Origin of the sequence: Citrobacter sp. CK185, from assembly GCF_030333565.1 — a bacterium.
GTDB classification, from domain to species: domain Bacteria; phylum Pseudomonadota; class Gammaproteobacteria; order Enterobacterales; family Enterobacteriaceae; genus Citrobacter_B; species Citrobacter_B koseri.
In genome coordinates, this window is the sequence record NZ_JAOWFR010000023.1 from 690,903 (window position 1) to 737,590 (window position 46,688).

General features: G+C 51.2%; 46 protein-coding genes, 3 tRNA genes, 1 rRNA gene and 1 pseudogene (1 of these 51 only partly in view). 22 read left to right on the top strand and 29 right to left on the bottom strand.

The window, feature by feature from the left end; genetic code table 11:
* Positions 1 to 906, top strand: partial view of an ornithine cyclodeaminase family protein gene (locus OGV79_RS10930; protein ID WP_071260029.1) — the 3' portion only. It extends 99 nt beyond the left edge of the window; the window shows 906 of its 1,005 coding nt (coding positions 100-1,005); the start codon falls outside the window, past its left edge; the stop codon is at positions 904 to 906.
* Positions 903 to 1,709 carry a phosphate/phosphite/phosphonate ABC transporter substrate-binding protein gene (locus tag OGV79_RS10935; protein ID WP_134769708.1) on the top strand — a complete coding sequence of 269 codons (807 nt, stop codon included), beginning with the start codon at positions 903 to 905 and terminating at the stop codon, positions 1,707 to 1,709. The genes OGV79_RS10930 and OGV79_RS10935 overlap by 4 nt, the downstream gene beginning before the upstream one ends.
* A gap of 52 nt (positions 1,710 to 1,761) precedes the next feature.
* Here the strand turns inward: OGV79_RS10935 and OGV79_RS10940 are convergent, their stop codons facing one another.
* A complete protein-coding gene (locus tag OGV79_RS10940; protein ID WP_047458702.1) occupies positions 1,762 to 2,694 on the bottom strand; it encodes a LysR substrate-binding domain-containing protein in 933 nt (310 codons plus the stop codon).
* A 171-nt stretch (positions 2,695 to 2,865) separates the two neighbouring features.
* Here OGV79_RS10940 and OGV79_RS10945 point away from each other — a divergent pair, with 171 nt between their 5' ends.
* The 9 genes from OGV79_RS10945 (at position 2,866) to OGV79_RS10985 (ending at position 11,626) form a co-directional block, all read left to right on the top strand.
* Complete coding sequence (locus tag OGV79_RS10945; protein WP_286468318.1) at positions 2,866 to 3,816, top strand: branched-chain amino acid ABC transporter permease; 951 nt, start codon at positions 2,866 to 2,868, stop codon at positions 3,814 to 3,816.
* A 10-nt stretch (positions 3,817 to 3,826) separates the two neighbouring features.
* Positions 3,827 to 4,933, top strand: a complete 1,107-nt coding sequence (locus OGV79_RS10950; RefSeq protein ID WP_115181955.1) for a branched-chain amino acid ABC transporter permease — start codon at positions 3,827 to 3,829, stop codon at positions 4,931 to 4,933.
* Positions 4,930 to 5,697: an ABC transporter ATP-binding protein gene (locus OGV79_RS10955; RefSeq protein WP_012133754.1), complete on the top strand. Its 768-nt coding sequence runs from the start codon at positions 4,930 to 4,932 to the stop codon at positions 5,695 to 5,697. The genes OGV79_RS10950 and OGV79_RS10955 overlap by 4 nt, the downstream gene beginning before the upstream one ends.
* Positions 5,690 to 6,409 (top strand): ABC transporter ATP-binding protein, encoded by a 720-nt coding sequence (locus tag OGV79_RS10960; protein WP_199971289.1) that lies wholly within the window; start codon positions 5,690 to 5,692, stop codon positions 6,407 to 6,409. Before OGV79_RS10955 ends, OGV79_RS10960 begins: the two co-directional genes overlap by 8 nt.
* Positions 6,410 to 6,436: 27 nt before the next feature.
* A complete protein-coding gene (locus tag OGV79_RS10965) occupies positions 6,437 to 7,594 on the top strand; it encodes a branched-chain amino acid ABC transporter substrate-binding protein (RefSeq protein WP_199971288.1) in 1,158 nt (385 codons plus the stop codon).
* 17 nt (positions 7,595 to 7,611) lie between these two features.
* The gene (locus OGV79_RS10970) at positions 7,612 to 8,094 is read left to right on the top strand and encodes an L-2-amino-thiazoline-4-carboxylic acid hydrolase (RefSeq protein ID WP_012133757.1); all 483 of its coding nucleotides are present in this window, start codon (positions 7,612 to 7,614) and stop codon (positions 8,092 to 8,094) included.
* Positions 8,091 to 9,314 (top strand): Zn-dependent hydrolase, encoded by a 1,224-nt coding sequence (locus OGV79_RS10975; RefSeq protein ID WP_286468319.1) that lies wholly within the window; start codon positions 8,091 to 8,093, stop codon positions 9,312 to 9,314. The genes OGV79_RS10970 and OGV79_RS10975 overlap by 4 nt, the downstream gene beginning before the upstream one ends.
* A 269-nt stretch (positions 9,315 to 9,583) precedes the next feature.
* Positions 9,584 to 10,567, top strand: coding sequence for a DUF1852 domain-containing protein (locus tag OGV79_RS10980; RefSeq protein ID WP_199971286.1), 984 nt, complete (start codon positions 9,584 to 9,586; stop codon positions 10,565 to 10,567).
* A gap of 27 nt (positions 10,568 to 10,594) precedes the next feature.
* A complete protein-coding gene (locus OGV79_RS10985; RefSeq protein WP_114847660.1) occupies positions 10,595 to 11,626 on the top strand; it encodes a methionine synthase in 1,032 nt (343 codons plus the stop codon).
* Between the two features lie 222 nt (positions 11,627 to 11,848).
* Here the strand turns inward: OGV79_RS10985 and OGV79_RS10990 are convergent, their stop codons facing one another.
* From OGV79_RS10990 to OGV79_RS11035, 10 genes are all read right to left on the bottom strand, one after another.
* A complete protein-coding gene (locus OGV79_RS10990) occupies positions 11,849 to 13,546 on the bottom strand; it encodes a DUF2326 domain-containing protein (protein ID WP_353622143.1) in 1,698 nt (565 codons plus the stop codon).
* Between the two features lie 10 nt (positions 13,547 to 13,556).
* Positions 13,557 to 13,805: a hypothetical protein gene (locus OGV79_RS10995; protein WP_286468320.1), complete on the bottom strand. Its 249-nt coding sequence runs from the start codon at positions 13,803 to 13,805 to the stop codon at positions 13,557 to 13,559.
* The gene (locus tag OGV79_RS11000; RefSeq protein ID WP_286468321.1) at positions 13,805 to 14,764 is read right to left on the bottom strand and encodes an SMEK domain-containing protein; all 960 of its coding nucleotides are present in this window, start codon (positions 14,762 to 14,764) and stop codon (positions 13,805 to 13,807) included. Before OGV79_RS11000 ends, OGV79_RS10995 begins: the two co-directional genes overlap by 1 nt.
* A 493-nt stretch (positions 14,765 to 15,257) precedes the next feature.
* A complete protein-coding gene (locus tag OGV79_RS11005; RefSeq protein WP_023225877.1) occupies positions 15,258 to 15,530 on the bottom strand; it encodes an ogr/Delta-like zinc finger family protein in 273 nt (90 codons plus the stop codon).
* The gene (locus tag OGV79_RS11010; RefSeq protein ID WP_052945431.1) at positions 15,530 to 16,291 is read right to left on the bottom strand and encodes a phage polarity suppression protein; all 762 of its coding nucleotides are present in this window, start codon (positions 16,289 to 16,291) and stop codon (positions 15,530 to 15,532) included. The genes OGV79_RS11005 and OGV79_RS11010 overlap by 1 nt, the downstream gene beginning before the upstream one ends.
* A 400-nt stretch (positions 16,292 to 16,691) precedes the next feature.
* The gene (locus tag OGV79_RS11015) at positions 16,692 to 19,364 is read right to left on the bottom strand and encodes a TOPRIM and DUF927 domain-containing protein (RefSeq protein ID WP_286468322.1); all 2,673 of its coding nucleotides are present in this window, start codon (positions 19,362 to 19,364) and stop codon (positions 16,692 to 16,694) included.
* Complete coding sequence (locus tag OGV79_RS11020; RefSeq protein ID WP_286468323.1) at positions 19,361 to 19,744, bottom strand: DUF5375 family protein; 384 nt, start codon at positions 19,742 to 19,744, stop codon at positions 19,361 to 19,363. Before OGV79_RS11020 ends, OGV79_RS11015 begins: the two co-directional genes overlap by 4 nt.
* Positions 19,741 to 20,025 carry a hypothetical protein gene (locus tag OGV79_RS11025; RefSeq protein ID WP_141238304.1) on the bottom strand — a complete coding sequence of 95 codons (285 nt, stop codon included), beginning with the start codon at positions 20,023 to 20,025 and terminating at the stop codon, positions 19,741 to 19,743. The genes OGV79_RS11020 and OGV79_RS11025 overlap by 4 nt, the downstream gene beginning before the upstream one ends.
* Before the next feature lie 31 nt (positions 20,026 to 20,056).
* Complete coding sequence (locus OGV79_RS11030; RefSeq protein WP_286468324.1) at positions 20,057 to 20,416, bottom strand: hypothetical protein; 360 nt, start codon at positions 20,414 to 20,416, stop codon at positions 20,057 to 20,059.
* A complete protein-coding gene (locus tag OGV79_RS11035) occupies positions 20,409 to 20,585 on the bottom strand; it encodes a host cell division inhibitor Icd-like protein (protein WP_020437332.1) in 177 nt (58 codons plus the stop codon). The genes OGV79_RS11030 and OGV79_RS11035 overlap by 8 nt, the downstream gene beginning before the upstream one ends.
* A gap of 130 nt (positions 20,586 to 20,715) precedes the next feature.
* On the opposite strand from OGV79_RS11035, the gene OGV79_RS11040 reads away from it, so the two are divergent.
* Positions 20,716 to 20,889, top strand: a complete 174-nt coding sequence (locus tag OGV79_RS11040) for a hypothetical protein (protein WP_164519984.1) — start codon at positions 20,716 to 20,718, stop codon at positions 20,887 to 20,889.
* A 452-nt stretch (positions 20,890 to 21,341) separates the two neighbouring features.
* On the opposite strand, the gene OGV79_RS11045 is transcribed toward OGV79_RS11040, so the two are convergent.
* The 5 genes from OGV79_RS11045 to proB form a co-directional block, all read right to left on the bottom strand.
* The gene (locus OGV79_RS11045) at positions 21,342 to 22,166 is read right to left on the bottom strand and encodes a hypothetical protein (protein WP_286468327.1); all 825 of its coding nucleotides are present in this window, start codon (positions 22,164 to 22,166) and stop codon (positions 21,342 to 21,344) included.
* Positions 22,163 to 23,353: a tyrosine-type recombinase/integrase gene (locus tag OGV79_RS11050; RefSeq protein ID WP_181219014.1), complete on the bottom strand. Its 1,191-nt coding sequence runs from the start codon at positions 23,351 to 23,353 to the stop codon at positions 22,163 to 22,165. The genes OGV79_RS11045 and OGV79_RS11050 overlap by 4 nt, the downstream gene beginning before the upstream one ends.
* Positions 23,354 to 23,517: 164 nt before the next feature.
* Positions 23,518 to 23,593 (bottom strand) — tRNA-Thr (locus OGV79_RS11055).
* A gap of 115 nt (positions 23,594 to 23,708) precedes the next feature.
* Positions 23,709 to 24,962 carry a glutamate-5-semialdehyde dehydrogenase gene (gene proA, locus OGV79_RS11060; protein ID WP_200075560.1) on the bottom strand — a complete coding sequence of 418 codons (1,254 nt, stop codon included), beginning with the start codon at positions 24,960 to 24,962 and terminating at the stop codon, positions 23,709 to 23,711.
* 11 nt (positions 24,963 to 24,973) lie between these two features.
* Positions 24,974 to 26,077, bottom strand: coding sequence for a glutamate 5-kinase (gene proB, locus OGV79_RS11065; RefSeq protein ID WP_058668604.1), 1,104 nt, complete (start codon positions 26,075 to 26,077; stop codon positions 24,974 to 24,976).
* A 289-nt stretch (positions 26,078 to 26,366) separates the two neighbouring features.
* Here proB and phoE point away from each other — a divergent pair, with 289 nt between their 5' ends.
* On the top strand, positions 26,367 to 27,419 hold the full coding sequence (gene phoE, locus OGV79_RS11070) for a phosphoporin PhoE (protein ID WP_024130644.1): 1,053 nt from the start codon (positions 26,367 to 26,369) through the stop codon (positions 27,417 to 27,419).
* A gap of 104 nt (positions 27,420 to 27,523) precedes the next feature.
* Here the strand turns inward: phoE and crl are convergent, their stop codons facing one another.
* The 3 genes from crl to gpt form a co-directional block, all read right to left on the bottom strand.
* Complete coding sequence (gene crl, locus OGV79_RS11075) at positions 27,524 to 27,922, bottom strand: sigma factor-binding protein Crl (RefSeq protein ID WP_047458752.1); 399 nt, start codon at positions 27,920 to 27,922, stop codon at positions 27,524 to 27,526.
* A gap of 57 nt (positions 27,923 to 27,979) precedes the next feature.
* A complete protein-coding gene (gene frsA / locus OGV79_RS11080; protein ID WP_058668603.1) occupies positions 27,980 to 29,224 on the bottom strand; it encodes an esterase FrsA in 1,245 nt (414 codons plus the stop codon).
* A 99-nt stretch (positions 29,225 to 29,323) separates the two neighbouring features.
* Positions 29,324 to 29,782, bottom strand: a complete 459-nt coding sequence (gpt, locus tag OGV79_RS11085; protein WP_006685917.1) for a xanthine phosphoribosyltransferase — start codon at positions 29,780 to 29,782, stop codon at positions 29,324 to 29,326.
* A 257-nt stretch (positions 29,783 to 30,039) separates the two neighbouring features.
* Here gpt and pepD point away from each other — a divergent pair, with 257 nt between their 5' ends.
* Entirely contained in the window at positions 30,040 to 31,497 is a 1,458-nt protein-coding gene (gene pepD, locus OGV79_RS11090; RefSeq protein ID WP_049011679.1) for a cytosol nonspecific dipeptidase, read from the top strand.
* 8 nt (positions 31,498 to 31,505) lie between these two features.
* A pseudogene (locus OGV79_RS21705) lies at positions 31,506 to 31,661 on the top strand (hypothetical protein); the annotation flags it as partial.
* Here OGV79_RS21705 and dinB read toward each other — a convergent pair.
* Positions 31,617 to 32,672, bottom strand: coding sequence for a DNA polymerase IV (gene dinB / locus OGV79_RS11095; RefSeq protein ID WP_012133777.1), 1,056 nt, complete (start codon positions 32,670 to 32,672; stop codon positions 31,617 to 31,619). The pseudogene OGV79_RS21705 and the gene dinB sit on opposite strands and share 45 nt — an antisense overlap.
* A gap of 271 nt (positions 32,673 to 32,943) precedes the next feature.
* Here dinB and dpaA point away from each other — a divergent pair, with 271 nt between their 5' ends.
* Positions 32,944 to 33,684 (top strand): peptidoglycan meso-diaminopimelic acid protein amidase, encoded by a 741-nt coding sequence (gene dpaA, locus OGV79_RS11100; protein WP_012133778.1) that lies wholly within the window; start codon positions 32,944 to 32,946, stop codon positions 33,682 to 33,684.
* On the opposite strand, the gene OGV79_RS11105 is transcribed toward dpaA, so the two are convergent.
* Positions 33,655 to 34,422 (bottom strand): class II glutamine amidotransferase, encoded by a 768-nt coding sequence (locus OGV79_RS11105; protein WP_012133779.1) that lies wholly within the window; start codon positions 34,420 to 34,422, stop codon positions 33,655 to 33,657. The genes dpaA and OGV79_RS11105 overlap by 30 nt on opposite strands.
* Before the next feature lie 130 nt (positions 34,423 to 34,552).
* Positions 34,553 to 35,131, bottom strand: a complete 579-nt coding sequence (lpcA, locus tag OGV79_RS11110; RefSeq protein WP_024130646.1) for a D-sedoheptulose 7-phosphate isomerase — start codon at positions 35,129 to 35,131, stop codon at positions 34,553 to 34,555.
* 238 nt (positions 35,132 to 35,369) lie between these two features.
* On the opposite strand from lpcA, the gene fadE reads away from it, so the two are divergent.
* Both fadE and OGV79_RS11120 read left to right on the top strand, forming a co-directional pair.
* A complete protein-coding gene (gene fadE, locus OGV79_RS11115) occupies positions 35,370 to 37,817 on the top strand; it encodes an acyl-CoA dehydrogenase FadE (RefSeq protein WP_286468328.1) in 2,448 nt (815 codons plus the stop codon).
* A gap of 107 nt (positions 37,818 to 37,924) precedes the next feature.
* A complete protein-coding gene (locus tag OGV79_RS11120) occupies positions 37,925 to 38,695 on the top strand; it encodes an amidohydrolase (protein WP_047458766.1) in 771 nt (256 codons plus the stop codon).
* A gap of 115 nt (positions 38,696 to 38,810) precedes the next feature.
* On the opposite strand, the gene OGV79_RS11125 is transcribed toward OGV79_RS11120, so the two are convergent.
* A tRNA-Asp gene (locus OGV79_RS11125) sits at positions 38,811 to 38,887 on the bottom strand.
* Positions 38,888 to 39,020: 133 nt separating this feature from the next.
* Complete coding sequence (dnaQ, locus tag OGV79_RS11130) at positions 39,021 to 39,752, bottom strand: DNA polymerase III subunit epsilon (RefSeq protein ID WP_024130648.1); 732 nt, start codon at positions 39,750 to 39,752, stop codon at positions 39,021 to 39,023.
* Positions 39,753 to 39,816: 64 nt separating this feature from the next.
* On the opposite strand from dnaQ, the gene rnhA reads away from it, so the two are divergent.
* Positions 39,817 to 40,284, top strand: coding sequence for a ribonuclease HI (gene rnhA / locus OGV79_RS11135; protein ID WP_012133784.1), 468 nt, complete (start codon positions 39,817 to 39,819; stop codon positions 40,282 to 40,284).
* Here the strand turns inward: rnhA and OGV79_RS11140 are convergent.
* Entirely contained in the window at positions 40,281 to 41,003 is a 723-nt protein-coding gene (locus tag OGV79_RS11140) for a class I SAM-dependent methyltransferase (RefSeq protein WP_012133785.1), read from the bottom strand. The genes rnhA and OGV79_RS11140 overlap by 4 nt on opposite strands.
* 33 nt (positions 41,004 to 41,036) lie before the next feature.
* Here OGV79_RS11140 and gloB point away from each other — a divergent pair, with 33 nt between their 5' ends.
* Positions 41,037 to 41,792, top strand: a complete 756-nt coding sequence (gene gloB / locus OGV79_RS11145; protein WP_071260096.1) for a hydroxyacylglutathione hydrolase — start codon at positions 41,037 to 41,039, stop codon at positions 41,790 to 41,792.
* 71 nt (positions 41,793 to 41,863) lie between these two features.
* Positions 41,864 to 43,231, top strand: coding sequence for a murein transglycosylase D (mltD, locus tag OGV79_RS11150; protein ID WP_047458772.1), 1,368 nt, complete (start codon positions 41,864 to 41,866; stop codon positions 43,229 to 43,231).
* Between the two features lie 48 nt (positions 43,232 to 43,279).
* Here the strand turns inward: mltD and OGV79_RS11155 are convergent, their stop codons facing one another.
* Positions 43,280 to 44,050 carry a class I SAM-dependent methyltransferase gene (locus OGV79_RS11155; RefSeq protein ID WP_248623444.1) on the bottom strand — a complete coding sequence of 257 codons (771 nt, stop codon included), beginning with the start codon at positions 44,048 to 44,050 and terminating at the stop codon, positions 43,280 to 43,282.
* Positions 44,051 to 44,126: 76 nt separating this feature from the next.
* A complete protein-coding gene (locus tag OGV79_RS11160) occupies positions 44,127 to 44,927 on the bottom strand; it encodes an endonuclease/exonuclease/phosphatase family protein (protein ID WP_024130650.1) in 801 nt (266 codons plus the stop codon).
* A gap of 299 nt (positions 44,928 to 45,226) precedes the next feature.
* Between OGV79_RS11160 and yafC the strand changes: the two genes are divergently transcribed.
* Positions 45,227 to 46,159 carry a DNA-binding transcriptional regulator YafC gene (gene yafC / locus OGV79_RS11165; RefSeq protein ID WP_248623445.1) on the top strand — a complete coding sequence of 311 codons (933 nt, stop codon included), beginning with the start codon at positions 45,227 to 45,229 and terminating at the stop codon, positions 46,157 to 46,159.
* Between the two features lie 25 nt (positions 46,160 to 46,184).
* Here yafC and OGV79_RS11170 read toward each other — a convergent pair.
* Positions 46,185 to 46,261, bottom strand: a tRNA-Asp gene (locus OGV79_RS11170).
* 53 nt (positions 46,262 to 46,314) lie between these two features.
* Positions 46,315 to 46,430: ribosomal RNA gene (gene rrf, locus OGV79_RS11175) — 5S ribosomal RNA — on the bottom strand.
* Positions 46,431 to 46,688: the final 258 nt, after the last annotated feature.

Genomic DNA, 46,688 nt, shown 5'->3' on the forward strand with positions numbered 1-46,688 from the left:
CGGGCACAGGGAGAGAAAAAAACAGTCATTGAACCGCGCATGCATTTAATTCCCGATAAAGCGTTTAACGGCCACTTTAACGTGCTGCGCGGTTATATCGAACCGCTGGGACTCGCCGGGGTAAAAATCGTCGGCGATTACGTCAATAACTATACGCTCGGGCTGCCCTCGGAAATGGCGCTACTGAACCTGTTCGATCCGCGCACCGGGATGCCGGTCGCCATTCTGGACGCATCGGCAATCACAGATATGCGCACCGGCGCGCTTACCGCGCTGGGCGCACGCCACCTTGCCCGCCGCAACAGTAAAGTGCTGGGACATATCGGCGCGCGGGGAACCGCCTGGTGGAACGTTCGTCTGCTCAACAGCATTTATGATTTTGATGAAATCCGCATTCATTCTCGTCGCCCGGAAAGCCGTACCGCATTTGCCCGCCGTCTGGAGCAGGATCTCGGCAAAAAAATCATCGTTACCGATGACTGGGAAAGCTGCGTGCGCGGCGCGGATATTGTGGTCGAAGCCTCGCGTCTTAATGCGCCGACGCCGCTGTTAAAAACAGAATGGATAAAGCCCGGCACCTTTGTTGTGCCCTACGGCACCATGAGCGCCGTGGAGCTGTCGCTCACCGACATGATGGACAAGCTGGTGGTGGACGACTGGGGGCAGTGCAAAGGCGGCATGTTTGGTTCACTGCGAGCCCACGTAGAAGCGGGAAAATTAAGTGAGCATACCCTGCATGCCGAGCTGGGCGACATTGTCGCGGGCACGAAGCCAGGCCGTGAAAATGATGATGAAACCATCCTCTTCTGGCACCGGGGGCTGTCGCTAAGCGATATCGCACTGGGGCATACGATGCTGAAGAAAGCGCGTGCGCTGGGTATTGGTCAGGAGCTACGTTACCGATGATTGTTAACGCAAGAATGTACTCGGTAACTCCGGCAGCGGCGGAGGGGTGGAAAAGACTCCTGTCCGAAGCCGTGCGCCGCGCCGGGCTGACGGCAGAGATTGTTGACTACCCGGCCCCGGCCAGGCTGGAGGGGCTATGGGCTCGTTCCGATCTGCTGGCGGTATTCATGTGCGGCTGGCCCTTCGCGCAGCGGCGCTTTCCGGTACGCCCGGTGGCCGCGCCGGTTACGGAAGAGGCCGCCAGGGAAGGGATTCCAGGGCACTACCGCACCCTATTTATGGTGCCGACATCGTCTACCGCCAGATGTCTGGAAGAGACATTCGACGGGCGGCTGGCGTATACCAACCCGGAGTCGCACTCCGGCTATAACGCGGTACGCTATCATCTGTCGGCATACATTAACGAGACGCGAAAGACGCTCTATCGCACGCTTGTCGGGCCGCTAATCACCCCGCGACGCGTGGTGGAAGCGCTGGCGGCGGGCGAAGCGGATGTCGGCCCGTTGGACAGCTATGCCTGGTCGCTTTTGTGCCGGTATGAGCCGGAATTAACGCGCCATGTGCGCATACTGACGCGCAGCGTTCCCGCACCGATGCCTTTACTGGTGGCAAGCGATACCGTTAATCCACAGGCCATTACGGCACTGCAAACGGCGCTGCTGACGCTGAATACAGAGCGCGACGCCACGCTATTACGGCCTCTGGGGCTGCGGGGATTTATCACCCCGTCAGCAGACGCCTGGCAAGTCGTCTGCGACCGGGAAGAAATTGCGTTCTCCAGAGGCTATGCAACGCTGCGCTGAAAACGGCATTTCATTATGTCGCCCCTTATTCGCTTCATATGCGGTGACATCGTTATACGGTAGCCGCTTCGCGCCTTAACCAGTTCTGTAATAGCTTGCCATCCTGCGTCATTTCACTATCCTGGCGGACGCACAAATAGTAGTCGCGCCCGTCATCTATTGGCAGATCGAAAATCTTCACCAGCTCGCCTTTGTCCAGGTACGGCATAATGAGGGGTTCGCGCATCAGGGCGCATCCCAGTCCTGCCTGTACGCCCGCCAGCGTGAGCAGACCGTCCTCAAACAAGGGGCCGCTGCGCGGCGGGGAACGCTTCACGCCCTGCTGAATAAACCATTGATGCCAGGTGGTTCGTTCTTCATCATGCAGCAGCGGCATCTGCATCAGTTGCTCCGGGGTATCAATATGACCATGCAGTCGCAAAAACGCCTGGCTGCATACTGGCACCATACGCCCGGAAATCAGTTTTTCACTCTGGTATCCCGCCCAGTTGCCATTGCCGAAGCGGATCGACATGTCTGAAGCGTCACTCAGATAGTTGCGGTGATTGGCATACACCACGTTAATCTCGGTATGCGGATTCGCGCGCATAAACATCGGCAGGCGAGGAATAAACCAGCCCATCCCAAAAAGCGGAATCAGGCTAATCGTTACCTGCCGGGTCTGCTCCTGCTCCACCAGATGCTCCGTCGCCTGACGCAAAACGTTAAACGCCGCACGGATCGAACGATAATATTCACGCCCTTGCTGGCTCAGCGCCAGTCGTCGCCCATGCCGTTCGGTGAGCGCGATTTGCAGATATCCCTCAAGTAATTTGAGCTGATGGCTAACCGCAGATGGCGAAATCGCCAGTTCCCTCGCGGCTTGCGTCACGCTTCCTAACCGGGCAATGGCTTCAAAGGCGCGCACCGCCCGCAACGGAGGATCGTTGGCAAGGCGACTCTCCGCAAAGGAGGGTAATGTCGTCAATTGTTCTGTTTTATTCATATATTGATTTCTTTAGGCTATAAGCTTGTTTTGTGATTAATAAAATAATCATATTAATCATTAAGATATAAAAATATCTGTTTATCATAAGAAATAATATATGTGTATTTTACAATTTTATTCAATTATTGGATGGTACCCACTGAAAGAGCAATTTGTCGGGTACAAACGTTGGACACACTCATACAACAACTGATAAACGGTGTGATGCTGGGCAGCATCTACGCGCTGATCGCGCTGGGCTATACCATGGTGTATGGTATTTTGCGTATTATTAACTTTGCTCACGGCGATATCCTGATGGTTGGCGCGCTCACTACGCTCTCCGCCATCAATGTCCTGAATCATACCTTCCCTGCTATGCCGCAGTTACTGCAACTCGGTGTAGCGCTGCTCATTGCGATGGCCGTCTGCGCCCTGCTGGCGATGGCGGTGGAACGTTTCGCCTATCGCAGGCTGCGTAACGCCCCACGGCTGGCTCCGCTGATCTCCGGTATCGGCGTTTCCGTATTACTGCAAACCGTGGCGATGATCGTCTGGACCCGCAACCCGCTGATGTTCCCGCAGCTCCTGTCGATGGCCCCGATCGCCGTGACCTCCGGCGGCGAAACTCATCCACCCGCGATTATCACTCTCACCGGCATTGTCACCGTCGGGCTGGCGCTGGCAGTCATGACCGGTCTGTGGCTGCTGGTTGAATACACTCGCCTCGGGCGAGGCATGCGCGCAGTGGCAGAGAATCCGCGGGTCGCCACGCTGATGGGCGTTAACCCAAACGCCATCATCACCCTGACGTTTGCTATCGGCGGCATTTTTGCGGCGCTGGCCGGCGTGATGATGGCGAGCAACTACGGTAACGCCAGCTTCTCAATGGGCTTTCTCCCCGGAATTAAAGCGTTCACCGCCGCCGTGCTTGGCGGCATTGGCAATATTCGCGGTGCGATGATCGGCGGGATTTTACTGGGTGTCATAGAAGCGCTGGGTGCGGGCTATCTCGGTGAGCTCACTAACGGCGTCTTTGGCAGTAATTACCAGGACGTGTTTGCCTTCATCGTGTTGATCCTGGTGCTGGTATTCCGTCCGGCAGGTTTGCTGGGCGAGCGCGTGGCGCACAGAGCGTAAGGGAAAATCAATGACAACCGTACAACTGCAAGCTCCAGCCACGACGCGCAAATTCTGGTCAGGCATGACCTTGTTCTGCATCGCATTGCTGATCGCTCCTGTCGTTGCCAGTCAGCTTGGCGGTAACTACTGGGTCCGCGTGATCGATTTCGCCCTGCTCTACATCATGCTGGCGCTGGGGCTCAATATCGTCGTGGGCTATACCGGCCTGCTGGATATGGGGTTTATTGCCTTTTATGCCGTTGGGGCTTATCTGGCCGCTCTGCTGGCCTCTCCCCATCTGTCTGAGGTGTTCCCAATCCTCACCGTCTGGTTCCCGGACGGGCTACATACCTCGTATCTGCTGATCGTTCCGGCTGCGGCACTGGTCGCTGCCGTATGCGGCATTTTGCTTGGCGCACCGACGCTGAAGCTGCGCGGGGATTATCTGGCAATTGTTACGCTGGGCTTTGGCGAAATTATCCGCATTCTGATGCGCAACCTCGATCGCCCGCTGAATATCACCAACGGTGCCAAAGGCATCACCGGCGTGGATACGCTTAACCTGTTTGGCCTGAAGTTCAGCGGTGTTTATCACTGGCTCGGCTTTAAAGTACCCGCGTTGTGGCTGTGGTACTACCTGCTGATGCTGGTCATTGTGGCGATCATTTTTGTCTGCCTGCGCCTGCAACACTCACGTATCGGTCGCGCCTGGCACGCGATTCGTGAGGACGAAGACGTGGCCCGCGCGATGGGCATTAACGTGCGTAACTATAAGCTGCTGGCTTTTGCTATGGGCGCCTCGTTTGGCGGCGTCGCTGGCGCACTGTTTGGCGCGTTTCAGGGATTTGTCTCCCCGGAATCCTTCACCCTGCAAGAGTCCATTGCCGTGCTGGCGATGGTGGTGCTGGGCGGTATGGGCCATATCCCCGGCGTGATCCTCGGTGCGGTGCTCCTGACCGCCCTGCCGGAACTGCTCCGTAGCCAGGCGGCCCCTGTTCAACAGATGTTGTTCGGCACGGTACTGATTGACCCGGAAATTTTGCGTCAGCTCTTCTACGGCCTTGCACTGGTGCTGGTGATGCTGGTTCGCCCATCCGGTATCTGGCCGGTTCGCCACAAAGAGGTGAAAGCATGAGCCTGTTAACCGTGAGCAATATGTCCAAACGCTTTGGCGGCCTGACCGCCGTGGACGATGTTTCGCTTTCCATCAATAAAGGCGAGATCTACGGTCTGATCGGCCCCAACGGAGCCGGAAAAACCACCTGTTTTAACCTGATTACCGGGCTTTACCCGGCAGACAGGGGGGCGTTTTTTATTGCAGACCAACCCTATTACCCAAAACAGATAGAGAAAGTCACCGCCGCCGGGATTGCACGCACTTTTCAAAACGTGCGTCTGTTCAACGAGATGTCGGTGCTGGAAAACGTGATGGTCGGTCGCCACGTTCGTACCCGTAATGGGCTATGGGCTGCACTGAGCCGTCATAAACGCGCCCGTGAGGAAGAAGCGCAAACCCGCGAACAGGCCTGGCGCTGGCTGGAGTACACCGGCATTGCAAAGTTTGCCCATTACCGCGCCTGCGATCTGGCCTATGGCCACCAGCGTCGTCTTGAGATCGCCCGCGCGCTGGCTACAGATCCGCTGCTTCTGGCGCTTGACGAACCTGCTGCGGGGATGAATGCCGCCGAGAAGGTCGCACTTGGCGAGCTGTTAATCCGTATTCGTGAAGATGGCAAAACCCTGCTGATGATCGAGCACGACGTCAAGCTGGTGATGAACATCTGCGACCGCCTGACGGTGCTCGATTACGGCAAAACGCTGGCCTGCGGCACGCCGGATAGCGTGCGTCGCGACCCGGCAGTTATCGCAGCCTGGCTTGGAGGCAATAAGCATGTCTGAGTTACTGAAGGTGGAACGCCTGGATGTGCATTACGGCGGTATTCAGGCCGTTCGCGATATCTCCTTTACCCTGCATGAGGGTGAACAAGCCACGCTGATTGGCGCCAACGGCGCGGGTAAAAGTTCCACCGTGCGCGCCATCACCGGGCTGGAAAGTTTTAACGGCAACATTGAGTTCAATGGCAAAGCCGTACGCAAACAGAAACCGGAGACGCTGCTGCGCAACGGGCTGGTGATGGTGCCGGAAGGTCGCGGCATCTTTGCCCGCATGACGGTGCTTGAAAATTTGCAGATGGGGGCATGGTTAAGGCGTGACACCGCCAGTGTTAAGCGCGAAATGGCAGAGATTTTTGAGCGTTTCCCGCGTCTTGGCGAACGCCAGCACCAGCTTGCAGGGCTGCTCTCTGGCGGCGAACAGCAGCTGTTGGCGCTCAACCGCGCCCTGCTGAGCCGCCCGCGTTTGCTGATCCTCGACGAGCCGTCTATGGGGTTAGCCCCCAGGATGGTGGAAAACATTTTTACCGTGATCGCCGGTCTGCGCGCACGCGGCGTCGCCCTGCTGCTCATTGAACAAAACGCCCGACTGGCGCTGGAAGTAACCGACAGCGCCTGGGTGATGGACAGCGGCAGCATTGTGCATCACGGCGAGTCGAAAGCGATGCTTAATGACGATCAAATTGCACAGATTTATTTGGGCGAAATGCCTGTTTAACACACTCACCAACAGCAGGGAAAAACAATGAAAACAGTAAAAATCAGTGCGCTCAGCGCCGCTATTCTGCTCAGTAATTTTGCCTCTACAGGTGCATGGTCAGCGGAAAGCGAAACCGTGACCATCGGTCTTGCAGGCCCGCTTACCGGCCCGTCTGCCCGTATTGGTAAAGATCTGGAGAACGGCGCCCAACTGGCGATTAACGATATCAACAAGCAGCACCCGACCATCGGTGGTAAAGCGGTGACCTTCAGGCTGCAATCTGAAGACGATCAGTCTGACCCGCGCACTGCCGTGGCTGTGGCGCAGCGTCTGGTCGATAGCGGCGTGGCGGGCGTGGTCGGCCACTGGAATACCGGCACCAGTATTCCGGCAGCACGCGTTTATCACGATGCGGGTATCGCCCAGGTCGCGCCTGTTGCCACCGGCCATGCCTATACCAGACAAGGCTTTGATACCAGCTTCCGTGTGATGGGGCATGACGACGACGGCGGCCAGTTTGCCGGTCAGTACGCGGTGAATACCCTGAAGGCAAAACGTATTGCCGTGATCGACGACCGTACCGCATTCGGTCAGGGGCTGGCTGACGAGTTTATAAAATCACTTGAAGCGCAGGGCGTGAAGATTGTTGACCGTCAGTACGTTGACGACAAAACCGTGGATTTCAGCGCCGTGCTGACCGCCATTCGTAGCAAAAACGCTGACCTGATTTTCTTCGGCGGCGTGGATAGCCAGGCCGCGCCGCTGGCGCGTCGTATCAAACAGCTGGGTATGAACGCCACGCTGATGGGCGCAGGCGGCTTCGTCAGCCAGACCTTCCTGCAACTGGCCCAGAAAGAAGGTGAAGGCGTCGTGGCGCTGGAGCCGGGCCTGCCGGTTGAGCAGATGCCGGGCGGTAAGGCGTTCGAACAAGAGTATCAGTCTCGCTACCACACCCATATTGAACTCCACGCCCCATTCGCCTATGACGCCACCCGCGTTCTGGTTGCCGCGATGGAAAAAGCCGACTCTGTCGATCCGGCTGAGTATCTGCCGGTTCTGCGCGCAATAAGCTATTCCGGCGTTACCGGGCAGATCGCTTTTGATAATGAAGGCAACCTGAAATCGCCGTCTTTCACCGTCTACAAAGTCGTGGATGGTAAATGGCAGCCGCAAACGGTACTGGGCGGCGCCAAAACGAAGTAACGCAGTGAGGCAATGTGATGAGTGATAATAATGAGCTGGGCATTCTCGCCCGCCGCAAAATAGAAGCAGAGATTATTAAACCAATCTATGAAATCCTGGTGCGCGAGATAGGGAAAGCCCGCGCCCAGGCGGTCATTGGCGAAGCCATTGAGCAGGCGGCGATCGATGCCGGTAAAGAATTTGCGCGCAAGGAGCCGAATGGCACAGACGTGAAGAGTTTTATCGCCCTGCAATACCTGTGGGAGAAGGATAACGCGCTGGATGTCAAAGTGATCGACGCCGACGACAAGCAGTACAACTATAACGTCACCCGCTGCCGTTACGCCGAGATGTACCACGAGATGGGCCTCGGTGAGATTGGCCACCTGCTCTCCTGCGCCCGAGATGAGAAATTTATCGTCGGCTACGCGCCCGACGTGGAGCTGACCCGTACGACCACCATCATGCAGGGTGGCGCATGCTGTGACTTTCGCTATCGCACCAAAAAGGAAGACGTATGATCCGCGTGAACGCAGAGCGTTTATGGTCGACGCTTGAGATAATGGCGCAAATCGGCGGCACGCCAGCCGGTGGCGTCACCCGACTGGCATTAAGCAATGAGGATCGCCTCGCCCGTGATTTACTGCGCGACTGGGCGCAGGAAGCCGGATTTCGCTGCGAAATCGATAGCATGGGCAACATGTTTATTCGCCGCACCGGTAAAAAACCACAGCTTGCGCCGGTGATGACCGGTTCACACGTTGATTCTCAGCCGCTGGGTGGGCGATATGATGGAATTTACGGCGTGCTGGCCGGGCTGGAAGTGCTGCGTACGTTAAACGATCAGAACATTGAAACCGAACGCGATATTGTACTGGTCAACTGGACCAATGAAGAAGGCGCACGCTTCGCGCCAGCAATGCTGGCCTCCGGCGTCTGGAGCGGGCAGTTCACACAACAATACGCGTGGGCGCGTGAAGATCAGGATGGCATCAGCGTCGGCGAGGCGCTTGAGGCCATCGGTTACCGTGGCGACCAGCCCGCCGTCGCCTTCCCTGTCTACACCTGTTACGAGCTACATATCGAGCAAGGCCCGATTCTCGAAGAGGAAGGTATTGATATCGGCCTGGTGCATGCCGCTATGGGCCAGCGCTGGTTCAACGTTGTAATCCGCGGATTTGCCGCCCATGCCGGCACCACGCCAATGGCCAGCCGCCGCGATGCGTTGACCACCTTCGCCCGTCTGGCGCTGGCGGTGGAAGACATTGGCAATCAGCACGAACCTGACGGCAGAGCGACAATCGGCATGGCGCAGATTTCACCGGGATCGCGTAACGTAGTGCCAAGGGAAGTACATTGCAGCGTGGAGTTTCGTCATCCACAGACTGCCACCCTCCAGGCAATGGAAACGGCGCTTCGCAAGGCAACCGCCGATCTGAATCAGCGCGGCATTCAGCTCGACGTGGAGCGCATCTTCGATTACGCCCCCATCGCATTTGACGAGACCTGTCTACAGCGCAGCGCAAACGCGGCCCAGGCACTGGGATACAGCAGCAAACGGATGGTGTCCGGCGCCGGTCACGATACCTGTTATATCAGCAAAATCGCGCCCGCCAGCATGATTTTTATCCCCTGCGAAAAAGGCATCAGCCACAACGAGGCAGAAAACATTCAGCCGGAATGGGCAGAAAAAGGCGCTAATGTTCTGCTGCACAGCCTCCTGCCAGCTGCGCTTGAATAACAGAGCCAGGTGAACCGGTCAGGTGGAAGAATCACTATTCAACTTAATCGATTACAAGCATGACCGGGTTTGACCATACAGCAGACCATGAATATGACTCATGTTGTAATGAAATTAAGTCTCTTTCACTCATCCAGTGACTCTGGCATAAAAGAGACCTTACTCACTTATTGATAACATGAATACTGCTAAATAATAAAGTCAGGTAACTCTGTAAAATCAATAAATTAATTCAGTTTTCATATCATGACTTAGGATGCAGGATCACGATGAATAACGATTTTACATTTACGATCAAAAGCAGTCGCTTTGATGAACATTATAACCCTTCGGAAAATACGCGTATTACTACCAACTTTGCGAATCTGGCCAGAGGAAAGAACCGCCAGGAAAACTTACGCAACACGTTAGTGATGATTGACAATCGCTTCAATACACTGGCGTATTGGGATAACCCCAAAAGCGATCGTTATTCTATGGAACTTGATATCATTTCTGTTGCGATGAATATTAACGTTGATAGCAACAGCGATACATTCCCCGCTATTGAAATATTAAAAACCAATATTATTGACAAAAAGAACAACGAACGTTTTGAAGGTATTGTCGGGAATAATTTCTCCTCTTACGTGCGAGATTATGACTTTAGCGTATTACTGCCAGAGCATAACAAAAACAAACCTGAGTTTAGCATTCCAGATAATTTTGGTGATTTGCATGGGAACATATTTAAACATTTCATAAACTCAAGTGAATACAAAGAGCATTTCAAAAAACCACCTGTGATATGTCTCAGCGTGTCAAGTAACGATATCTATCATCGGACTGGGAATCAGCATCCTGTATTGGGTATCGAATACCAGCCAGGTGGTTCTTCGTTAACTGAGAAATACTTCAAAAAAATGGATTTGCAGGTTCGCTATTTTATGCCCCAAAATAGCGTTGCACCTTTGGCCTTTTATTTTTCTGGTGATTTACTTAGTGATTACACGAATCTTGAGCTTATCAGCACCATCAGCACGATGGAGACGTTCCAGAAGATTTACCGACCTGAAATTTACAATGCCAACGCCGCAGCAGGTCAATGCTATCAACCAAATCTGAACCACCAGGATCATTCATTAACAAAAATTGTTTATGATCGGGAAGAACGCAGCCAGCTGGCTATTGAGCAGGGAAAGTTTACAGAAGAGCATTTCATCAAACCATACAAGGATATTCTTGAAAAGTGGTCTGCTCACTACGCTCTCTGATTAACCGAAAATAAAAGGTCATCGATTATGAAAATATTACTACCCACTTCAACGGCTGGCAGTTTACCTAAACCTTCCTGGCTTGCTCAACCTGAGACGCTTTGGTCGCCCTGGAAATTGCAAAATGAGGAATTAATCGAGGGAAAACAAGATGCGCTACGTTTGTCCCTGGATGATCAACTACGGGCAGGTATTGATATTGTTAGTGATGGCGAGCAAACGCGCCAACACTTTGTCACCACGTTTATTGAACACCTCAGCGGCGTTGATTTTGAGAAACGTCAGATTGTTAAAATTCGTAATCGCTATGATGCGAGCGTACCGACCGTTGTTGATGCGGTAGCGCGTCAAAAACCCGTTTTTGTTGAAGATGCAAAGTATTTACGCCAGCTCACTCGTCAGCCGATTAAATGGGCGCTGCCAGGGCCTATGACGATGATCGATACGCTCTACGATGCCCACTATAAAAGCCGCGAAAAGCTGGCCTGGGAATTTGCAAAAATTCTCAATCAGGAAGCCAGAGAGTTAGAAGCTGCCGGTGTCGATATAATCCAGTTTGATGAGCCCGCATTTAATGTGTTTTTTGATGAAGTGAATGACTGGGGGATCGCCGCGTTAGAAAAAGCCATTGAAGGGCTAAAATGCGAAACCGCTGTGCATATCTGCTATGGATATGGCATCAAGGCCAATACCGACTGGAAAAAGACGCTGGGGTCAGAGTGGAGACAATATGAAGAAGCTTTTCCCAAACTGCAAACGTCTAATATCGATATCATCTCACTGGAATGTCATAACTCGCATGTTCCAATGGATCTGCTTGAACTGATTCGCGGTAAAAAAGTCATGGTAGGGGCCATTGACGTGGCAACCAATACCATTGAGACACCAGAGGAAGTCGCCAGTACGTTACGTAAAGCGCTTCAGTTTGTCGATGCCGACAAGCTCTATCCTTCTACCAACTGTGGTATGGCTCCTTTATCTCGTCGGGTAGCCAGAGGTAAGCTCGATGCCCTAAGCGCAGGCGCAGAAATCATCCGAAGAGAACTTTCGGCTAAATGACTCTGTTAATAACATACGGGCTTTGAGTTGATTTCGGTAGACCTGGGAAGAGTTTGAAATGGTGCGATAATAGGAGTGGCAAAATAAATTATCACATTGAAATAAAAGCAATTTTATTTATGGTTTGACTAAAATGCCCCCAAAAATGCCCCCACCTCGAAGCCATCCAGTTCAAAATGGTATCAAATCAGAGTTGGGGGCTTTATCCGACATCATTTTTTATCAGGATCTTGATTTTTCTTGATAGCGCCTTCCTAAAAATCTATTTGTTTTTGTTAGCGAAGCTCGCTTGAAGTAATTAATATCTAACTTAAGTTCTCTTTTATCAATTTCACTAATTTTATCACTGTTTAACGTCAAAATATATTGAGCATCATTCAAGCAACTGGATTTCTCTGCCAAATAGTTCAAGCTTTTGATTAATGTATCTTGATCCACATCAAAAATATTGTCATGAATTAATAATCCGGGATGACGCTCAAATGTTTCCTCTGTAAGTAAAAGAGCCAAGTCATAAAAGAAAACTTTTTCTCGTTCATTACTATGACTACCATCATCATCAATTCTTAAATCCATAGAGATAGTTTCTTTCTTTTCTGTTGCCTTAATTTCGAAAGAACATTTTCTATTGCCAAAAACATATTCATGCATTGATAAAATGGTTTCTTCAAAAGATTCAATAGTAGCTTCGTTATCCATAATAGAGAGATCTAACGAAATTATCATAGAAGATCGTTCTGACTTCTTAAGTTTCCATTTAGAATCAAAATCTTCAAACTTTTTAATCAAGGAAGATAGTTGCGAGTACTCTTCTAACTTCTTCTGATAAGTCATTATCAAAATTTTAAGGCTTTTAAACCCTCCAGCCTGCTCAAAGACACTAGCTTTTTCTTTACAAAGTTTATTTACTGTATATAGCTTGTCAGATATTTTTCGCAATTCAGAAAGTAATGTTTCTTTACGAGTATTTAACAAAGTATGTTGGAAGTGATCTATTTTTTTCTTGAATGAAATAACATCATCCAATTCTTTTTTGATTGCATCACCTAATCCAACTTTAAATTTATTATAAACCTCAATTACTTCTTCATCATTTATGTATACATCACCGACAAGAGAGTTTATTCTTGAAAGCTCTAATTTCAGTATTGTTCTTTTATTTCTCAACTCTTCTAATGAACTTTCTAATTCTGCTACTTCATCTTTTATCATTTCATAGCTGCTATCGCTATCAAGAGCATCCATAGCTTTTTTTATATGCTCAACTTTTGACTTGAGATCATTCACTTCTGCTTTTGCGGAACTAATTTTACTACCTGTTAAAAACTCGATATCTTTCTTTATTTTATTTTTTGTGGTTGATAAATCATCTATTTCTCGCTGCAAAATTTTTGCCTCTTTATAGGGAGAAATATCAATTCCTAACAAATAAAGATGCGGAGTATAATCGGCAGGTATATGTAATTTTGTGTCGAAGCACTCAACAATAGACTTAAATTCTGAACGTTCATCCCTTATCAGAGGACCTAGCATCGTTCTAAATGATGGATGAAGAAAAACTTTACTATTCTTAAAGGTAAGATTACTTAAATGAGATAGGGCATCATCTACCCCACTAAATTCTATTATTTTTCCATTTATTATAAGTGTTGGTTCATTATGCTTCCCAATAGAGCGTTGGGATATGATGTTAATATCACCAATATTAAAATCAAGGCATATTAAAATGTCTTTAGAAAAGTCAGAGTGAGGGATTTTAGAAACTCTACTCGACTTAAATTCTTTTAATAAACAAAAATTTATAAACTCTATTAAAAGAGTTTTACCCACTCCATTGGTTTTGTTGGATGTATCATCCTTCTCGCCTAAGATGAGATTGATGCCACTATAAAAGCTTACTGGCTCAAAAGATTCTGGCATGCTATAGAGTTTATTTATTCTTAACATTTTTATTTATCACATATGGCTCATCAAAATCGATAAGATCAAGAGTATAAAGAAAGACCATTCCAAAATAAATTGCACGAACTCCTAAAGAGTTGTTTTTCTTTAATTCCTTTGCTAAATCGAAAATACTAATTTTTTCTTTTTTAGTTTCATCAAATAAATTAAGGATCTTTGCCCCCACAATAGGAGGGGATTTTGTCAACTCCTCATCTTTTGAAAAATAACTTAACATTAAAGAATCTCCGAATTAGGAAAGACGTTACATGCAATTAAATTCTCAATTAAGAAAAATTTGATAGCAGTCTCATCATAATCTACATTTCGCTGACTCAACTGTTTAGAAAAATATTCTATTAAAGAATTAAGTGCCAAAATAGGGTTTGCATCATGGCTTCTTAACACTTTATCACTAAATGACTCTAAATACAAACTCATCTTTTTGTACTTTACTATGCCAATATCGCTTTGCTCTTTTATCGATTTAAATATCCCGCTATATAGTGGTGCTAACCCAATGTATAAGCCTATTAATTGCTCTGAATAATCTGAGAATCTTTTATATATTTTATTCTCAGGATTAGGTTCTTCAATAAAACCATTACCTGCCAATGGGTGATCATCATCACTCAATAACTCAATCATAGCAAACATAGTTGTAACTTCTTTCGGCGGCTTATCAGCAGCGCTGGTTGTAATATTACGTTCTAAGAATGAGCTTATTGCTGATATCTCAATATCATTTAAATCGTTTATCTTTCTAATTATATCTCTATAATCCCAAACATCATCTTTGATATTAATTACATAACGCCCTGCCACACCATATTCTTTTACTTTGTAATTTTTCCTTTTAGTTATATTCAGAACAATTAGTCTATCATATTTTTCATATTGCTTCTTTTTTATAAACCCATCAACGGTATTCTTAATTTTTTCTAATTCAGGGGTTGACGTTACTTGTATAGCAACTCTCATATTTTCATCAGCAAGATCAATTGCTTGATAGTTTTGATGTTCACTATTGGTGTTTCTTAAGTTATACCCAAAACATAAATTTAAAAAATCCCTATAAAAGAATTCAACTTGAACGTTGATATCCAAAAGATTAAGGGAGGCGTTAATCTCAACCCCTCTTGAGAGAACAGCTAAATAGTTTGTAATTTTTCTTATATTTTCAGCCCTTGCTAGCATCGACTTATCCTATTAATTAACGTCAACATTTACAAAGTAATTAACATTGCCTGGGCTGTTACATATGGCCAAAGCGACAGCATCCACTTTCTCATAACTTATTGTCTTTTAGAAGTATTGGTGAGGTCAAAGTTGATTGGGCTCTAATTTTGCGGTAGGCATAGCCGTCGAAAGCCGGTCAAATTCAGTACAGAACCCAATAAGACTGATCATTATACGATGATACAGTACGACAGAGTCGTTCGCTGTCACTTTCACTGCTGTCGCGAACAGCCCCGCCCGCCTGCCCGCTTCGCTTAACAGAATGGTTTTCATGCACCCCGTAAATTGCCTCAGGAGCCGCCACACAAGGGCTTTCGCGTCAAAAATGATGCATTAGACTCATGCGTTTTCATGCGCCATAGACATGCACTCATGCGCTCTCAGGCCAGCCAGGAAAAAGGCGTAAAAAATCCCGGTGCCGGGCCGGGATTAGGTAAGCGTTTTTTGCTAATCAGACAGGGATTTGCTGGCGGCTTGATAACTTTGATGCAGAACCATAGCGATTGAGCGTTTTCAGTTGTTTTTCCGGCACTTGTACTTTGTCTGATTCCTGTTCATTACGACGGGGTTTCATAATTATCGTATCCACACTTTCCAGTGCGGTAAATGTGCAGGAACATTCAAGATTCTGGCACTGATACCATGAGCGTTTAACCGATGGTGCTTCATAGGCGGAGGTTCTGGCGTGTGCCGTAGTGCCGCATTCGGGACATTTAAGTGCCATCAGATACCCTCCGCGGCTCGGTTACGTTTTTGCAGTTCTTCACGTTCCTGCCGGATCTTCATTTTATGAAGGGCCGCCGGAGAGGGAAGTTTGCGGAAATCAGCAAGGGCAGCATAATCCGGCGCAACACCTGCCAGTTTAAACACAGGGTCCTGTTCCGGCATCGCAGCGTTAGTAAGAGCCGGTTTGGTGATATGTTTGTGAATAAAGTCTTTCAGTACTGTGTCCGGGTCATTAACTGAATTCACCACCCCCACAACGGCACTGGCTTCCCGCCCCATTGTGGTTTTGAGCAGGCTCAGTGTCTGGATTAACGCCTTACCATGCGACTGCATGAAGTCTTCCCAGATTTGCTTTGCGCGAATTTCCACAAGGGTGTTATGTGCGCTGATATACTGCCCGGCTAATTTCCCGGCCTCCTGCGGTAATAAGGCATTTTCGCTTTCCTGAGCTGCCAGCAGTTCATCAAAATCCTCAAGCGTTTCTCGTCCCAGCGCAATTTCCGTGCGCAGTTTTTTCATTTCCTTTGAGACTACGCCCTGACTTTCACGAAACAGCGTGCGCCACTCCTCATTCAGCGCGTTAGTCGTGGCTTCCATTTCAGCGCGGCGCTGTCGGATTGTCGCAATATTATCTGCTGCCGCTTTTTGCTGACGACGTGCTTCAAGCCATGCGTTTCTGGTTGTGTTCAGGGTTTCCAGTGCCCGCTGCGTTACAGCCGGAAAAGTGGAAAGGATGGTATTCTCTGCGGTGTTGTTCATGACTTCTCCTGTCGGGTTGCTTCGTTACGTCAATTGTGTCGTGGCTGACACAAGCGCACTATCGGTGCTCAGTGTGTGGTGGCTGGCACAACGGTTGTTTGCGGTTATTCAGGCGTGGCTATGAAAGCCAGCCAGATAAAAATGCCTCGGTTTCAGTCTTCTTTATGTCCCTGATGCGGTGGAACAGGTGAAACATGTGTTACCGCATTGTTTTATAAAGTATTTATATGCACAGCACAGGTGGAACATCGCGGGTAACAAGGTGGAACAGCGGATCGGCTGGCGTTCCACCTGTTCCACCTCACTATTTCAAAAGGTGGAACAGGCTCAGCCCTTGTAAAATACGGTTGTTCCACCTGTTTCACCTGTTACCCTTAATAAATAAGACTCACGCAAAGCCTTAACCCGGCACCTCGCTGTTGAAGACATAGAGCCTGCGTGGATTCATCTCTGGCGGGCGAATGGTTGTCTGCAGCTTGCCATCGGTTGAGGGCAGCAGGTATCCACGATCCGCGCACAAACGCGCCACCTTGCGCGGGTCAAATCCCCGGCAGATTTCTTTCCAGCCGGACGGCATGACGTAGAACGTGGTGACGGCTTCCGTTCCCTGCGCGGTACTGCCTTTCTCCACCCTGCGCCAGCCCACCATATTGCCGGGGCGGTTGCGCTCGTCGTGCCAGTCTGCAAAGCGGCTGTACTGATTCGCGGTAAAGAAACTGCGTACCTGCTCCAGTGCGGCAATATCTTCCTGATTGGCGGTGTGCCCGCGATCTTTAAGCCATGCGTTCAGGCAGACGCGGGTTGCCCGCAGCGCTTCCCCCTCAGGCCAGCCGGTAATCCCCAGACGGGTTGCCAGCTCGCCCGCCATCGCCACCAGTGCAAATCGGTTGACGGCCCGGCCCACCTGATTACCCGAATCTTTCGGGGTCAGCGCGGCGGTATATTCCTTCATCAGTGACTTTGCCTGTGCCGTCAGCCCGTTAAGGTCATCGGTCAGGGCTTTCAGCCACTCCCGGAACGGCGAACCGTAGTAGCTGGACGTGGCCCACTCCAGATGCTCCGCCAGTGCCTTGCCGCTGTCGAAGCCGTGCAGCTCCTCAAATACGCCAAATTTCCCGGAATCGCTGGGGATCTGGATCATCCTGACTTCCATCCCGGCAAAGGTACGCTCACCAGCTTTTGCCGCATGTTCGGTCAGTGACAGCTCGCCGGTTGAAAAGAACAGCAGCCGCCATTGCTTACGGGTGCGCAGCTCACCGTCCGTACCGGCACGGCCCTTGCCCTGACCGTTTGCCAGCATGTAGGCGATATTGCCTGCCTCGCGTCCGTCCACCTCCCGGATCTCATCGAGCATCATGGCGGCATCGTTGCGGCGGCTGGCGCATCCCTCCAGCGCGTTGCCGGTTGCCCGCCACGTCTGCCAGTAATCAGGCCCACCGCAGACGGAGGTTGCCGCTTTCATGGTGGTAGTCTTACCGTCCGTCGATTCCCCCTTGAGGTGGTAACCGCCGCCGTCCATACCAACCAGCCGTAACAGTGGTGCAGCAAACGCCAGACTGACGGCAAACGCCACGCGGGAGTTGCCGGTGCAGTAGCGGGATACGTGCTCCCGCCACTCCTCCGTTGTGCCCGATACGCGGAAATCGCGCCCCTGCACGGAAGTGGTCTGGAGAATGACCCCCTCTGCACCTTCACCGCTGACCTCATCCTGCAGGACGTAAACCTGACCATGCCAGCCAGTGCGGCTGACGCAGGTCACGCGGCGTTCCGGTTTACACAACGAGATATATTCCATCAGGCGGGCGCGGGCCTCGCCGGTGGTGCTGATATAAGACAGCCCGTTAACCAGCAGAACCCGGCGCAGCTCCTCACCGCTGCCGCTCAGCATTTCCATCGGCATCGCCCAGCGGCGACGCTCTCCCCACGTATCTTCCCACTCCAGCAGCCGCCCGAAGTTACCGCCATCGGCATCGCAGGTGATTGCCGTCACGCGCAGCGGGTTGCATATTTTGACGTTCTGGATCTCCGTTTCACCATTGCGCTGTACCTGTTTTTCATACCAGAGATATTCCTGGGTAAGACGGAATCCGTGCGGCAGCTGCGTGCGGCCCTCCCCACACAGCACCAGACCATTACGAAAGGCTTCACAGGCGCGGGTTATACCGTGCTCACGATGGAAGTCATTCCAGTCAGCCTTAATCTCTCCCGGTGGCAACGTCACCCAGCCGCCGACGGCTTTTGCCGCCCGTTCAGCAAAGGATCTGCCGGGATTTTCGCCCCCGTCCTGAAAATCGTTATCACCGGCGATGATAATTTTTACCTCAGGCCAGCGTGCCCGCAGCGACTGCGCCACGTTGGGCAGGTTGCCTGCAGATATGGCAGCCACTACGCATCCGGCGGTGAGCTGGCTCACCGTCAGTGCCGTGGCGTAACCTTCGGTAATCACCACCTGTACCGGCGGTTCAGACGGTAACGGGCTGAGCGCCACAAACGCGCCTTTCATCGTGCTGCCGGGCAGTATGCTTTTTTCACCCGTCGGGGCGATAAGCTGCGCACCGGTCACGGCTCCGGCGTTGGTGGTGAGCGGTAACAACAGGGAACCGGCAGGAAAATCCTTACCGCTGATATGCTGCACGCTTCCGGTCAGGGAGGCCGGATATCCGGCAAATCCTTTCCCGTTCAGATAGGGGCTTTCTCCCGTGTGGCTCTCTTTCATCAGCGCCGCCACGGTAAGGCTCATATCGCGTTTAGGGGCTTTTTGCCTGGCGGGCTTAACGGGCAGTTCCTGCACATCCGGCACATTAAGCACCTGCGCCACCTCCTGCGCAGCCTTTCTGACGCCGTAACCAGTCATGAGCTTAACCAGATCCAGACCGTCACCATTGCCGCACTGGCTGCAAATCCACGTTCCGCGCCCGTCAAGATCATCGAGGCGGAAACGATCCTTGCCCCCACATTTCGGACAGGGACCGTGCCTGCCGTTTTCGGGTACATCAATACGCAGCATCTGCAGAATAACGGGCCATTTCCCCCGGGCTGCGGCTGAAATCTGCGTAACCGTCTGTGTTGTCATACTTCCCCCTGATGCAGCGGCACACCCGTGTTGCAGAAATCATCAAAGGCCGCCGGAAGTGTGCGGTACAGCTCCGCCATAACTTCACAGCCGCGCACGGTCAGTACCGGCGGCGCAGTCAGCAGTGACGGCTCCAGCATGTCAGTCAGCAGTGCCAGCGCGGCAGCGGCGCCCTGTGCTTCGCCGTACTCGTTAATCAGTGCGCACTCGATATGCAGGGCAATTGCCATTTCAATACGCTCAACCGTCAGGCTGTGCGGACCATACTGATCGCTGCCGGTTTCGTTCAGCGTTTTCTGCCGCCATGCCGATGCAATAGCCCGCCGGTACAGCGCGGTGGTCATTTCTGCCGGAAAAATAGAAACCTGCGGCTGGTTCATTGGGTGCCTCCTTCAATCAGTTCGCAGCTGTGCGCAATATCCGTCAAATCTGCCCGCAGGTACTCCATCAGCGCGGCAATGCCTGGCGCACAGCCGGCATCCAGCGTTCCGCCCTGAGACGGGTATTCAGAAAAGAGAAGCTGCAGCATGTCGCAGGCCTTTCTGGCTCTGTCCAGTTTTCCGAAACCGTCCTCTGACAACCCATATGCAAAAGCACCGGTATAGTGTTTTTCAGGCAAGGAGTGGCCCTGAGCACCGTTGTGCCCGTTTGAAATATTCATCGTGGATTACTCCGTTTTTAGCGGTGTTTTGTCAGAGAAACTTTGAATAGTGCTTGTCGTCAGGTTCAGCAGAACGCCGTATGCTGCGCTCCCGCCAGCGGGTAAATACCACTGACGGGTGCAGCGTCATCGGGCCGGAGCCACTACCGCCTGCCGGAACTGGTGAAGGTTTAAAGAGCGGCGCATCAAACAGGCGCGTATACCGCTGTTCAAACCATGCCAGAGGGCAGGAAGAAAGCTGGTTGTCGCTGTCATGACGTATCAGCACTTCACAGCTGAATTCAGGATTAACCAGCGCCACGGAGGGAGACGCTTCAATTAATCGGATGATTGTTACGGTCCAGCCACGTTCATGCTGCCAGCGTTCGCCGGGTTGCGGATAATTAAGCATGTTCACCTCCGCAGGGAATGCGACCGGCAAAGCTCAGCACGTAGTCCGGGGCCAGTCTGCGCTGCGCTGGGCGCTCGTTATCTGCGGTGATCCTTAACATCACTGGACGGGCATTGCGTTGACTGCGGTTGATCGCCGCAAATAACCAGGTACACTTCTGTTTAGCCATCTTCGTTACCTCTTTTAACGGTGGTTAAATGCTCGAGCGGTGTTCCAGCACTCTCGGGCATTGCTTTTATAGGCTTTCTAGCCCTACAATGGTAATTACCATGTAGGCATCATATGTTAGGGTAATTACCATGTCAACACCACAAGAAAAACGCTCTCCTCCATTCCAAATGCGTCTTAACGAAGATTTCAGGTTGCAGCTTGAAAATGAAATGCGCAAAGATGGAGATAACGCATTGGCATCTTGGATCAAGAGAATTTTACGTAAAGAGCTTCAATTACGCGGAATTGAGCCTAAAGGCTAAGCCGTTGGCTATTAATAAAATTAAACTCTACTGAATTGTGGGAGTAGACGCTAAGGTATTCCCACTTTTAATGTTTCTTGCCTTTTCCCTCATTCCTTCAAATTTCTGCCCAGAGTTTTCTTCGAACCCATCTCTCCACGTATAATAATCAGCTGCGCGCCAACGCGACATCCGTCCTATTTTTATAGGTTTAGGGAAACGATTTAAAGAAATCAACCGATAAATCCATTTATCACTTAGTAAGCAATCTGATGTAATAAACTTCATATCGATCAGAGAATCCATTGAAGGTCGTTGCAAAGTAGTATTGTCATGCTTGGATAACATTCATCATTCTCCGTTTATATAAGTCTATTGGCTTCAACATGGAAAATTAAAACACAGGTTATACATGAGAAAAATGTGACTAATGAGAAAAACCCAAAATCATTAGCCACAACAATTGTTAACTTTTAGTTAAATTTTATATTTTTCATGCAGCTACGCAGCAAACTTACAACAGTATCATAGCTCAAAGGCGGCTCTCCGGTCTTAGGCCAGAACTCACTGGCGTGTTGAAAAAGATAATCAGCTATCGCTGCTGGACTCTCTCTTCTTAACCTCATATCACGATGATAGAGCGCAATAATAGCCATGAGTATTTCAGCTCGAGGAACTGCATGCTTTTGTTTTTGCGCTTCAGATTGTGATTTATATTTGTTGGTGTTTTTTATCCTCTTTTGCTCACATGATACTAAATCAATGAATTTTTGAATCTGTATTTTTGTAATCCACAAAACCTCAAAAAGATAATAATTTTCTTTTTCATCATAATTAACATAAAGCATTGCCTTACAATTTACATTAGGTGTGCCTGCTACTAGAAAATGCAGAGGCCAGGAATCCGGTTGCCCTTCATGCTTAACTAACAAATCTTTATATTCATAATCAACAGCCCACAAACCGGATATGAAGCATCGAATAAAGCCATTTTTATCAATCAAATTATTTTCATCAGGAATTCTTATAGAACTTAAATCTGACAACATAATATTGCCATTTCTGTCTCGTGGTAAAATTTTCAGATTAGATAAGAACTCATCCATTTGGCAATCGATCTTCAAACCACATGAAACATCATACTCATCATCATGAAATTCCATGCATAACTCTACATCTCGTTCTCTAGCAAACCAGAGTATATCCTTTTCATTACAACCAATTTTTTCTGAAGCTTCATCTAATTGGTAGTAATCTCTAAGCAGAGAATCAGTATTATTAATTTTTAAAACATTCATTTATGAGTACCAACTAGCTCAGATAAATAATTAGCATACCATTGCATCATTTCTCTTCGCCCTTCGAGATATTGGGCATGGTTATAAATTCCACGAATAGAATTTTTGTCCAAATGAGCAAGCTGGGTTTCAATCCAAGCGCTGTTAAATCCTTTCTCATGTAGAATCGTACTCATCGTATGCCTGAAACCATGCCCCGTAACACGTCCTGCATATCCAATACGTTTAAACACCTGATTAATACTTGCTTCACTCATAAATTTGCTAGGATCGTTACGCCCAGGAAACATCAAAGGATAGTTCCCAGTCAGTTCCTTTAAGGTTTCAAGAAGGGCTAATGCTTGTTTTGAAAGCGGCACAAGATGAGCACGACGCATTTTCATGCGTTCTTTTGGTATTTCCCAAAGAGCGTTATCAAAATCAATTTCACACCATTCAGCAGCGCGTAGCTCACCCGTTCTCAGTCCAGTCAGGATAAGTAAATGTGCTCCCAGCACAACAATCGGGCTTCCTGTATAGGCATTCAGGGCGGTAAAGAACTCGGGTAACTCGGTGGCTTTAAGGAAAGGATAATGGGCGGCTTCGTGGCCCTGCATTGCGCTGGCGAGATCCGGTGCAGGATTGTAAATTGCTCGCCCTGTTACGATGGCATAACGGAAAACTTCTCCACATCGCTGGCGGACTTTCTTCGCTTTTTCCATCGCACCTCTGGCTTCTATCAGTCTCAGCACCTCCAGTAATTCGAGGGGTTTAATATCCGCAATAGGTCGTTGCCCGATATGGGGAAAGATATCCTTATCGAAGGCCTCAAGGATGTCGGAAGCGTAGCCCTCTGACCATTTTGGCGACTTCATCTTGTGCCACTCTAACGCTACCTCTTTGAACGGGTTGACTATCTCAGTAGCAGAGGTCAAAGCCAGCTTCTTCGCTTTCTTTACTTCGCCTGGATCGTTACCTGCTGCGAGTAATTTCTTTGCGTCTTCGCGCTTTTGCCTGGCATCGGCAAGGCTGACAGCTGGATAGACGCCAAAAGATAAGCGTTTTTCTTTACCCGCGAAGCGATACTTCATTCGCCAATATCGTGAACCATTGGGTTCTACTTGAAGATACAGGCCGCCGCCATCAGCGAGCTTATAGCTCTTCTCTTTTCCTTTGGCGGCTTCAACCTTACGGGCATTCAGCATCATTGGGGGCACATTTCCTAGACCGAACAGAACATGCCCCTGATTGTGCCCCCAATTGCATGTTGATTTCAAGAGACAAGGGTTGACCTCAGATGACTGAAAACAACGTAATATATATGTTTTTAAAGGATTTTGTTGATGTTGATTGACTTGAGAAAACTAGGGGATGGTGCCGATAATAGGAGTCGAACCTACGACCTTCGCATTACGAATGCGCTGCTCTACCAACTGAGCTATATCGGCCCTGAAAGGACATGACCACGAGTGTGAATCACGGGGTAGAAGGTTAAAACTAACCGGGTGATGCGTCAATAGCCTTGTGAATCAAGTGGCTGATTTTGCATCACTCCGGTTTTAATTACGCACGAATGGTATCGTCACCGATGCCGATCCACTTGTAGGTGGTCAGCGCTTCCAGCCCCATTGGGCCGCGTGCGTGTAATTTTTGCGTGCTGACGGCCACTTCCGCGCCAAGGCCAAATTGTCCGCCATCGGTAAATCGGGTAGAAGCATTGACGTAAACGGCGGACGAATCCACTTCATTCACAAAACGATCGGCGTTGCGCAGAGTGCGCGTCAGGATCGCATCGGAATGTTGAGTACCGTGTTCACGAATATGCGCAATTGCGTCATCCAGGCCGGCCACGATTTTCACGTTCAGATCCAACGACAGGAACTCGTCGTCATACTCTTCGGCTTTCACCGCTACCACGTTCGCCGGGCCTGATTTCAGTTGGGCCAGCGCCGTATCGTCAGCATGCAGCGTGACGCCGCTTTCCGCCATTTGCTTGCTCAGCGCAGGCAGAAAACGCGCAGCGATATCCTGATGTACCAGCAGCGTTTCCACCGTGTTGCAGGTACTTGGACGCTGGGTTTTCGCATTGACGATGATCTTCAGAGCCGGTTCGATCTCCGCGCTGTCGTCAACAAAGATATGGCATACGCCAATCCCGCCGGTGATCACCGGGATCGTAGACTGCTCACGGCACAGCTTGTGCAGGCCCGCACCGCCACGAGGGATCAGCATGTCGATGTATTTATCCATACGCAGCATTTCATTGACCAGCGCGCGATCCGGGCTGTCGATCGCCTGAACTGCGCCAGCAGGTAAGCCGCAGGCTTCCAGCGCTTGCTGAATCACCGCAACCGTTGCCGCATTGGTGCGATATGTCTCTTTACCGCCGCGCAGAATCGCCGCGTTGCCGGTTTTCAGGCACAACGAGGCGACGTCAACGGTCACATTGGGACGCGCTTCGTAAATCACGCCAATGACGCCCAGCGGAACACGACGACGTTCCAGACGCAGCCCGCTGTCCAGCAGACCGCCATCAATCACCTGTCCGACCGGGTCGGCCAGGTTACACACCTGACGGACGTCATCGGCAATCGCTTTCAGGCGCGCCGGTGTCAATGCCAGACGATCCAGCATCGCTTCGCTGAGGCCGTTTTCGCGCGCCTCGGCAACGTCCTGGGCGTTAGCGCTCAGGATGCTTTCAGTTTGCGCTTCCAGTTCATCCGCTATTTTTTCCAGTACGCGATTCTTCTCGCGGCTGGAGAGTAGCGCCAGTTTGTAGGACGCCGCTTTGGCAGCAATGCCCATTTGTTCCAGCATATGTCGGCTCCTTAACGGGTAATCATGTCATCGCGATGGACAGCGACCGGGCCATATTCATAGCCAAGAATTGCGTCAATCCGCTGAGAGTGGTGACCAGCAATACGGCGCAGCGCGTCGCTGTTATAACGGGTGACGCCGTGGGCGATATCGCGCCCTTCCTGGTTACGGATGCGGATCACTTCACCACGCGAGAAGTTACCTGTCACGCTTTTAATGCCTTTTGGCAATAATGAGCTACCGCGTTCCAGAATCGCAGATGTCGCCCCTTCATCCACCGTGATTTCACCGGCAGGCGGCGCGCCAAAGATCCAGCGTTTGCGGTTTTCCAGCGGGGAGGCTTGCGCATGGAAACGGGTTCCCGCAGAAATGCCTGCCATAACATCGCCAATCACGCCCGGCTTGCTGCCCGCCGCGATGATGGTGTCGATTCCGGCACGACAGGCAACGTCGGCAGCCTGCAATTTGGTGCCCATTCCCCCGGTTCCCAGGCCAGAGACGCTGTCGCCCGCAATCGCACGCAACGCATCATCAATGCCGTACACGTCTTTAATCAGCTCAGCCTGCGGGTTGGTTCGCGGATCGGCGGTAAACAACCCTTGCTGATCGGTCAGTAACAACAATTTGTCGGCGCCCGCCAGAATGGCGGCCAGCGCGGAAAGATTGTCGTTATCGCCCACTTTTATTTCAGCGGTCGCCACGGCATCGTTTTCATTGATGACAGGGACAATATTGTTGTCCAGCAGCGCACGCAGGGTGTCACGCGCGTTCAGGAAGCGCTCTCTGTCTTCCATATCCGCACGCGTCAGCAGCATCTGCCCGATGTGAATACCGTAGATAGAGAATAGCTGTTCCCAAAGCTGAATCAGACGACTCTGCCCCACCGCCGCCAACAGTTGTTTAGACGCTATGGTCGCCGGGAGTTCCGGGTAGCCAAGATGCTCACGCCCGGCGGCGATAGCGCCCGACGTGACGATCACAATACGATGGCCTGCGGCATGTAGCTGCGCGCATTGACGAACAAGTTCTACGATATGGGCACGGTTCAGGCGGCGCGATCCGCCCGTTAGCACACTGGTGCCGAGTTTTACCACCAGCGTCTGGCTGTCACTCATGATTCTCTGCCATTCAAAATAGGGGAAAATGATATCAAACGAACGTTTTAGCAGGACTGGCCCCGGTTGCCAACAACCAGAGCACAAAGCATGAAATTTTGTTGCGCAGGATCAGCAAGCGTAGCGGCAGTTTCTGACAATTTTATTACCGCAATAATAAATCATCCTTTTTTAAAAATATTCTTAATTTGTCATAAAACCTTCATTGCAGAGCGTTAAAAACCATCCTGTTTTTCACGGGGATCACTCCCAGCGAATATTAGCGCGTAATTTTAAATCAGGAATGAAAATGAAAAAGAGCACTCTGGCATTAGTGGTGATGGGTATTGTTGCATCGGCATCCGTGCAGGCAGCAGAAGTGTATAACAAAAACAGTAATAAACTGGACGTGTATGGCAAAGTAAAAGCGATGCACTACATCAGTGATGATGACAGCAAAGATGGCGACCAGACTTATATCCGCTTTGGCTTTAAAGGCGAAACGCAGATTAACGATCAGCTGACCGGTTACGGTCGCTGGGAAGCTGAGTTCGCCGGTAACAAAACAGAAAGCGAAGGCGGTCAGAAAACCCGTCTGGCTTTTGCGGGTCTGAAGCTGAACGATTTCGGTTCGTTAGATTATGGTCGTAACCTGGGCGCCCTGTACGACGTTGCCGCGTGGACGGATATGTTCCCTGAATTCGGCGGCGACGGCCTTGCACAGACCGACAACTTTATGACCAAACGTGCCAGTGGCCTGGCAACTTACCGTAACACCGATTTCTTCGGCGTTATCGATGGTCTGAACTTAACTCTGCAATATCAGGGTAAAAACGAAAACCGCGACGTCAAAAAGCAGAATGGCGACGGTTTCGGCACATCTCTGAGCTATGACTTCGGCGGCAGCGACTTCGCCATCATCGGCGCATACGCCAATTCAGACCGCACCAATGAGCAGAACCTGCAATCTCGCGGACAAGGTAAAAACGCGGAAGGTTGGGCGACGGGTCTGAAATATGACGCCAATAACATTTACCTGGCGACTATCTATTCTGAAACCCGCAACATGGCGCCTATTTCCGGTGGTTTCGCCAATAAAGCGCAAAACTTCGAAGCGGTTGCCCAGTATCAGTTTGATTTCGGTCTGCGTCCTTCCCTGGGCTATGTTCAGTCTAAAGGCAAAGATATTGAAGGTATCGGTGATGAAGATATCGTGAAATATATCGATGTGGGCGCAACATATTATTTCAATAAAAATATGTCCGCGTTCGTTGATTATAAAATCAACCAGATTGACGATGATAACAAGCTGGGCGTAAGCAGCGATGATATCGTCGCGATTGGTATGACATACCAGTTCTGATTGTCTTAATTTGCCGGATGACGACGCTCAGGCGTCTTATCCGGCCTACTCTTTTGCACTGTTGCAGGCCGGATAAGCGTAGCGTCATCCGGCATTATTCTATGTTACGCCGTTAACTTCACCGGTTCTTTGAAATTATCGGCGGGTTCCAGCGCCAGATTCAGCGAAGTCAGCAGTGCACGCAATTTTTCATGAAACTCGCGCAGGGTGTACTCCAGGCGTTCAACCACTTCGGTCTCTTTAATCGGCACGGCGGTCCAGTTACCTTCTTTGTCAAACAGGCCAAACTGGTAGCTGTAGGTAAAGCGTTTTTCCTGCGCTTCCAGTTCCATCCACCAGCCCCAGAACTCACGTTTCTCAGGCGCTGGCTTCACGTTGACGCAAACAGCCAGGCAATCGAAAAAAAAACGATTATCTTCGCACTGCCCTTCGCGTATATACGGGCCAAGCGCAGTGAATTTCTTGATCAATCTACTTTTCGGGTGTCCACTCGGTAACGTCATTGCGATCTCCTTTGGTGAAGCAACTGTTTTACCAAAACAATAAAATTTAGCAATCCATTAACACAATCTGTGATTGATCCAACCGGTAATTTCTTTCAGCGCAGTGTCAAAATTGCGATACACCGGATTAAACGGAATCTCCATCAGCTTACCGTCGGAAGATGACGAGGTGATGAGCCGGGACTCCTCTTCCGGGCTAAACGGATCGTTTTTCCAGAAGCCAGATAACATCGGCGTTGGGCAGCGTCTGCCAAGCAACCCCTGCACCTTCAGTGAATAACGATTTAGCTCAACGCGCAGCGCTTCATCTGACGCATCATGCATCCCCAGACGGCTTGCCAGCACGTCAAGATACATTTCCGGCACCGTCCCCTGACGTTGTGAATCGCTTAACAACGCATGGACCACCGGCCCCAGACAGGCTACCGCTTTCAGTCGCGGCGCTTCCAGGTAGGCCAGACGTACCGCAACGTTAGCGCCAAAACGAAAACCAAACGCCGCCACCCGGGTATGATCAACCCACGGCACCCCAGGCAGCGCTTTCAACACATGCTGATGCAGCAGACTGGAGTCCTGGGTGAGTTTCCATTTTGACGAGAATCCAACCGACGGCATGTCCAGCGTCAGCATCGCCATACCGCGCGGCGCGAAGTAACGTTCGAACAGGGTGTAATAGTCCGTTTGCATGGAATCCAGGCCGCCGCACATCAGTACGGTCGGGAACGGGCCATCCCCTTTCGGCATATGCAAAAACGCAGTGACAGGCGCACCGCCGGGGATCGCAAACGCCATTTCACGCAGCGAGCCCGGCAAGCGTTGCGCGGCCTCTTCATACGCGCGGTTCGCCAGGGCCTGCGCCTGCTCCGCCAGCTCATCCCCTTTAAGATGTGGGTAAGCCGCAATGTTGTAGAGCGAGGAAGCGTGCAGCCAGTGGCGCCCGCTGCGCTGTGGGTCTGTTTCCTGGCAGGCTTTCTGCTGCCATTCCATCGCCTGTTTCGACCATTCAAAGATCCAGTTACCGCCACGGTAGCCAATCACCGTGTCGTACAGCTCTTTGTCGGTTCGCTCGGCTTCGCTCATTACGATACGCGCCTGCACATCAAGGATTTCTCGCGGATCGATACCGCGCCAGATCCACATCAGACGGTTGATCATGCGATACCAGTGCGGCACGTTTTTACCATCCAGAGTGGACTGCACGGACGGCTGCGTTCCGTGATTGAAGCGCCGGACAAGCGTCGACGTTTCAGGATGTTTGAAGCGGGGTTTAAACAGGGTTTCGCTGAGGTTAGCCTGTGACATTCGTGCAGCCTCCAAGGGTACTTACTGAGGCCTATTGTAACGTGTGTGCGGCTAAAAAAAACAACGCCCGGCATTGCCAGGCGTTGAAAATTTCAGTGATTAGCGACCAGAGATTGGCGGGACGAATACCACGCCCATATCCCACGGCTGCTCAATCCAGGTGTCCTGCGGGATATCAATCACATAATCATCCACCAGCGGGCGGCCAGCCGGTTTAGCGAAGATAGTGACGAAATGAGCTTTAGGGTACATTTCGCGGATAGCAACAGCAGTACCGCCGGTATCGACCAGATCGTCGATCACGATGAAACCTTCACCATCGCCTTCCGCACGTTTCAGCACTTTCAGTTCGCGCTGGTTGTCGTGGTCGTAGCTGGAGATGCAAACGGTATCGACATGGCGAATACCCAACTCACGCGCCAGCAATGCGCCCGGTACCAGACCACCACGGCTGACGGCAATAATGCCTTTCCATTGTTCAGAAGGCATCAGGCGGCTTGCCAGTTTGCGTGCGTGAATCTGCAACATGTCCCAGGTGACGACGTATTTTTCGCTCATGTGAAGTGTCCCAGCCTGTTTATCTACGGCTTAAAAATTGAGGGTGAACCAGGTTGCGCGAGATTATAGAGACCTGACGCGCTAAAAACCAGTGTTTCGCGGAATCCAGCCCTCTTTTTACGTGCTTTATACTACCCGAAGACCAGGAAAGTGGTATTCTCAATCGCATCTCGCAAGCCCGACTTGTGGTGACAATCAATCTGCTAACCCTGTGGCCTGCAAGAAAGTTTTGCAGGACATCGTCAAGGAGACTTATCGTGTCTGAACTGTCTCAATTATCTCCACAACCGCTGTGGGATATTTTTGCAAAAATCTGTTCTATTCCTCATCCGTCCTACCATGAAGAGCAGCTCGCTGAACACATTATGGGCTGGGCCAAAGAGAAAGGTTTCCACGCTGAGCGCGATCGGGTCGGTAATATCCTGATTCGTAAGCCTGCCACCGCAGGTATGGAAAACCGCAAGCCAGTGGTTTTGCAGGCGCACCTAGATATGGTTCCGCAGAAAAACAACGACACCGTACACGACTTCACCAAAGATCCGATCCAGCCTTATATTGACGGCGAGTGGGTAAAAGCCCGCGGCACCACGCTGGGCGCGGATAACGGCATTGGTATGGCTTCCGCGCTGGCCGTTCTGGCTGACGACAACGTCGCACACGGCCCGCTGGAAGTGTTGCTGACCATGACGGAAGAAGCCGGTATGGACGGTGCATTCGGCCTTCAGCCAGGCTGGCTACAGGCCGATATTCTGATCAATACCGACTCCGAAGAAGAAGGTGAGATCTACATGGGCTGTGCAGGCGGTATCGACTTTACCTCTAACCTGCCGCTGTCCCGTGAAGCCATTCCGGCGGGCTTCCAGAGCTTTAAACTGACGCTGAAAGGCCTGAAAGGCGGCCACTCCGGCGGCGAAATCCACGTCGGTCTCGGCAATGCCAACAAGCTGCTGGTGCGCTTCCTGGCGGATCATGCTGAAGAACTGGGTCTGCGTCTGGTTGATTTCAACGGCGGTACGCTGCGTAACGCTATCCCGCGTGAAGCCTTCGCCACCGTTGCTGTAGCGGCAGATAACGTCGATGCGCTGAAAACACGGGTGAACGCTTATCAGGAGATCCTGAAAAACGAGCTGGCAGAGAAAGAGAAGAATCTGGTGGTTCTGCTGGAAGCAGCCGCTAACGACAAAGCGGCGCTGACTGCTTCGTCCCGCGACGGCTTTATCCGTCTGCTGAACGCCACGCCAAACGGCGTGATTCGCAATTCCGACGTAGCGAAAGGCGTGGTTGAGACGTCCCTGAACGTGGGCGTTGTGACCATGACCGACAACAACGTGGAAATCCACTGCCTGATCCGCTCGCTGATCGACAGCGGTAAAGACTACGTGGTGAGCATGCTGGATTCGCTGGGTAAACTGGCTGGCGCGAAAACCGAAGCAAAAGGCGGCTATCCGGGCTGGCAGCCAGATGCGAACTCGCCGGTAATGCACCTGGTGCGTGAAACTTACCAGCGTCTGTTCAATAAGACGCCGAACATCCAGATTATTCACGCGGGTCTGGAATGCGGTCTGTTCAAAAAACCGTACCCGGATATGGACATGGTCTCTATCGGGCCAACCATTACCGGCCCGCACTCTCCAGATGAGCAGGTTCATATCGAAAGCGTCGGTCACTACTGGCGGCTTCTGACTGAACTGCTGAAGTCTATTCCGGCGAAGTAAGTCGCTACGAAACATTGCCGGATGGCGCTGCGCTTATCCGGCCTACAACTAATCCGGCCTACACGCTGATTTGTAGGCCGGATAAGGCGTTTACGCCGCCATCCGGCAATACATCAAAGTCACAGCCCCAGCAGAAGCTGTCTTTCCAGTTGCGGGTCAAGTAGCGTAACGTGTAACCCTACCAGCCGCACGCCCCGCCCTCCCCGCCGCTCATTCCAGGTTTTACGCGCCGTCGTGATTAAATCGTCCTTGCTTAAACGCGGCCAGACGTGCTCCTGAGTGGTCAGCTGGAAATCGTTAAATTTTAATTTAACCCCCTGACGGGCGATGAGCAGGTCAGGCTTCACTTTTGCCAGCCGCCTTTCCAGCTCTGGATATAACCGCTCAATGATCGCCTCGCATTCCGCCCATTCGTGAATATCCTCCGCCAGCGTGCGTTCAACGCCTATCGATTTACGCAGTCTTTCATTGTTCACATCCCGCTCATCAATCCCCTGGCTACGCTCCCATAACACGCGGCCAAACTTACCAAAGCGCTTGAGTAACATCGCCAGATCGTACTTTTGCACGTCTTCACAGGTACGCAGCCCCATCGTTTCCAGCCTGGCCGCAGACACTTTACCCACCCCCGGAATTTTCCCCAGCGGTAAGGTTTTGAGAAACTCAGGAACATCGGCGGGGGTAATCACATATTGCCCATTCGGTTTATTAAGGTCAGAAGCAATTTTTGCCAGAAACTTAACCGGAGCAATACCCGCTGATGCGGTGAGCTGGAGTTCGTTAAAAATCGTCTGACGGATTTCCTGAGCGATAAGCGTGGCGGAGCCGTGGCAATAAGTGCTGTCGGTAACGTCCAGATAGGCCTCATCCAGCGAAAGCGGCTCTATACGCGAGGTATAACGAGAGAAGATTTCACGGATATGCTGCGACGCTTCTTTATACGCCTCAAACCGCCCCGGCAATAGCGTGAGGTGCGGGCAAAGCTTAAGCGCCATACCGGTCGGCATCGCGCTGCGCACGCCAAATTTGCGGGCGGGATAATTTGCCGTACTGATAACGCCCCTGCGCTCGCGGCTGCCGCCGATAGCAATGGGAATATCACGCAGGGCCGGGTTATCGCGCATTTCAACCGCCGCGTAAAAACAGTCCATATCAACATGTATGATTTTGCGCATGGCTCACCTCTGCAATACTGTTTAAGTATACAGTATATTTTGTATTGTGAGAAGCGAGTGGAAATTAAGCCGCGGCAGAATGCGCCGGGTTCTGACTGCCTTGACGGCTAAATTTCAGTATAAAGAGAAACTAAATTGTAAACGCATCGCCTGGGGCTTGCGAAAAACTGCCGTGGTGATAATGTGAGCGCACCAAATACGGATTAGTCTGATTTGGGGACTCTGTTTGCCGTTCTGGCGTGTGTAACCGTTTTATCAAGGAATAAGCAGTATGCGTAAAATCGCATTTTTTCTTGCGATGCTTCTGATCCCGTGCGTCTCATTTGCCGGTTTGCTAAGCAGTAGCAGCCCAACCACGCCAGTCAGCAAAGAATATAAGCAGCAGTTGATGGGGTCGCCTGTCTATATTCAGATCTTTAAAGAAGAGCGTACGCTCGATCTGTACGTCAAGATGGGTGAACAGTATCAGTTGCTCGACAGCTACAAAATTTGCAACTATTCCGGTGGATTAGGCCCCAAACAGCGCCAGGGTGACTTTAAAAGCCCGGAAGGTTTTTACAGCGTCCAGCGTAATCAGCTCAAACCGGACAGCCGTTTCTATAAGGCCATTAATATCGGTTTTCCGAACGCCTATGACCGCGCACACGGTTATGAAGGTAAGTATCTGATGATCCACGGCGCCTGCGTCTCCGTCGGTTGCTATGCCATGACCGACAGCGGCATTGATGAGATTTTCCAGTTTGTAACCGGCGCCCTTGTATTTGGGCAATCCAGCGTACAGGTGAGCATCTATCCCTTCCGCATGACCGATGCAAATATGCAGCGCCATAAGTATTCGTATTACAAAGATTTCTGGACGCAGCTAAAACCGGGCTACGACTACTTTGAGCAAACCCGTAAGCCACCAACAGTTTCCGTTGTTGATGGCCGTTACGTGGTCAGCAAACCGTTGAGCCATGAAGTGGTTCAGCCACAGCTGGCGTCAAACTATACGCTCCCCGAGACAAAATAATCGCCATTCGCCTGGCATAATCTTTTGCCAGGTTTCATTTCCCGTCAGCGGCTGCGTTGCAATCACGGTAACCACATCATTCGGTGTGGTTTGTGAACTGAAGTCGATTTCCACATCCTGATCCAACAGCGTGGCGACGCCAAACGGCGCGCGGCGGGTGATCCAGAATAAATTGGTCGAGCAATAGGCCATAACATAGCGCCCGTCTGACAGCAGCATGTTGAAGACACCTTTCTTACGGAGTTCTTCTGCCAGCGTCGCAATATATTTAAATACCGCCATCATATTGCCCGGCGTGCGCGGATAACGCTGCGTCAGCTTATGCAGCAGCCAGCAGAACGCTTTTTCGCTGTCCGTCTCACCAACCGGGCGAAAATTACCGGTTTCAAGCGATTTGTAGCCGTTGAGCTGCCCGTTATGCGCATACGTCCAGTTACGCCCCCAAAGCTCACGGGTAAACGGATGCGTATTTTCCAGCGCCACTTCCCCACGATTCGCCTGGCGAATATGGGCGACGACGGAACAGGATTTAATGGGATAGTCTTGCACCAGTCTGGCGATGGGCGAATTAAAACTGGGTTGCGGATCTTTAAACGTGCGACACCCTTTACCTTCATAAAACGTAATGCCCCAGCCGTCTTTGTGCGGCCCGGTTCCTCCACCACGCTGAACCAGCCCGGTGAAACTAAAGCAAATATCGGTTGGCACATTGGCGCTCATCCCGAGCAGTTCGCACATACATCACCTACCTTAAAACGCTGAACCGCCTGATGGCGCTGCGCTTATCAGGCCTGGACAAATCAAATGTAGGCCGGATAAGACGCTTTAACGTCATCATCCGGCAAAAACACAGTAAAGAATTATCCGCTTACTTAACCATCTCTTTTTCGATCAATTGGATCAGGATATGAATCACTTTGATATGGATTTCCTGAATACGATCAGCATAACCGAAATGCGGCACGCGAATTTCAATATCCGCCGTCCCTGCCATTTTACCGCCGTCTTTCCCGGTCAGGGTGATGACTTTCATTCCCTTCTCGCGTGCTGCGGCAATCGCTTTAATCACGTTACCAGAGTTGCCCGAAGTTGAGATCCCTAACAGCACATCCCCTTCACGGCCAACCGCTTCAACGTAGCGAGAGAAAACATAGTCGTAACCAAAATCATTACTGACACAGGAGATATGGCTGACGTCAGAAATAGCGATCGCCGGGTAGCCTGGACGGTTTTCGCGGTAGCGACCGGTCAGCTCTTCGGCAAAATGCATCGCGTCGCAATGAGAGCCGCCGTTACCGCAGGAAAGTACCTTGCCACCCGCTTTAAAACTGTCTGCCAGCAGGACCGCCGCGCGCTGAATAGCGTGAATATTGGCTTCATCTTTTAAAAAATTGGCCAGCGTTTCCGCCGCTTCGTTCAGTTCGTTACGAATAAGATCCTGGTACATGAGGATATCCTTCAGCATGAATGTAATTGACAGATGCAGTGTACCGGATAGCGCAGAAAGCGAGAAGCACAAGCCACAGGAATGCCGCTGGCTTTTGATTTTTTGTGCCGGTGAAAACGGCAACAATGTGAGCTTCGTTGTAATTATTTTGTAAACACATTGCTAAAAGAAATGACATCCACTACAACCATATCATCACAAGTGGTCAGACCTCCTACAAGCAAGGGAGCTTTTCGTTATGATGATTTTGAGTATTCTCGCAACGGTTGTTCTGCTCGGCGCGCTGTTTTACCACCGCGTGAGCTTATTCCTCAGCAGCCTGATTTTACTCGCATGGACAGCCGCGCTGGGCGTTGCTGGCCTGTGGTCTATCTGGGTGCTGGTTCCTCTGGCCATTATCCTCGTACCGTTTAACGTTACGCCGATGCGTAAGTCGATGATCTCTGCGCCAGCGTTTCGTAGCTTCCGTAAAGTGATGCCGCCGATGTCGCGCACGGAGAAAGAGGCCATTGATGCCGGTACAACATGGTGGGAAGGCGATCTCTTCCAGGGCAAACCTGACTGGAAAAAATTGCACAACTATCCGCAACCGCATCTGACCGCTGAAGAACAGGCGTTCCTGGATGGCCCGGTAGAAGAAGCCTGCCGTATGGCGAATGATTTCCAGATCACGCACGAATTAGCCGATCTGCCGCCGGAGTTGTGGGACTACCTGGAAGAGCATCGCTTCTTCGCGATGATCATCAAGAAAGAGTACGGTGGCCTGGAGTTTTCGGCGTATGCGCAGTCTCGCGTGCTGCAAAAACTCTCCGGCGTTTCCGGGATTCTGGCGATTACCGTGGGCGTGCCTAACTCATTAGGCCCAGGTGAACTGTTGCAACACTACGGTACTGAAGAGCAGAAAAACCATTACCTGCCGCGTCTGGCGCGTGGTCAGGAGATCCCTTGCTTCGCGCTGACCAGCCCGGAAGCGGGCTCCGATGCGGGCGCAATTCCTGATACCGGCGTTGTCTGCATGGGCGAATGGCAAGGCCAGCAGGTGCTGGGTATGCGCCTGACCTGGAACAAACGTTACATTACGCTGGCCCCTATCGCGACCGTGCTGGGCCTGGCCTTTAAACTCTCTGACCCGGAAAAACTGCTGGGTGGCGAAGAAGAATTGGGTATCACCTGTGCGCTGATCCCGACCTCAACGCCTGGCGTAGAAATTGGTCGCCGTCACTTCCCGCTGAACGTACCGTTCCAGAACGGACCTACGCACGGCAAAGATATTTTTGTGCCAATCGACTACATCATTGGCGGGCCGAAGATGGCAGGCCAGGGCTGGCGTATGCTGGTGGAATGCCTGTCGGTAGGCCGTGGTATCACGCTGCCGTCCAACTCGACCGGCGGGGTTAAATCCGTCGCGCTGGCAACCGGGGCATATGCCCATATTCGTCGCCAGTTCAAAATCTCTATCGGCAAGATGGAAGGTATTGAAGAGGCGCTGGCGCGCATTGCCGGTAACGCCTACGTAATGGACGCCGCAGCGTCGCTGATTACCTACGGCATTATGCTGGGTGAAAAACCGGCGGTGCTATCAGCTATCGTCAAGTACCACTGTACCCATCGCGGCCAGCAGTCCATCATCGACGCAATGGACATTACCGGTGGTAAAGGCATTATGCTCGGCGAAAGCAACTTCCTGGCGCGTTCTTACCAGGGGGCGCCTATCGCCATCACCGTTGAAGGTGCGAATATCCTGACCCGCAGCATGATGATCTTCGGTCAGGGGGCGATTCGCTGTCATCCGTATGTTCTGGAAGAGATGGCCGCCGCGCAAAGCAACGATGTGAATGCGTTCGACAATCTGCTGTTTAAACATATCGGCCATGTCGGTAGCAACAAAGTACGCAGCTTCTGGCTCGGTCTGACCCGCGGCCTGACCAGCTACACCCCAACCAGCGACGCAACGAAACGTTATTACCAGCACCTTAACCGACTGAGCGCCAACCTGGCCCTGCTGTCTGATGTCTCAATGGCGGTGTTGGGCGGTAGCCTGAAACGTCGTGAACGTATCTCCGCACGCCTGGGCGATATTTTAAGCCAGCTGTATCTGGCCTCCGCCGTGCTGAAACGCTATGACGATGAAGGCCGTAACGAAGCCGATTTGCCGCTGGTGCACTGGGGCGTACAGGATGCGTTGTATCAGGCGGAGCAAGCGATGGATGAACTGCTGCAAAACTTCCCGAACCGTTTTGTTGCGGGTCTGCTGAACGTGGTGATCTTCCCAACCGGTCGTCACTACCTTGCCCCTTCCGACAAGCTGGATCATAAGGTCGCGCAGATTCTACAAGTACCGAGTGCAACCCGTTCACGTATCGGTCGCGGTCAATACCTGACGCCGAGCGAGCATAACCCGGTCGGTTTGCTGGAAGAAGCGCTGCTGGACGTAATAGCGGCAGATCCTATCCACCAGCGGATCTGCAAAGAGCTGGGTAAAAATCTGCCGTTTACCCGTCTGGATGAACTGGCGCATAACGCGCTGGCAAAAGGGCTGATTGATAACGATGAAGCCGCCATTCTGGTGAAAGCGGAAGAAAGCCGTCTGCGCAGCATTAACGTTGATGATTTTGATGCCGACGCGCTGGCGACTCAGCCGGTAAAGTTGCCAGAGAAGCAAGTGCGTAAAGTAGAAGCCGCTTAATCCCCATCTCCCCTGAAAGCCCCGCTTCTGCGGGGCTTTTTATTGCCACATTTTCGTTGATGCTCATGCTACAGTGTAAAAATGCTGTTCAACGAGGAGCCCCGATCGTGCCTGGTTTGAAAATTACCCTGTTGCAACAACCGCTGGTCTGGATGGACGGTCCGGCCAATTTACGTCATTTTGACAGACTGCTGGAAACCATCACCGGACGTGACGTCATTGTTTTACCTGAAATGTTTACCACCGGTTTTGCAATGGAAGCCGCACTTCAGTCACTCCCGCAAGAAGATGCGATCGACTGGATGCAGGCCAAAGCACAACAGACTGATGCCCTGATTGCGGGCAGCGCTGCGTTGCAAACCGAACGTGGCCCGGTAAACCGTTTTTTACTGGTTGAACCTGACGGCAACGTTCATTGCTATGATAAACGCCATCTGTTCCGCATGGCGGATGAACATCATCATTACCAGGCGGGCGATAAACGTGTTGTCGTTGAATGGCGCGGCTGGCGTATTCTGCCGTTAGTGTGTTATGACCTGCGTTTTCCGGTATGGTCCCGCAATCTTAATGATTATGACCTGGCGCTGTATGTAGCAAACTGGCCTGCTCCGCGTTCGCTACACTGGCAGGCGCTGCTCACCGCACGCGCGATTGAAAACCAGGCCTATGTAGCAGGCTGCAACCGTGTTGGCACTGATGGCAACGGGCACCATTACCGTGGGGACAGCCGGGTGATTAACCCGCAAGGAGAGATTATCGCCACCGCCGAGCCACATCAGGCGACACGTATTGATGCAGATCTGTCGCTCACGGCGTTACGGGAATACCGCGAGAAATTTCCGGCATGGCAGGACGCCGACCCATTCACGTTACGCTGATGATTGTTCATCCTTCTCTGCAACGATTCTGGCATTTCTACAGAGAAGGATAATTTTTGTTGAAGGCTAAAACGACGAAAGCCTGAATCATTTCTGATTCAGGCTTTCTGAATAGTGGCGGAACGGACGGGACTCGAACCCGCGACCCCCTGCGTGACAGGCAGGTATTCTAACCAACTGAACTACCGCTCCGCGTTGTGTTCCTCTTGGGAACGAAGCGCATATTACGGATTGCCTCGCACCTCGTCAACGGTTTTTCTCACGTTTTGAATCGTTTGCTGTAAAAATCACCCGGACGGCTATTTTTACGTCGTAAAACCCCGAATTACGCCCGCCAGAGGCAACTTCCGCCTTTCTTCTGCACCAGGTCGAGACGCGACTCATGCGCCATCAGCTCTTCATCAGTCGCTAAAACAACGCGTAACTTGCTGGCCTGGCGGACAATACGCTGGATTGTCGCTTCACCCTGCTGTTGCTGCGTTTCCCCTTCCATTGAGAAGGCCATCGACGTTTGCCCGCCGGTCATCGCCAGATAGACATCGGCCAGAATCTGGGCATCGAGCAATGCGCCGTGCAGCGTACGTTTGCTGTTATCTATCTCATAGCGTGAACAAAGCGCATCAAGGCTGTTACGCTTGCCGGGGAACATCCTCCTCGCCAGCGCCAGGCTATCGGTGATTTTGCAGAACTCGCTTGTTTTCGGAATACCACGACTGAGCTTGGCGAACTCATAATCCATAAAGCCGATATCAAACGATGCGTTATGGATCACCAGTTCCGCGCCACGGATATACTCCAGGAAGTCGTCAACCACATCGGCAAAAACGGGTTTATCAAGCAGAAATTCATCCGCAATACCGTGTACGCCGAACGCTTCCGGGTCCACCAGTCGGTCCGGTTTTAGATAGACGTGGAAGTTATTGCCGGTAAGGCGGCGGTTCACGACCTCGACGGCACCGATCTCAATGATCTTATGGCCTTCGTAGTGGGCGCCGATCTGGTTCATACCGGTGGTTTCGGTATCGAGGACGATCTGTCGTGTAATTGCAGTGCTCATAGCGGTCATTTATGTCAGACTTGTCGTTTTACGATCGATTTCAATTACAGGAAGTCTACCAGAGATGCTTAAACAGGTAGAAATTTTCACCGATGGCTCTTGCCTGGGAAATCCAGGTCCTGGTGGTTATGGCGCTATTTTACGCTATCGCGGCCATGAAAAAACCTTTAGTGAAGGATATAGCCTCACAACTAACAATCGCATGGAGCTTATGGCGGCCATCGTCGCGCTGGAAGCGTTAAAAGAACATTGTGAAGTCACATTAAGCACGGACAGCCAGTATGTCCGTCAGGGAATTACGCAATGGATCCACAACTGGAAAAAGCGCGGCTGGAAAACAGCAGAGAAAAAGCCGGTAAAGAATGTCGATCTCTGGAAGCGCCTTGATGCCGCGCTGGGCCAACATCAAATCAAATGGGAATGGGTAAAAGGCCATGCCGGCCATCCTGAAAACGAACGTTGCGATGAGCTGGCGCGTGCGGCAGCGATGAATCCTACGCAGGAAGACGTTGGCTATCAGGCAGAGGCTTAAGCGTCTGGCTTACGGTATTGCCGGGTCGCACCCACGGCCTGGCGAATCCGCGCTTTGCTTTTATTTTGTTTCATCGGGTTAAGCGTAAGCGGGATGGTTCGCTTACGCGCCACAATCAGTTGCAGGCAGCCCAGCGCCGGAATATGCGTGCTCAGCAGCTTTCCCCCTTGCTTTGACCAGGGTAAAACATGAAAACGGCTGTAGTGCAGCACTTCAAAATTCAATAACGAGAGCCAGTCCAGTTGGCGCATCAGCGTAAACATCCGGCTGTTATAAGGTGAAGATTTACGCAAGACGGGCACCAGCTTACGCAGGCCCATCAGACTAATCGGGTTAAAACCACTCAAAACCAGCCAACCATCATCAATTAACACCCGATCGGCTTCACGCAGTAACCGATGTGGGTCGACGCACCACGGTAGCGTATGCGCCAACAGACAAACATCAACAGACTTATCGGCAAAGGGAAGATGTAAAGGATCGGCCTGAACCTGGACGGGCGCGCCTTGCAGGGAAATATTGACTTGATGAGAAACGGCGCACGCTTCAGAGTTGATTTCTGCGCTTAAATTACCAATTTTAAGCAAATGAAAACCATACATTTTGGCGAACCACGGGTTAAGCTGATGCTCCAGCGCCTCACGATAGTATTCACCCCAGGGCAAATCGCCCCAGCGATGGGGAGCTATGACTGTTTGAGGGATCCTTGCCGGTTTCATCACAACCTTCCGCTACGCACTAAGAGGTAATTTATGAATCTTAACAGTATTCCCGCATTTCAGGACAATTACATCTGGGTTCTGAGTAATAATGAAGGACGTTGTCTGATCGTTGATCCTGGCGAAGCGGCTCCCGTGCTAAACGCCATCAAAGAGAAGAACTGGCAGCCGGAAGCGATTTTCCTCACTCACCATCACCACGACCATGTTGGCGGCGTGAAAGAACTTCTTCAACATTTTCCGCACGTAGTGGTTTACGGACCGGCAGAAACACAAGATAAGGGAACCACGCGCGTAGTCAAAGATGGCGATAGCGCCCTCGTTTTAGGGCATGAATTTAGTATATTTGCCACACCGGGTCACACTTTAGGACATATCTGTTACTTTAGCCACCCTTACCTTTTCTGCGGCGACACCCTTTTCTCTGGAGGTTGTGGACGCCTGTTTGAAGGTACAGCCTCACAGATGTATCAATCACTTAAAAAAATCAGCGCCCTTCCTGACGATACGCTGATTTGTTGCGCACATGAGTATACTTTAGCAAACATGAAGTTTGCATTGAGCATCCTACCGCACGATTCGTTCATAAATGAATATTATCGTAAAGTTAATGAGTTACGCGCAAAAAACCAAATTACACTCCCCGTAATTCTGAAAAATGAGCGGAAAAATAATATTTTTTTGAGAACGAAAGATCCTGATTTAATTAATGAAATAAACAAAGAAACAAAGTTGCAACAACCTGAAGAGCGTTTTGCTTGGTTAAGGTCAAAGAAAGACAGCTTCTGACAATTCCTACTTGTCATTGGCGAACTTCGCCGTTATGATCGGTCGTCTTTTAAGCAACTATTGACACACACATGAAGGCAAAAGCGATATTACTCGCCTCTGTCCTGCTTGTGGGGTGCCAGTCGTCTCAGAACACTGGCAACGTCCAACAGCACGCACAGAGCCTTTCTGCAGCTGGTCAAGGGGAAGCAGGAAAGTTTACGAGTCAGGCACGATGGATGGACGATGGGACGTCTCTCGCGCCGGATCAAGACTTGTGGGCTTTCATTGGCGACGAGCTAAAGATGGGAATTCCGGAGAACAACCGGATACGCGAACAGAAACAGAAGTATTTACGCAATAAGAGCTATCTCCACGATGTAACTTTACGGGCAGAGCCGTATATGTACTGGATAGCCGGGCAGGTTAAGAAACGTAACATGCCGATGGAACTGGTACTACTACCCATAGTGGAGAGCGCTTTTGACCCACACGCAACGTCTGGCGCCAATGCCGCAGGCATCTGGCAGATCATTCCGAGCACAGGGCGCAATTATGGTTTGAAACAGACCCGCAATTATGATGCGCGTCGTGACGTTGTGGCTTCCACAACGGCCGCGTTAGACATGATGCAGCGTCTGAATAAGATGTTTGATGGCGACTGGCTGTTGACCGTTGCAGCTTATAATAGCGGCGAAGGTCGCGTGATGAAGGCAATCAAAGCGAATAAGGCGCGTGGCAAAGCCACCGACTTCTGGTCGCTTTCGTTACCTCAGGAAACGAAGCTGTACGTGCCAAAAATGCTGGCATTGAGTGATATTCTCAAAAACAGCAAACGCTATGGCGTGCGTCTGCCAACCACAGACGAAAGCCGTGCGCTGGCGCGCGTTCGTTTGAGTAGCCCGGTTGAGATGGCGCAGGTTGCAGATATGGCGGGCATGTCCGTCACCAAGCTGAAGGCGTTTAATGCTGGCGTGAAAGGCTCTACGCTAGGCGTTAGCGGCCCACAGTACGTGATGGTGCCAAAGAAGCATGCAGAACAACTGCGTGAGTCTCTGGCTTCAGGCGAAATTGCTGCCGTACAGTCTACGCTGGTCGCAGACAATACGCCGCTGAACAGCCGTAGCTACAAAGTTCGCTCTGGCGATACGCTTTCCGGCATCGCGGCACGCCTTGGCGTGAGCACGAAAGATTTGCAGCAGTGGAATAGTCTGCGCGGATCTAACCTGAAAGTGGGCCAAAGTCTGACGATTGGCGCAGGCAGTAGCGCACAGCGTCTGGCCAACAACAGCGATAGCATTACCTATCGTGTGCGGAAAGGTGATTCGCTTTCGAGTATCGCCAAACGTCACGGGGTGAACATCAAAGATGTGATGCGCTGGAACAGCGATACAGCAAATCTGCAACCAGGCGATCAGCTAACGTTGTTTGTGAAGAACAGCAGCACACCTGACTCCTGATAGCATGACTCAGAAAAGGCACTGGTTTCCCCCCAGTGCCTTTTTTATTTATGCCGCTTTATGCGCCTCAACCATAATCGTATCGCTGGTAAACGAACCGTCCTCCTGCAAAGCGAAATACGCTTTTACCTCCGCGGATGCGCTCTTCTGATACAAACGAATAGCCTCAACCAGCGCCGCAGGCGTACGCATTCTCGCTACCCATGAACTGAACTCCAGCGGTAAGCGGTCCGTTAACAACGTATCGACAATCAGATTCGCATCATTCACCAGAGACAGCCACTCACCGCTGGAGTAGTTACGTACATGAGAAGTGTCGCGTAACGCTTCTACAGTCTGTAACCAGATATCGCGCACCGGATGCCCAGGCGACATCACATCCATCATAATCAACACGCCACCCGCTTTCAGGACCCGGTTGGCTTCACGCAGTGCCTGCCCAACATCATGCCAGTGGTGTGCAGAATAGCGGCTAATCACAACATCAAAGGCGTGATCCTCAAACGGCAGATTTTCAGCATACCCCTGTCGGGTCGCGATATTTTCTAAACCTTTCTCTTTCGCCGCCTGTACGACGACCTCAAGCATCTGCGAAGACAAATCGTAAGCCACCACCTGCTTTACGTTCTGCGCAGCAATAAAACTGGCGTGCCCGGCGCCACATCCCATATCCAGTACGCTGGCATGCGGAAAAGAGGACAGCCGTTCCGCCAGTCGCTGTAAGTCACGACCAGAAGCATGAACGGTGCTGGTTAAATAGGCATTTGCCTGAGAGCCAAACTGCTTTTCGACGTTGTCATGGTGGGAGTGTGTTGTCATCGTGTTGTCCTTTGGTTGTTTGCAAAATAAAGGGCAGCACCACTTCAGGCCTGCCCCACGGCAGACCTGACACACCTTATTGTTCAGGTTTGCCGGGACTGAATTCAACGAGTAGCGGGTTATGATCGGACGCGCGCGTGACCAGTACGGAAGCCTCGCTAACGTTCAAACCTCGATAAAACACAAAATCAAGAGGACGGCCAAACGCCCGTCGGCGCTGATCGTCAGTAAAACGTACCTGGCGCAGGGACATCTCGCGCGCAAAGCGATACAGCGCATTCATTCGTGGTCGGCTCCAGGCATTGAAATCACCAGCCATAATCACTGGGCCGCTGTGATGCGCAATTTGATCGCCAATAGGAAGTAACTGCTTACTATACACATCCACCCCAAGACTGAAGTTAACGGCGTGAATGTTTACCACCATCAATAATCGCGTATCAGGCAAAGGATAAACGGTCACCAGCGCTGACTTCGCCAGACGTAAGATGGGCTCACGTTCGCGCAGCGGGCAACAGTAGACGGGATGAGCAGCAGAAAGCGTCATAACACCCGAAGGATGCTGAGGTAACACAAAAGCGGGAACCTGATCGGCGGCAAGATAGTTAGCGGTCGCAAACTGCACCAGTTCGGGCGTGGTTTGCGCTTCCTGTAATAAAACCAGGTGCGCATCTTTGCCAAAGTTTTTCAGCACCGATAACCATTCGGCCCGCTGCTGTTTAAAGATATTCCACACCAGAATCCGAATGCGGTCTTCACTGCTTAACGGCACTCCGGCGGGTAATGCCTGGCCAATACTCGCAAACGACCCAGGCGGTAAAATCCGCTCGGCGGGTTGTCCGGCAATATAGCGCATGGCATAAGTATTTTTTCGCACGTTTGACTTTAAAACCTCTGTAACGTCAACCAGCCCGGGCACGGACTGGTTATTCTGTTATAGGGATTTTAGCTCACACTTTCAACGAGCAGTTACATATTGTTTTGTAAGCAAGCGCTTACCTCCGTAAATTTAACCAGGAACAACGCGAACTGGCCTATCCAATCGATCACAGGTTAACGCCGTCAGAACAGGCTCTCCGGCCACCACACCTCACGCGCAGATTGAAACCAACAGCCCAGGGTGTTTTAATGAAAAAATAGCCAAAATATCAATGTAATTTTGCTTCAGGTGCAAAAATGAAAGCTACATCAGAAGAACTCGTGATATTTGTTGCCGTAGTCGAAAGCGGTAGCTTTAGCCGCGCTGCGGAGCAACTTGGACAGGCGAATTCTGCGGTCAGCCGGGCAGTCAAAAAGCTGGAAATGAAACTGGGCGTGAGTCTGCTTAATCGCACAACACGCCAGTTGAGTCTGACGGAAGAAGGCGAACGTTATTTTCGTCGCGTGCAGTCGATACTACAAGACATGGCCGCCGCTGAAACGGAGGTGATGGAAACGCGAAGCACTCCACGCGGCCTGTTGCGTATTGACGCCGCCACGCCGGTGATACTGCACTTTCTGATGCCGCTGGTTAAGCCTTTTCGCGAGCGTTATCCAGAAATGACGCTATCACTGGTTTCCTCAGAAACATTCATCAATCTGATTGAACGAAAGGTCGATGTCGCCATACGTGCCGGAACGCTGACCGATTCAAGCCTGCGCGCCCGCCTGCTCTTTACCAGTTATCGAAAGATTATCGCGTCGCCGGATTATATTGCCCGCTTTGGCAAACCCGAAACCATTGAAGAGTTAAAACAGCATCTATGTCTCGGATTCACTGAACCGGCTTCGCTCAATACATGGCCTGTAGCATGTAGCGACGGGCAACTCCATGAAATCAGCAGCGGTCTGTCGTCAAATAGCGGTGAGACGCTCAAGCAGCTTTGTCTGAGTGGTAACGGGATCGCCTGCCTGTCTGACTATATGATTGATAAAGAAATCGCGCGGGGAGAGCTTGTGGAGCTGATGGCCGATAAGCGCCTACCGGTAGAGATGCCTTTCAGTGCCGTTTATTACAGCGATCGTGCGGTCAGTACCCGCATTCGGGCATTTATCGATTTTCTCAGCGATCATGTAAAAACAGCCCCCGAAGGAGCTGTAATGGAACAGCAGGCAAGAAAAAAGCCCTGAGCGTTAGCTCAGGGCTCTTAATAAGTGGCGGAACGGACGGGACTCGAACCCGCGACCCCCTGCGTGACAGGCAGGTATTCTAACCAACTGAACTACCGCTCCACCGAATTTTTCTACATCCACTGATTTCACATCAGCTTACTGCTTAATTTGATGCCTGGCAGTTCCCTACTCTCGCATGGGGAGACCCCACACTACCATCGGCGCTACGGCGTTTCACTTCTGAGTTCGGCATGGGGTCAGGTGGGACCACCGCGCTAGTGCCGCCAGGCAAATTCTTTGTGCCCTTAAAACGAATCTTTTACCCTGATACTGCGTTGGCTGCGCTCGTAAACTCAGTCACATACCTGTGTATGCTCCTTCCTTTCCTTCGCTTGCCGCCTTGTCTCAGCGTAAAATCTTTCGTTTTCGCAAAATCTGTAATCAAAGCTGAAAATCGTCTCTCAAATCGCCAAAACATCTTCGGCGTTGTAAGGTTAAGCCTCACGGTTCATTAGTACCGGTTAGCTCAACGCATCGCTGCGCTTAC

Excerpts from the sequence above, each read along its gene's own strand:
- OGV79_RS10950 (WP_115181955.1), top strand. The coding sequence starts at position 3,827 with ATGACAACCGTACAACTGCAAGCTCCAGCCACGACGCGCAAATTCTGG.
- OGV79_RS11035 (WP_020437332.1), bottom strand. The coding sequence starts at position 20,585 with ATGGCTAAACAGAAGTGTACCTGGTTATTTGCGGCGATCAACCGCAGT.
- OGV79_RS11105 (WP_012133779.1), bottom strand. The coding sequence starts at position 34,422 with ATGTGCGAACTGCTCGGGATGAGCGCCAATGTGCCAACCGATATTTGC.
- OGV79_RS10995 (WP_286468320.1), bottom strand. The coding sequence starts at position 13,805 with ATGTTAAGTTATTTTTCAAAAGATGAGGAGTTGACAAAATCCCCTCCT.
- rnhA (WP_012133784.1), top strand. The coding sequence starts at position 39,817 with ATGCTTAAACAGGTAGAAATTTTCACCGATGGCTCTTGCCTGGGAAAT.
- yafC (WP_248623445.1), top strand. The coding sequence starts at position 45,227 with ATGAAAGCTACATCAGAAGAACTCGTGATATTTGTTGCCGTAGTCGAA.
- gloB (WP_071260096.1), top strand. The coding sequence starts at position 41,037 with ATGAATCTTAACAGTATTCCCGCATTTCAGGACAATTACATCTGGGTT.
- OGV79_RS11030 (WP_286468324.1), bottom strand. The coding sequence starts at position 20,416 with ATGCTTAATTATCCGCAACCCGGCGAACGCTGGCAGCATGAACGTGGC.
- OGV79_RS10935 (WP_134769708.1), top strand. The coding sequence starts at position 903 with ATGATTGTTAACGCAAGAATGTACTCGGTAACTCCGGCAGCGGCGGAG.
- OGV79_RS10990 (WP_353622143.1), bottom strand. The coding sequence starts at position 13,546 with ATGCCAGAATCTTTTGAGCCAGTAAGCTTTTATAGTGGCATCAATCTC.
- OGV79_RS11020 (WP_286468323.1), bottom strand. The coding sequence starts at position 19,744 with ATGAACCAGCCGCAGGTTTCTATTTTTCCGGCAGAAATGACCACCGCG.
- proA (WP_200075560.1), bottom strand. The coding sequence starts at position 24,962 with ATGCTGGAACAAATGGGCATTGCTGCCAAAGCGGCGTCCTACAAACTG.
- OGV79_RS10985 (WP_114847660.1), top strand. The coding sequence starts at position 10,595 with ATGAAAATATTACTACCCACTTCAACGGCTGGCAGTTTACCTAAACCT.
- OGV79_RS10965 (WP_199971288.1), top strand. The coding sequence starts at position 6,437 with ATGAAAACAGTAAAAATCAGTGCGCTCAGCGCCGCTATTCTGCTCAGT.
- OGV79_RS11005 (WP_023225877.1), bottom strand. The coding sequence starts at position 15,530 with ATGGCACTTAAATGTCCCGAATGCGGCACTACGGCACACGCCAGAACC.
- frsA (WP_058668603.1), bottom strand. The coding sequence starts at position 29,224 with ATGTCACAGGCTAACCTCAGCGAAACCCTGTTTAAACCCCGCTTCAAA.
- OGV79_RS11140 (WP_012133785.1), bottom strand. The coding sequence starts at position 41,003 with ATGAAACCGGCAAGGATCCCTCAAACAGTCATAGCTCCCCATCGCTGG.
- OGV79_RS11025 (WP_141238304.1), bottom strand. The coding sequence starts at position 20,025 with ATGAATATTTCAAACGGGCACAACGGTGCTCAGGGCCACTCCTTGCCT.
- OGV79_RS11010 (WP_052945431.1), bottom strand. The coding sequence starts at position 16,291 with ATGAACAACACCGCAGAGAATACCATCCTTTCCACTTTTCCGGCTGTA.
- OGV79_RS11045 (WP_286468327.1), bottom strand. The coding sequence starts at position 22,166 with ATGAATGTTTTAAAAATTAATAATACTGATTCTCTGCTTAGAGATTAC.
- OGV79_RS10960 (WP_199971289.1), top strand. The coding sequence starts at position 5,690 with ATGTCTGAGTTACTGAAGGTGGAACGCCTGGATGTGCATTACGGCGGT.
- phoE (WP_024130644.1), top strand. The coding sequence starts at position 26,367 with ATGAAAAAGAGCACTCTGGCATTAGTGGTGATGGGTATTGTTGCATCG.
- lpcA (WP_024130646.1), bottom strand. The coding sequence starts at position 35,131 with ATGTACCAGGATCTTATTCGTAACGAACTGAACGAAGCGGCGGAAACG.
- OGV79_RS11050 (WP_181219014.1), bottom strand. The coding sequence starts at position 23,353 with ATGATGCTGAATGCCCGTAAGGTTGAAGCCGCCAAAGGAAAAGAGAAG.
- proB (WP_058668604.1), bottom strand. The coding sequence starts at position 26,077 with ATGAGTGACAGCCAGACGCTGGTGGTAAAACTCGGCACCAGTGTGCTA.
- dpaA (WP_012133778.1), top strand. The coding sequence starts at position 32,944 with ATGCGTAAAATCGCATTTTTTCTTGCGATGCTTCTGATCCCGTGCGTC.
- crl (WP_047458752.1), bottom strand. The coding sequence starts at position 27,922 with ATGACGTTACCGAGTGGACACCCGAAAAGTAGATTGATCAAGAAATTC.
- OGV79_RS11040 (WP_164519984.1), top strand. The coding sequence starts at position 20,716 with ATGTCAACACCACAAGAAAAACGCTCTCCTCCATTCCAAATGCGTCTT.
- OGV79_RS10940 (WP_047458702.1), bottom strand. The coding sequence starts at position 2,694 with ATGAATAAAACAGAACAATTGACGACATTACCCTCCTTTGCGGAGAGT.
- OGV79_RS10970 (WP_012133757.1), top strand. The coding sequence starts at position 7,612 with ATGAGTGATAATAATGAGCTGGGCATTCTCGCCCGCCGCAAAATAGAA.
- dnaQ (WP_024130648.1), bottom strand. The coding sequence starts at position 39,752 with ATGAGCACTGCAATTACACGACAGATCGTCCTCGATACCGAAACCACC.
- OGV79_RS11015 (WP_286468322.1), bottom strand. The coding sequence starts at position 19,364 with ATGACAACACAGACGGTTACGCAGATTTCAGCCGCAGCCCGGGGGAAA.
- dinB (WP_012133777.1), bottom strand. The coding sequence starts at position 32,672 with ATGCGCAAAATCATACATGTTGATATGGACTGTTTTTACGCGGCGGTT.
- OGV79_RS10975 (WP_286468319.1), top strand. The coding sequence starts at position 8,091 with ATGATCCGCGTGAACGCAGAGCGTTTATGGTCGACGCTTGAGATAATG.
- OGV79_RS11155 (WP_248623444.1), bottom strand. The coding sequence starts at position 44,050 with ATGACAACACACTCCCACCATGACAACGTCGAAAAGCAGTTTGGCTCT.
- gpt (WP_006685917.1), bottom strand. The coding sequence starts at position 29,782 with ATGAGCGAAAAATACGTCGTCACCTGGGACATGTTGCAGATTCACGCA.
- fadE (WP_286468328.1), top strand. The coding sequence starts at position 35,370 with ATGATGATTTTGAGTATTCTCGCAACGGTTGTTCTGCTCGGCGCGCTG.
- OGV79_RS10980 (WP_199971286.1), top strand. The coding sequence starts at position 9,584 with ATGAATAACGATTTTACATTTACGATCAAAAGCAGTCGCTTTGATGAA.
- mltD (WP_047458772.1), top strand. The coding sequence starts at position 41,864 with ATGAAGGCAAAAGCGATATTACTCGCCTCTGTCCTGCTTGTGGGGTGC.
- OGV79_RS10955 (WP_012133754.1), top strand. The coding sequence starts at position 4,930 with ATGAGCCTGTTAACCGTGAGCAATATGTCCAAACGCTTTGGCGGCCTG.
- OGV79_RS11000 (WP_286468321.1), bottom strand. The coding sequence starts at position 14,764 with ATGCTAGCAAGGGCTGAAAATATAAGAAAAATTACAAACTATTTAGCT.